Source organism: Thermogemmatispora onikobensis, assembly GCF_001748285.1.
Taxonomy (GTDB): Bacteria; Chloroflexota; Ktedonobacteria; order Ktedonobacterales; family Ktedonobacteraceae; genus Thermogemmatispora; species Thermogemmatispora onikobensis.
In genome coordinates this window covers 1-45534 of the sequence record NZ_BDGT01000059.1, presented here as the reverse complement: position 1 = coordinate 45534, position 45534 = coordinate 1, and the positions used below count along the sequence as shown (strand labels likewise).

General features: G+C 60.5%; 35 protein-coding genes and 3 CRISPR repeat arrays. Of the genes, 24 read left to right on the top strand and 11 right to left on the bottom strand.

The genetic code is table 11. The annotated features are described in order from the left end of the window. Together BGC09_RS23015 and BGC09_RS19305 are read left to right on the top strand one after the other, a co-directional pair. A partial coding sequence (locus tag BGC09_RS23015) for a hypothetical protein (protein WP_176728984.1) occupies nt 1-228 on the top strand: 228 nt, incomplete at its 5' end. Nucleotides 229-429: 201 nt separating this feature from the next. Further along, nucleotides 430-1350 carry an alpha/beta fold hydrolase gene (locus BGC09_RS19305; RefSeq protein ID WP_069805855.1) on the top strand — a complete coding sequence of 307 codons (921 nt, stop codon included), beginning with the start codon at nt 430-432 and terminating at the stop codon, nt 1348-1350. 80 nt (nt 1351-1430) lie between these two features. Here BGC09_RS19305 and BGC09_RS19300 read toward each other — a convergent pair whose 3' ends face one another. Beyond that, nucleotides 1431-2924: an MFS transporter gene (locus tag BGC09_RS19300; RefSeq protein WP_069805854.1), complete on the bottom strand. Its 1494-nt coding sequence runs from the start codon at nt 2922-2924 to the stop codon at nt 1431-1433. A 503-nt stretch (nt 2925-3427) separates the two neighbouring features. Then, on the bottom strand, nt 3428-4627 hold the full coding sequence (locus BGC09_RS19295; RefSeq protein ID WP_069805853.1) for a beta propeller repeat protein: 1200 nt from the start codon (nt 4625-4627) through the stop codon (nt 3428-3430). Between the two features lie 650 nt (nt 4628-5277). Between BGC09_RS19295 and BGC09_RS19290 the strand changes: the two genes are divergently transcribed. From BGC09_RS19290 to BGC09_RS19285, 3 genes are all read left to right on the top strand, one after another. Continuing rightward, nucleotides 5278-6684, top strand: coding sequence for a flavin monoamine oxidase family protein (locus tag BGC09_RS19290; protein WP_069805852.1), 1407 nt, complete (start codon nt 5278-5280; stop codon nt 6682-6684). Nucleotides 6685-7196: 512 nt separating this feature from the next. Further along, on the top strand, nt 7197-7340 hold the full coding sequence (locus tag BGC09_RS23010) for a hypothetical protein (protein ID WP_176728983.1): 144 nt from the start codon (nt 7197-7199) through the stop codon (nt 7338-7340). A gap of 2 nt (nt 7341-7342) precedes the next feature. Continuing rightward, entirely contained in the window at nt 7343-7705 is a 363-nt protein-coding gene (locus BGC09_RS19285) for a zinc-ribbon domain-containing protein (RefSeq protein ID WP_069805851.1), read from the top strand. 283 nt (nt 7706-7988) lie between these two features. Here BGC09_RS19285 and BGC09_RS22640 read toward each other — a convergent pair whose 3' ends face one another. Further along, nucleotides 7989-8252, bottom strand: a complete 264-nt coding sequence (locus BGC09_RS22640) for a hypothetical protein (protein WP_141727863.1) — start codon at nt 8250-8252, stop codon at nt 7989-7991. Then, on the bottom strand, nt 8239-11454 hold the full coding sequence (locus BGC09_RS19280) for a bifunctional cytochrome P450/NADPH--P450 reductase (protein ID WP_069805850.1): 3216 nt from the start codon (nt 11452-11454) through the stop codon (nt 8239-8241). The genes BGC09_RS22640 and BGC09_RS19280 overlap by 14 nt, the downstream gene beginning before the upstream one ends. A 319-nt stretch (nt 11455-11773) precedes the next feature. Here BGC09_RS19280 and BGC09_RS19275 point away from each other — a divergent pair, with 319 nt between their 5' ends. The 11 genes from BGC09_RS19275 (at nt 11774) to cas2 (ending at nt 26417) form a co-directional block, all read left to right on the top strand. Then, complete coding sequence (locus tag BGC09_RS19275; RefSeq protein ID WP_069805849.1) at nt 11774-12406, top strand: TetR/AcrR family transcriptional regulator; 633 nt, start codon at nt 11774-11776, stop codon at nt 12404-12406. A 430-nt stretch (nt 12407-12836) separates the two neighbouring features. Then, nucleotides 12837-13544: direct repeats of the CRISPR family, unit length 37 nt; unit sequence GTTTCAATCCCACATCGGGCTTGTCCTGCTTTCTGAC. A 308-nt stretch (nt 13545-13852) separates the two neighbouring features. Beyond that, nucleotides 13853-14989 carry a helix-turn-helix transcriptional regulator gene (locus BGC09_RS19270; RefSeq protein ID WP_069805848.1) on the top strand — a complete coding sequence of 379 codons (1137 nt, stop codon included), beginning with the start codon at nt 13853-13855 and terminating at the stop codon, nt 14987-14989. Nucleotides 14990-15181: 192 nt separating this feature from the next. Then, nucleotides 15182-17908 carry a type I-D CRISPR-associated protein Cas10d/Csc3 gene (gene cas10d, locus BGC09_RS19265; RefSeq protein WP_069805847.1) on the top strand — a complete coding sequence of 909 codons (2727 nt, stop codon included), beginning with the start codon at nt 15182-15184 and terminating at the stop codon, nt 17906-17908. A gap of 59 nt (nt 17909-17967) precedes the next feature. Next, on the top strand, nt 17968-18480 hold the full coding sequence (locus tag BGC09_RS19260; RefSeq protein WP_069805846.1) for a hypothetical protein: 513 nt from the start codon (nt 17968-17970) through the stop codon (nt 18478-18480). A 124-nt stretch (nt 18481-18604) separates the two neighbouring features. Beyond that, on the top strand, nt 18605-19618 hold the full coding sequence (gene cas7d, locus BGC09_RS19255) for a type I-D CRISPR-associated protein Cas7/Csc2 (protein WP_069805845.1): 1014 nt from the start codon (nt 18605-18607) through the stop codon (nt 19616-19618). Between the two features lie 115 nt (nt 19619-19733). Beyond that, the gene (gene cas5d / locus BGC09_RS19250; RefSeq protein ID WP_069805844.1) at nt 19734-20471 is read left to right on the top strand and encodes a type I-D CRISPR-associated protein Cas5/Csc1; all 738 of its coding nucleotides are present in this window, start codon (nt 19734-19736) and stop codon (nt 20469-20471) included. 40 nt (nt 20472-20511) lie between these two features. Beyond that, on the top strand, nt 20512-23175 hold the full coding sequence (cas3, locus tag BGC09_RS19245) for a type I-D CRISPR-associated helicase Cas3' (protein WP_069805843.1): 2664 nt from the start codon (nt 20512-20514) through the stop codon (nt 23173-23175). A 133-nt stretch (nt 23176-23308) separates the two neighbouring features. Continuing rightward, the gene (cas6, locus tag BGC09_RS19240) at nt 23309-24289 is read left to right on the top strand and encodes a CRISPR-associated endoribonuclease Cas6 (RefSeq protein WP_069805842.1); all 981 of its coding nucleotides are present in this window, start codon (nt 23309-23311) and stop codon (nt 24287-24289) included. Between the two features lie 65 nt (nt 24290-24354). Further along, nucleotides 24355-24978: a CRISPR-associated protein Cas4 gene (gene cas4, locus BGC09_RS19235; RefSeq protein WP_069805841.1), complete on the top strand. Its 624-nt coding sequence runs from the start codon at nt 24355-24357 to the stop codon at nt 24976-24978. Between the two features lie 55 nt (nt 24979-25033). Further along, entirely contained in the window at nt 25034-26122 is a 1089-nt protein-coding gene (gene cas1d / locus BGC09_RS19230; RefSeq protein ID WP_176728982.1) for a type I-D CRISPR-associated endonuclease Cas1d, read from the top strand. A gap of 4 nt (nt 26123-26126) precedes the next feature. After that, nucleotides 26127-26417, top strand: coding sequence for a CRISPR-associated endonuclease Cas2 (cas2, locus tag BGC09_RS19225; RefSeq protein WP_069805840.1), 291 nt, complete (start codon nt 26127-26129; stop codon nt 26415-26417). A 181-nt stretch (nt 26418-26598) separates the two neighbouring features. Continuing rightward, a CRISPR array of direct repeats spans nt 26599-28562; the repeat unit is 37 nt; unit sequence CTTTCAATCCCTCAACGGGCTTAAGCGCGGTTCTGAC. Nucleotides 28563-30197: 1635 nt separating this feature from the next. On the opposite strand, the gene BGC09_RS19210 is transcribed toward cas2, so the two are convergent. The 5 genes from BGC09_RS19210 to BGC09_RS23005 form a co-directional block, all read right to left on the bottom strand. After that, nucleotides 30198-31502: a hypothetical protein gene (locus BGC09_RS19210; RefSeq protein WP_069805837.1), complete on the bottom strand. Its 1305-nt coding sequence runs from the start codon at nt 31500-31502 to the stop codon at nt 30198-30200. A 949-nt stretch (nt 31503-32451) separates the two neighbouring features. Further along, nucleotides 32452-33783: an outer membrane protein assembly factor BamB family protein gene (locus tag BGC09_RS19205; protein ID WP_069805836.1), complete on the bottom strand. Its 1332-nt coding sequence runs from the start codon at nt 33781-33783 to the stop codon at nt 32452-32454. Between the two features lie 10 nt (nt 33784-33793). Then, entirely contained in the window at nt 33794-34153 is a 360-nt protein-coding gene (locus BGC09_RS19200) for a hypothetical protein (RefSeq protein ID WP_069805835.1), read from the bottom strand. Nucleotides 34154-34170: 17 nt separating this feature from the next. Beyond that, nucleotides 34171-34896, bottom strand: a complete 726-nt coding sequence (locus tag BGC09_RS23575) for an RHS repeat-associated core domain-containing protein (protein ID WP_176728981.1) — start codon at nt 34894-34896, stop codon at nt 34171-34173. Then, on the bottom strand, nt 34859-35542 hold the full coding sequence (locus BGC09_RS23005; protein WP_069805833.1) for a hypothetical protein: 684 nt from the start codon (nt 35540-35542) through the stop codon (nt 34859-34861). The genes BGC09_RS23575 and BGC09_RS23005 overlap by 38 nt, the downstream gene beginning before the upstream one ends. 1484 nt (nt 35543-37026) lie before the next feature. On the opposite strand from BGC09_RS23005, the gene BGC09_RS19180 reads away from it, so the two are divergent. The 5 genes from BGC09_RS19180 (at nt 37027) to BGC09_RS19165 (ending at nt 39179) form a co-directional block, all read left to right on the top strand. Further along, entirely contained in the window at nt 37027-37443 is a 417-nt protein-coding gene (locus tag BGC09_RS19180) for a hypothetical protein (RefSeq protein WP_069805831.1), read from the top strand. A gap of 128 nt (nt 37444-37571) precedes the next feature. Beyond that, complete coding sequence (locus BGC09_RS19175) at nt 37572-37760, top strand: hypothetical protein (protein WP_069805830.1); 189 nt, start codon at nt 37572-37574, stop codon at nt 37758-37760. Between the two features lie 3 nt (nt 37761-37763). Continuing rightward, complete coding sequence (locus BGC09_RS19170; RefSeq protein ID WP_084659125.1) at nt 37764-38498, top strand: AAA-associated domain-containing protein; 735 nt, start codon at nt 37764-37766, stop codon at nt 38496-38498. 118 nt (nt 38499-38616) lie between these two features. Further along, on the top strand, nt 38617-38790 hold the full coding sequence (locus BGC09_RS23570) for a helix-turn-helix domain-containing protein (protein WP_084659124.1): 174 nt from the start codon (nt 38617-38619) through the stop codon (nt 38788-38790). Nucleotides 38791-38804: 14 nt separating this feature from the next. Next, a complete protein-coding gene (locus BGC09_RS19165; protein ID WP_069805828.1) occupies nt 38805-39179 on the top strand; it encodes a phospholipase D-like domain-containing protein in 375 nt (124 codons plus the stop codon). A 948-nt stretch (nt 39180-40127) separates the two neighbouring features. Here the strand turns inward: BGC09_RS19165 and BGC09_RS19160 are convergent. Further along, nucleotides 40128-40487 carry a hypothetical protein gene (locus BGC09_RS19160; protein ID WP_069805827.1) on the bottom strand — a complete coding sequence of 120 codons (360 nt, stop codon included), beginning with the start codon at nt 40485-40487 and terminating at the stop codon, nt 40128-40130. Between the two features lie 269 nt (nt 40488-40756). Then, nucleotides 40757-41829: a CRISPR direct-repeat array (repeat unit 37 nt; unit sequence GTCGGAACGCTGCTTAAGCCCGATGTGGGATTGAAAG). Between the two features lie 635 nt (nt 41830-42464). On the opposite strand from BGC09_RS19160, the gene BGC09_RS19155 reads away from it, so the two are divergent. The 3 genes from BGC09_RS19155 to BGC09_RS19145 all read left to right on the top strand — a co-directional run bounded on the left by BGC09_RS19155 (nt 42465) and on the right by BGC09_RS19145 (nt 44390). Then, entirely contained in the window at nt 42465-43334 is an 870-nt protein-coding gene (locus BGC09_RS19155) for a tyrosine-type recombinase/integrase (RefSeq protein ID WP_069805826.1), read from the top strand. A 384-nt stretch (nt 43335-43718) separates the two neighbouring features. Further along, complete coding sequence (locus BGC09_RS19150; RefSeq protein WP_141727861.1) at nt 43719-44072, top strand: hypothetical protein; 354 nt, start codon at nt 43719-43721, stop codon at nt 44070-44072. Then, on the top strand, nt 44073-44390 hold the full coding sequence (locus tag BGC09_RS19145; protein WP_084659123.1) for a 3'-5' exonuclease: 318 nt from the start codon (nt 44073-44075) through the stop codon (nt 44388-44390). A gap of 34 nt (nt 44391-44424) precedes the next feature. Here the strand turns inward: BGC09_RS19145 and BGC09_RS19140 are convergent, their stop codons facing one another. Further along, nucleotides 44425-44874, bottom strand: coding sequence for a hypothetical protein (locus BGC09_RS19140; protein WP_069805823.1), 450 nt, complete (start codon nt 44872-44874; stop codon nt 44425-44427). Nucleotides 44875-45534 lie beyond the last annotated feature (660 nt).

Genomic DNA, 45534 nt, shown 5'->3' with positions numbered 1-45534 from the left:
CATGAAATCTATGAAGACTACCGTCCTCTGCCGCCACCACATCTGCGGCTTCCGCTGCCATTGACGCGCCTTTTCTCACGCCAGAACATCTTGAAGTTCCGGCCCAGAAGCCGCAGCGCTGGCAAGGAGGCCAGGCAGCCACTGATGCCAGCGCCGGCGGGCGAGCGCGTCCACGGGCGTCTGATTCAGCTGACAACGCTGGTCAGTCGCTATGGACGTCGGCTATAATACAGAGAGTGGCGTCTGCCCTCAGCGGCGCCGCTTCTTTATCCTGGCCGGGGCCGGCGGTCTCCTGGTCCCTGTCGCGCGCTTTGAGAGATTGTTTTGCAGCGTGGCACGGTCATTGACCCAGAGCTGACCTGGTTGTTGACTGGCTGGTTTGATCGCCGGCATTCATTTGACTTTTTGTGTGTGCGCGCCGGAAGGAGCATGGCCAAGAAGGAAGAGCAAGAAGCCCTGTTGACGACGAGGGATGGAATCGCCCTCTCTGTTCATAGTTGGAAGACGGAGCAGCCGAACTGCCTTCTATTGTGCATTCAGGGGCTGGGTGGGCACGGCGGCTATTATGATGTCCTGGCCCAGGCCCCTGAGCTAGCCACGGTCCAGATCGTCGCCCCGGATTTGCGTGGTCATGGCCGATCGCAGGGGCGGCGGGGAGACATCGCCAGCTTCCGTCTCTATTTAGAGGACGTTGACAGTACAATAGCCTGGGTCCGCCGTTGCTGGCCCTTCTTGCCGCTGATTTTGCTTGGCGAGAGCATGGGGAGTTCGATCGCCATTCACTATCTGAGCAGTCACCTGCCCCATGTCCAGGAAGTCAGCGGGCTGATCCTCATCTCGCCCGTGCTGAGCGCCTCTATTACCCCACGGCCCGGCGAGGTCCTGCGCTACCTCCGGCTCCTGCTGACGGCGCCGACTCGGCCCGCCATGCCGATCACCGGGCGGGAAGAGCTGGGCTGTCGTGACCCTGCCTTCAACGAGCGCCTGCGCCAGGACCCGCTCTTTGTGCGTCTGGTCAGCGTGCGCTTTCTCAACCTGCTCAGCTCCTGGCTGGCCAGCGCCCGGCGCCGGGCCCCAGCCATTCACCTGCCCCTCTTGCTGCTGCGGGGGAGCTGCGACTTCATTGCCCGCGAGCGTGGCACACGGGCATTTCTACGGAGGATTGGGAGTCGCGACGTAGAGGTGGTCACACTGACTGGCGCCTACCACTCCCTCCTGCACGATCCGGCCACGCCCGCCCTGCTGGAGGCCATACACAGCTGGATCGAGCGCCATCTTCCCCAGACTCGGGGCCTGAGCACTGCGCAGGCAGATAGACCGGCAGGCAGGCAGGTAGACCGCAACGACTGAGCTGCCTGGCCCTCGCCTGCCCCCGGGCAGGGCCATAGATTATCAGCGCTCCGCCCATTCCTTGAGCTTGAGGAGAGGGGTCAGGGTACTGGTAGCCGCTCCTGGGCCTCGGCCTGCTGCCTGGGCCCGCCAGAGAAGCGATTGCGATTGTTGCGGGTCAGGGCACGCCCCGCGGTCAGTAGAGCCGTAAGCAGACAGGAGCAGGCCAGCAGGTACGTCACCGGAACGATGCCCAGCCAGTCGGTCAGGGCTCCCATAAAGAGCATGACCGGAATGGCCCCGCCGTTAAAGAGGACCTGAAAGAGGGCCAGGACACGCCCACGCATCTCGTCAGGCGAGCGCTGCTGCATCAGGGTCTGGGCCGGCACCACCACCAGATCAAGGCCGAAGCCGACGGCAGCCGTCAGAACAGCCAGGACGAGGAGGAAGAGGGGATGTGTGGCCCAGTGGGGAGCAAGCAGGAGGCGCGCCAGCCACTGCAAAGGGGGGATCAGAGCGATGCCGAGGCCAGTCCCGACCATCCCCACGAGCATCGTGCGCAGCGAGCCAAGGCGGGCCACCACCGCTGGCACCAGCAGCGAGCCAGCTACCAGACCAATGCCCGCCGGCGCGAAGATGACTGTGGTGTTGCTGGCAGGCAGCCCCAGCAGCCGCTGCACAAACGTTGTCGCCAGCTCGGCGATGGTGAGCATGACCAGTCCGCCAAAGCAGGACTGAAAGAGAGCATCCAACAAGACCCCATCGTTGCGCACCAGGCGCCAGCCGTCTTCCAGGTCCCGACGCAGCCGCTGCCAGCCCGAGAGCAAGGCCCCGGCTTCCTCAGAGAGTACCTCGTAGGGATGCGTACGCTCAGCTTCTCCTCCAGCCCCAGCTAGCGCCGCAGGAGACGAGGAGGGGCTGGCTCCTCCGCTCTGGCGCCCAGAGCGACTTTGACGTGGCAAGGTGGCCGTCAGTGCGGTGGCCAGCAGATAGAGCACTGAGATGAGCAGGAAGAGGGTCTCAACAGGCATGAGATTTATTTTTGTGCCTAAGAGCGATAAAGAGAGCGGAGGCAGCAAGTTGAGCATCAGGGGGCCAAGGATGAGGAGACCAACCGCCTGACTGGTGTTGAGCGTCAGATTATAGAGGGAGAGCGCAGGCAGCAATTCCTCTTCTTCCACCAGGCTCGGAATGATCGCCCCCTCCGCTGGCGAGAAGAAGAGGCCCACCAGGGAGAAGAAGAACGCCAGGATATAGATAAAAATATATTGATGAGGACTCAGCAAGAGAGCGAGCACAAAGAGGAGGGTGGCAAAGGCCCGCACGACATTGCTCACCCAGAGCACGGTGCGACGATCGAGGCGATCAACGAGGGCGCCAGCGGGAGCGCCGAAAAGGACCAGCGGAAGGCTGAGCGCGATGATCACCAATCCAACCATGACCGCCGAGTGAGTCTCATTGGTGATCAGAACGATCATGGCATAGCTTGCCGTGAACTGCACACTCAGATAGATCACCTGGGCCAGCCACAAGCGTAGCAGAGCGGGATGGCGCAGTACGCGGAGGACGGCCAGGCCCTCTAGTAATTTCTTCATGCAAACCCCCTCGGACCCGATGTCGTCAGGATTCCCCTTCTTCCCCTTCGGCCCGTGGCCGCCCCCTGCTTCTCTCCCGGCAGGCAACACCTGCTCGCCAGGTGCTCACCCGGCCAGGCAGCGCGGGGAATCTCTTCGACCGGATCGTACGACAACGCCAGGCCACCCACTCGCGAGAGTGGGTGAGGAAGGCTCGATCTGACTTCACTACCAAAACGGACGAAGCCCGGAGCTGGTCGCACTCCGCCCGTTGCCGTCATGTTCCCTTTGCCAGGACGAGCTGCGTCCTGTCCTGTCCTGGCCTTGCCAACGGCAAGAGCTGTCAATAGTCTAGCGCAGACTCTGAAGGAAAGCAATGAGAGTACAAAGGGTACAGGCAGTTAAAAAAGCAGAGCAGGAAGATAGGGTCAGAGGCGCAGGCCCCTGACCCCCAAGAGTAGTGGAGAGAAGCTGCTTCGGCAGCTCCTGCCTGGGCCGAGAGTACAACGACGGGGTGCGAGGTGTTAGCCGCAGTTGGTCAACACCGTACCGTGCAGACCAACGACCCAGACCTGCTTCGTATTGGGCACAGCGGCGGCTCCGAGCAGCATATGCTGACGGCCATCGGCAGCATTGGGGGCCTGGATCAGGTTCCAATGGGCGCCGTCCCAGTTTTCGAGCAGGGCACTGAAGTGGCTGCCGCTGAAGGCGCCGCCCACGGCCCAGACATTGCCCGGGGAGACTGCCGCGACGCCGGTCAGATAGCTGGCGAAGGCATTGGGCGCATCGGAGCTAGGTACGACGCTCCATTGCGAGCCATTCCAGTGCTCAACCAGCGTTTTGGCCCGCATCCCGTTGAGCAGAGAGCCCTGGAAGGCGGAGCCCACTACCCAGACGTTATCGGGAGCCAGGGCGGCCACTCCGCTGAGCATGACCATCTGGGTTGAGGGACCCTGGCCACTGACCGCTTTCCAGCTGTTACCGTCCCAGTGGACAATGACGCCGGAGCCCATCGAACTCATGTTCAGATTCACGCCGTAGCCCTGGAAATTGTAATTGACCTTGAGGCTGGTTCCGACCGCCCAGATGTCATGCGCGCTGCTGGCCGCGATGGCGAGCAGGGAATCGCCCTGGCCAGCCAGATTGGCTTGCAGGGCCACGCTCCAGCTCTTGCCATCCCAGTGCTCGATCAGAGCCTGGCTGTTCGAGGTGCCAACCGCCCAGACATCGTTGCGCGCCAGCGCCACAACGCCGTTGAGCTGGCCATTGCTAACGGCGTCGCTCACAATGCTCCAGCTCTTGCCATCCCAGTGCTCGACCAGGGTGTGATTCGGCGTATTGGTGGTGCTGCCCACAGCCCAAATATCGTCGGGGGCGCTTCCAGAGATGCTCTTGAGCAAGGCTGGCTCGCTCGGGGCCGGGCTGGGCACGACGCTCCAGGCTTTGCCGTTCCAGTGCTCGATGAGAGGCACCGATCCCTGACTGCCGACGATCCAGGCGTTGTCTGGGGCAAAGGCGGTGACGCCCACTAAGGCCCCTTCGGCAGCGTCAGGGACGCGACGCCAGGCCCCGCAGGTGAGCGCAGGCGCCTTTGAGGCCGCCGCTACCGTTGACGTCAGGTGGGCTGTGCCCTCGCTCGCTCGCGAGATCAGGAGCGTGACCAGGGCTACCAGCGCGCAGGAGAGCAGAACCGCTCCAGAACGTTTGAGCATTCCACCCAACATAGTCTACACCATCCCTTTCCACGTCTTCCTTGACAAACAGCAAACCAGCAGCCTCCTGCTGCTGTATCCACTCTTTTTGGCTGCTCACCTGCTCCTCCCGCAGAGCGCCGTTTCTGGCATGGCCGCCTGTCCCCCACATGGGATTGGGATCAATGAGTCCCCACCCCACCATACCGACCATCCCTGGTGCCCCGAGAGACGGTCTGGCCCGGCTCCGAGCCTGTCTCAGCTCGCCGCTGCCACTTCCGCCGGCCCATCAGGGCAAGGCAAGGCCCGGGAGATAGGTGGGCCATCATGGAAGCAGGTGCGCAGTCTTGAGTGTTTTTTTGGCCTTTCTGAAGAAGTACGGTCAGTAGAGCAAGTTCATCTTCTTATCTCTATCAGGCCGTCTTCTTCATGATACAGTGTAGCAAAGATGAAGAAGGGGTCTTTCTCTCGATACCATCTCATAGCAAAAAAGTTATAGGCTTTGGTGTATACGTCTATTTCCGTATGCTGATTATTAGATTGGATACGGCCATCTGGCGGTTCTGGTGCGCGGAGGCCAGCGTTCCCAGCGGTCTCCAGCTGGTGGCTCTATGTGATAGAGTAATACCACAAATGCTACGCAGACCTCTGCCATCAGCATAGATCGCTGCTGGAGCAATCTCATGCCACGCATTGCAATCGTTGGGGCTGGCATCGCCGGCCTGGTGGCCGCTCTTACGCTGCAGGAGGCGGGCCTGTCCTGCTCTCTTTATGAGGCTTCCGACCGTATCGGTGGGCGTATCCGCTCCGATGCCCATACCTGGCAGTCTGGGGCGGTCAGTGAAGGCTGCGGCGAATTCATCGACGCTGATCATGAGCTGATGCACCAGTTGATCCGGCGCTTCGGCCTCACGACGATCAGTCTCGAGCGAGGCCGGGCCCCCAGACTGATCTACTTCTTCAACCGCTACTATCGCGAAGATGAGCTAATAGAGCCGCTGCAAGCTGTTGCCGCCCTGCTGCAAGAGCAGCTGCAGGAGATCGGCCCGGTGACCACCTACAGGCAGTATACGGCTGCCGGCTACCGCTTCGATCATCTGAGCGCTTACGATTGGATCGAGCGCTTTGTGGCGGATGGCCATCGTTCTCCTGTTGGCCGTCTGCTCGATATTATGTGCAGCGGCTATTATGGCCTGGATACCAGCGAGCAGAGCGCTCTCAACTTGATTTATATGTTTGCCCCCCGCGATCTGGCTCGGGGTTCTACCAGTGGTGGGCCGCAGCTAGAGAGCTGTAAGATTCGGGGAGGGAACGAGCAGCTGCTGCAGGCCATCGCGCGTAGCCTCCCCGAGGGAAGCATCCATTTGCAGCACCGTCTGGTCGTCATCGAGCGGCGGAACGAGCGGGAGGTCGTTTTGACCTTTGTCACGCCTTCGGGGCCTGTGGAGGTGCGTTGCGAGCATGCCCTGTTAACGCTGCCTTTCAGTACACTCAGACAGGTTGATTATCGTCGCGCTGCTTTCAGTCCACTCAAGCAGCAGGCGATCGCCGAGCTTGGCTATGGCACGGTTTCTAAGCTCTTTCTGGAGTTCGACCAGCCGTACTGGTATCAGGAAGGCCCCTGGCCCCATCCTCATAATGGCTTCATCGTGACCGACCTGGAGCTTCAAACCCTCTGGGATGTCTCCTATGGCCAGGGAGTCTCAGGCGGTCTGCTCCTCTCTTACAGAAGTGGCAGCCGAGGGGCTGCTCTGGTCTCTCCAACTCCTTACGCAACCTCACTCGACGCGGAGGCCGTGAGGCAAGCCGCTGCCTCTTGCCTTCAGCAATTGGAGCACCTGCTGCCCGGTATCAGCGTCCACTACACGGGCAGAGCCGCCTTGAGCTATTCAACAGGCGACCCCTACCTACTCGGCAGCTACTCTTGCTGGCGCGTTGGACAATATACGCTCTTCAGCGGGTATGAGAGAGTGCGCGAGGGGCCGATCCATTTTGCTGGAGAACATTGCTCGGTCGAGTTTCAGGGCTTCATGGAAGGCGCAGCCCGCGAGGGAGTACGCGCGGCCCAGGAGATCCTCGAAGACTACTGAGCAGACGGCCTCTGCCCGGTCTGCCTGCCAGGCAACTGTCAGAAGACTGGCCTTCTGCGCAGCTTGAGCTGATCGCTCTTTGCCCGCGGAAGGCCGCTTTTTGTTCCTTTCTCGGGAGTCGCTCGCATACTGCTCACTGTCTCGCTCGCTGATCATTTCCAGATTTCTCCCCTCGATCAAGAAATACTGGTGTGCAGGGCTTGCTCTTCCCCTACAGTAGCAGCAGAAAGCCTGACGGGGCTTCGCTGCTGCTTCAAAGGCCAGTCTTCAGAGAAAGGAGCAGTCAGATATGGTTACCATTATCAATGTTTTTCCTCTCGTTAAGTGAAAAACATCACAGCGTATTTATCAACGGTCTGGTAACATGAACCCAGCAAGTAGATATAGGTCTAGGCCGGGATGCCACACGATTGCTTCAGCATCTGTGGAGCAGCCAGCGCAGGAATAAGCTGCAGTGAAAAGACGTACGCTGAGCAGGTAAGGAACTGGCATGACGAGTTTCTGCTTGCTTGATGCAGCAATTAATTACGGTGGCGATGCCTGATAAGCTTGGATGGGCTTTGCTGCTGGCGCTGTTCTGGCTGATTGGCAGTACAGATACTTTCACGTTGCTATTCTTTGGAAGACAGCTTGTCATCTACCAGGGAGGGTATTAAGTATGTATGTGATCGTTTATGGCTATCGCACTAAGCAGTGGTTAATGGGCCGGATTCCAGCAGTGTGCCAGCGCTGCCAGCGCACGACCCAGCAGCAAGTGGTACGCTCACAGCGCAAGTTTACGCTCTTCTGGATTCCTCTCTTTCCTATCATGACCAGAACCTTCCTGGTCTGTACGCTCTGTGGCCATCAGATGCGTGTCGACAACAAGCAGGCCGATGCCTGGGTCAAGTCGCCAGCTACGCCTCCCTCTCCTCAGCCAGGACAGTCTGCTCTGCCGGGAACGCCCGGAGTTGGAGGACCGGCAACGACGCCCCAGCCTGGCTATCCTTCCCAGCCTGACAGTCCTCCACCTGCCATATGAGCAACGGCCACTCTCGATATGGCGCCTGAAAGCTGGCTGGCAAGAAGACGAGACAACTCCGAGATAGCGCTTTTGCCTTCAGAAGGAGGCAGGTGCCCTGGCTCACCCCTCACGAGCAGGCTGTTTGCCGGATGGGCCAGAGTAAGGGAGACAGGGCGAAGCAGGGGGCCAGGCCAGTCAGTCAGGCGAGGCAGCGGCTCACCGACCAGGACGCTCGGTGACCTCGCTCCTTTCCTAGCCCCGCGCATGGATGAGTCCGGGAGAGCTGAGAGGGTGTGATGGATCAGATGTTTACACCATCACACCCTCTCTCTATGCCTGGGGCGATCGCCCCAGGACGCAGCATGCGTCTGATGCGCGGCTGCAACAAGGACAAGGAGGCTGCCGGGGAAGCCCCATGATGAGCCAGGCAATGAGGTGTGGTGCGCGACGGGTGGTAGAGCAGGAGACAAGCATGTCCTGCCAGACTGGCCCGTCCCCACGAGCGACCGCTGACCGTTACCCCGGCCTGCTCTTGCTCCCGGGCGTCGTGCTCAGGAGAAGACATCTGCCACGTAGCGCGTTCTGGTGCGCTCTATTTCGCGCGCCCAGGCTTCGGCCTCTTCGGGCGAGCAATGCATGGCATCCTGATAGATGCGGACAAACGTGGCTCGCACCGCCGGAGCCATTTGCTGCCCATCGCCACAGACATATATCCGCGCATTGCGCTTGAACAGAGCGACGATCTCCTCTCTGTCATGCCAGAGACGGTCTTGCACGTAGCGGATCTGGCCGTTTGGACAGCGGGAGAAGGCCGGTCGTAGTTGCACGATGCCAGCTTGCTCCCACTGCTCCAGCTCCTCACGATAGAGATAGTCGACCGCGGGATGATCGCAGCCAAAGAAGAGTAGGGCCGGAGCCAGAGTCTGCCCGTGAGAGGCGAGGATAGCACGTTCCTGCAGGAAGCCGCGAAAGGGGGCGATGCCCGTTCCGGCGCAAACCATGATGAGCGGAGTGTCGAGTGTGCTCGGCAAGTGGAAGGCTTCCTGTGAGGGCCGGACTGCGACCGAGACACTGGTGCCGGGCTGAGCAGCAGCCAGGTACGTTGAGGCCACCCCCAGATAGGTGCCCTGGCCTGAGAAGGCTGGCGCTTGCAGCACCGAGAAGGTAATCGTACAGTGATCTGCTCTCCAGAGTGGCGAGGATGAGATCGAGTAGAGCCGCACATGCATAGGAGGTAGCATCTCCAAGAAGGCTCCGAAGGAGAGTGCGCAGGAGGGCGTCTGCTCAAGCAGATCAAGGACGCTGAGACGCCGCTGAAGGACCTCCTGCTCATAGCGATCCGTCTGCGCCAGGGTCTCAAGCCGCGCCCTCTCCTCGGGCTGTGCTGTTTCTGCTGCCAGCGCAGCAACCTGCTTACGTGTGGCTGGTTGTGCTAACTCAACATAGTTGGCTAGCAGCTCTCGTACGCCGATGGGATAACCCGTCGGCAGCGAGGTTTGACTATCGGGGCGGGCCTTGTGCAGGACGATCTGCGTGTCGGGAGCCAGGCCAAAACGGCGCAGGGCGCGTTCAACGTTGATCTCGGGATTCGTTGGTAAGACAGCCAGGTAGTCTCCGGCTCGATAGCTCATCCCTTCTGGCAGAGCGATCTCTACCTCGCGCTTCGAGCGTCCGAGTGGAGAGGCGAGATTGACCAGCTCGCGATTGGCGATGACGGTACCGCGCTGCATATCTCCCTGGCGTAGCAGCGCTGGTCGCGCCGAGGGGACAATCTCCACTGCATAGGTTCGACGACTGGCCACCGGCTGCAGCTGCTTGCCAAAGACGGGGGCCAGGCTCGACCAGAAGGTGTCGTACCAGCGATCGAAGTCGCCAAAGAAATCGCCACGCGCATCTGCCTCACCCCGCTCTTTGAGCCGAGTGGCTCCTGCCGCGGCGAGAGCGCTATCGATGCGCTTGGGAATGGCCTGATAGGTGCGCAGCCAGTCGCGGTTACCGCAGCCAAAGACGGCGTAGCGCACCCCCTGGAGATCCCCGGCTTTGAGAGTTTCCAGCCAGGCCACAAACTGCCTGGCCTGATCAGGGGGCTGGCCCTCGTAGGAGGAGGTGACGATGACGACGGCGCCCTCGGTCGGCAGCCGCCCGACATACTCATCGAGGGGGGCAACGCTAGCGCTGTAGCCCTGGACGCTGGCATCGGTGGCGATGCGTCGAGCGAAGGCTTCCGATGAACCGCCGTTCGAGCCAAAGAGCACCAGCAGGGGCGTCAGCGCCTCCTCCGGCACTGGCTGCCTGACGGGGATCGTGGCAGTTTGCGTCTGCGGTTGCAGATGGGAGGACCTGGCTCGCTCTCTGGTGACCGCCGGGGGGCAAGGTCGGCCCGCTCTGCGTCTGGCGCGGATGAAAAAGCCTTCGGGCTTGAGTGTCAGTGTCTCACGAATGCGCAGCTGATAGCTGGGATCGTGCTCGATCAGGTCAAAGCGCTGCAGAATCATGGCGAGAACCAGGGTCGCTTCCTGTAAGGCAAAGGGGCGGCCAATACAGGAGCGCTGGCCATTGCCGAAGGGTTTCCAGGCATTGGCGGGCACCTGCGCATAGCGCGCTGGCTCGAAGCGATCGGGATCGAAGCGCTCTACATCTTCGCCCCAGGCCCGGGGATCGCGGTGCAACATAGGAATGAGCACCAGGATGGTTTCGCCTTTGGTAAGTGGATAGGTGCCGGCGAGCAGGGTGTCCTCGTAGGGCTGCAAAGCGATGGCAGGGGCTGTCGGCCAGAGGCGCAGCGTCTCTTTCAAGACGTGATCGATATAGGTGAGCTGGGCCAGGTGCTCGAAGCGCGGGATTTCGTCGCCCAGCACCTCATCGACGTGGGCCCGGGCGCGGGCCAGCACGTGAGGGTTCTTGAGCAGCTCATAGAGGGCGAAAGAGAGCAGGCCGCTGGTAGTTTCGTGTCCCGCGATGAGAAAGGTGACCAGCTGGTAGCGGATATTTTCGTCGTCGAGGCCTTCGCCGGTGACCGGGTCGCGTCCTTGGAGCATGCGGCTGAGCAGGTCATGCCGACTGGCCGCCTCGGGATCAAGCCGACGATGGGCGATGATCTCGTCGGCGAACTGGTGCATGGAGCGGATGTCTTCCTCATAGCGGCGCCTGGTGAGAAGCATCAGCTGGTTCTGGATGGGCAGACGCCGCGCCTGGGCTCCGGATTCGATCAGCGCCTCCACCATTGCATGCACAAAGGGGTGCATGTCCTGCCGGTAGAAGCTGTTCAGGCGCTCGCCGAAGGCGCAGAGGGCGATGGTATCCAGGGTCAGGCGTGTCATGTTATCGGGCACATCGATGACTGCCTGGGGTCCAAAGCGCTCCCAACGTAGTAGCATCTGTTCGGCGATGTCAAGCATCGGCTCGAACATCTCGCGCATCGCTGCTGGCCCAAAGGCGGGCATGAGGATGCGATGGGCCTTCGCCCAGTTCGGCTCTTGTGTGTAGGCGGTGAAGAGGCCGTCGCCGGCAAAGGCGCGAATGTGTTCCAGGGGCGCGTGGACCTTTTTATCAAAGCGCCGTTCATCACAAAGCTCGTCAACAAGCGCCTGCGAGCTGACGACTAGCATCTCTCTGCCTGGCAGCTGGAGGCGGAAAATGGGGCCATAGAGACGGGCCAGTCGCATCAGACTCTGGACAGGTCTGTCAGGATCAAGCTCTTTGAGATTTTTGAGCAGCGGATCTGGCTTAGGCTGCGGAATCGTGGCGAATGGCGATGATAATGACACAGCTCCTCCTCTTGAGGTGCCTTTCTCCTCTCGTCCGACCTGGTCGGCTCCCCACTGGATGCAGTAGCGGTTGTCAGCTCCTGCCCCTGTGTCGCAACGAGAAGGAGACAAGCAGCCTTTGATCTCTGGCGTCTCAAGGCTGCTCTCCTGATTGGAGATTGAGCACATCCTTGACATTGCATATTTTATTAGACACATTGTCTAGTAAGAACTGTAGGGCCAGTGGTCCCGGCCTGTCAAGAGGGAGAGCGGGAAGATAGAGATCCTGGACACATTGTGTCTATTAGTAGACAGTGATTTAGATCAAGGAGGGGAGCGTATGGAGGATCGACGTGTTCAGCGTACTCGCCAGCTACTGGAGCGTGCTTTGCTGGAGCTGATCGAGGAGCGCAACTATGAGAGTATTACTATCCAGCAGATTACAGACCGTGCTAATGTGGGGCGCGCAACATTCTATTTGCACTATCGGGATAAGGAGCAGCTGCTCCTGGCAACCATTCAGCGTTTGCAGGAGGATCTGGCCCGGCAGTTGGAGCCGCTGCGTCCTGCGGATTTCCTGCAGGAGAGGCCGGTGCTCAATGAGCAGATTTTCCGTCATGTCGAGCGTTATCGCCATCTCTATGAGGTGCTTCTCAGCGAGAGGGGGGCGGCGTTGGCCAGGCATCGTCTCATGGCCTACCTCACGAGCCAGGTAGAGCATTTTCTTCTGAGGCCGCTGCTGGCTCTTGTTGGAGAGCCGGCAGTTCCTACCAGCCTGCTGGCCAGTTATGTCAGCGGGACTCTCTACACGGCGATCACCTGGTGGCTTGAGCATCCAGGCCAGAACACGCCGGAGGAGATGGGGCAACTGGTGCGCAAGCTCACGCTGCCAGCGATCTTTGCGGTTTTGGGTGTAGCCCCGGAGCAGCTTGTTTCGCAGGGAAGGCAGGCAAAGCAGGAATCTGGGAACTGAGGCAGGAGGAGCAGGTTGAGGGTGGGAGGAAGCAGGCAAGACGTGATTTTGCTTTTGGTCGATGAGAGGTTCCCTCGTGGAGGGAGTGAGATTTTTCCTGCGCAGGGCGCCTGTGGCACAGCTGGGTTGCCTTATGGGGAGTAGCCTCTTCCTTCTGAGGAGCGGCGCCATGTGGAAGGCTGCTGGTCGAGCCGGGGAGCTTCTTCTAATGATGTAGGAAAGGAAGTCAGAGCCGCGTCAAAAACTCCATCCAGTCTTCTACTCCGTCTTGCGCATGCTGAACGGAGTACTTGCATTCGACGAAACCAGAGGTCCGCCGGTGGGGGACTCCGATGTGAGGGAAGTTGACAGGCTTGTCCTGCTTTCTGATTGCTTGCAGGTCCAGACGGTCCATCACCATCTTTCTCTCGTCTTCAACCCCTTCTAATCCCTCTCAATCCCACATCGGGCTTGTCCTGCTTTCTGACGCGCTCCCTTTCAGGATCAGGCTCCGCATCTTGCAAGGTTTCAATCCCACATCAGGCTTGTCCTGCTTTCTGACTTCGCATTACGCTCTTCCCATCAGTAGTCATGTCGGAAGGTTTCAATCCCACATCGGGCTTGTCCTGCTTTCTGACCAGAATATTACGACTATTTATCAAAAATTCCTCTTAGTTTCAATCCCACATCGGGCTTGTCCTGCTTTCTGACGCCACGGCGCTCGTAGAGCGCCACGGTTACGTACTCATCGTTTCAATCCCACATCGGGCTTGTCCTGCTTTCTGACGGTCTTGGGGCGGAGCCGTAGCCCGCCCTCTCTCTCGACGTTTCAATCCCACATCGGGCTTGTCCTGCTTTCTGACCTGGCTCGGTTGTCAGCGAGCAGCCGCTGCTGAGTTTCAATCCCACATCGGGCTTGTCCTGCTTTCTGACCCTGCGGTGCTGTGGTCATCGATCTACGAAACTGGTCAGTTTCAATCCCACATCGGGCTTGTCCTGCTTTCTGACCCCGTCGAGGGTGGTGGGCAGAGCCAAGACCCGATAGCGGTTTCAATCCCACATCGGGCTTGTCCTGCTTTCTGACGGACGGTGAGTCATGAGATCCTCCTCAATACAGATGAAGTTTCAATCCCACATCGGGCTTGTCCTGCTTTCTGACAGCACCCCCTTTAGCGTAGCATCAGGAGCGACTTCCGTCAAGCGGTTTCGAGCATCCCAAAAAAGCGGTCACTACTGACCGCATTTGTACGGTCATGATGCCAGCCACTCTGGCCTTCCGACGGCCTGGGAAGCCCTTCGAGCATCGCTGCGTGGGAAGCCGGGAGCCGAGATGCTCAAAGCGAACGGCAGCAGCGGCAACAGCAGCATATTTTTCCCGACAGCAGAGGTGCCTGGACCTTGACAGCGGGCGCTCAAGACTCTATGGTAAAAGGCATCTCTCTTGCATTGATGGAGGGAAAGCAGTGCATGGCCGGTTTCCAACGCGCTGAACCTTTTTCCTCAGAGGAAAGGCTTGCCGTCCTCCGGCTCGAGCGGCTTTTGCGCTTGCTGGCACTGCTGCGACAAGGGCCTTGCACCCGCAAGCAGATTTTCGAGAGCCTGGGGCTGCACTACGGCATCGATCGGGAGGAGGCCACAGATGATGCCCGACTCCGCCGGGCCCATCGCACGCTCGAGCGAGATCTGGCGATCCTGGAGGAGATTGGCGTGGTGCTGGTTCGGGAGCGGCGTGGAAGGCAACCGGCGCGCTATGTCCTCGAGGACGATCAGGGCCTCGTCCCTCACTGGTCCCTGTCAGATACAGAGGTAGAATGTCTGGCCTTCCTGGCCTCGATGTTCACGGACCCCTATCGGCTGGCCCCTCCCGACCCGACGCAAGCGCTGCCACAGCCACAGCCGCGCCATCCGTTTGCAGATGAGGTGCAGGCGCTCATCGAGCGGCTCGCCCGGCAACTGCCACCGCGGCAGCAGCAGCGCTTTGAACGGTGGGCCCGCACCCCCTACGTCTACTTTAATGTGGCGCCTGTGATGGACTATCTGCCCTACCGAGAGCTGATCAGGAAGATCGCGCGAGCGATAAAGCAGCGCCAGCACATCCGCTTTACCTACCGGCCTCTTTCGGGAAAAGAGATCACCCATCAGCATCTTGATCCCGCCTACGTGATCCATATGGAGGGCCATTTCTACCTGGTGGCGTATCACCCCGAGCGCGGGCAATTTCTGGAGTTCCGCATCGACCGCATTCAGGAGCAGTCGCTGCAGATTGAGCCGCAGCTCACTGGGAGGACACGGCCCCGCCAGGTGCTGACCTTTCGCTTCTGGCTGGACGCGAGGATCGCTGAGCCCGGCCTCAGTCAGCGCTGGTTGTCGCAAGTGGTTGAGCGAGAGGAGGTGCGCATGAACGAGCGAGGGCAAGAGGAGCGGTGGATCCTCATTCGGGCGACGGCCTACAATGAGTGGCGGGTGATCCACCAGCTCTTACGCTACGGGGAGAGAGCGGAGCTGGTCGAGCCAGCGTCGTTGCGAGAGGAAATGCGCAGCGTCGTCAGCAAGATGGGACGGCTCTATGGCCTCAGCATGCAGGCGCCGGAGGAGGAGCGATAAGGATGGTGACCAGCGCGCTCATGCCTGCGTCAGCTCTTTGTTCTTTGTTTTCCATCCTCTCTGTCATCCCACCGCTGATTGATACGACGAATGTTGTCGTATCAATCAGCCATAATATCACCTGTTCGGAACGCCGCTCTCGCCCGCTGAGGGATTGAAAAATTGGAACCGAACGAAAGGAGATGATTGCGCATGGCCCCGGCCTCTGAGGAGTCCTCGCCCTGGCTTGCCCTGGGACTGACCTACAGGAGCGATGACCCGGACCAGGTCTTTCAGCAGTATCTGCAACAGATTGCCGACGAAGGGCTGCGGCGCTACCAGGAGATCATTCAGACGGGCAGCAAGCAAGGGGAAAGCCTCTGGCAGCACGTGCTCAATGGCGCGGCGATCATCGAGCGGCTGCGGCCCCTCTTTCAACTGGAGGCCACCGAGCTGCGCTGTCTGCTCCTGGCCATAACCGTCCATGACATTAACAAGCTGCCTGCCTATGGCCAGGATAGCAGCGGCAAGGCTGTCCGCTATGCCAACGCGGCCACCCTGGAGCATCTGGCCAGCGAGCTAGCAGCCCTCCAGGCAGATCATTTCTTCCCCGAGTGGCAGGAGTATCTGCGCGACATCAAATTTCTGGTCGACAGCCAGCAGGATCAGGCAATCCAGATCTCTCAGTTTTCCCTCTCTTTTTTGCAGCAGTGCCGTCTTCCTCGATCGCGTCTTGAAGGGCCGCTCCGAGCGCTGCTGCGCACCGCGGACGTGCTGGACCTGTCTCACAGCTCGGACCAGGCCAGCCGTCATGAACGACATATTCATCAGAAGGCGCTTGAGCGCCTGAATGAGGGACTCCATCTCAGCGGGGCGCGGCAGCGGTACCGCTTCATCGGCCACCGCCTGGCCGAACTGCGCGGCCTGCTCTCGAACACGATCCATAACCAGGTCGCCGAAATGCTGAAGGAACACTACGGGGAACACCACTGCATTCCCCTGCTCCTCCATGCCGAAGGCATCGACTATCTGCTCGACCGGAGTATGCGTTTTGAATGGACGCGCGAGTGGCAGCGCGAGCTGGCCCGGCGGGTGGTCAACAGACTGGCGAAGATGCAGCAGCAAGGGCTGACGGAGTTCATCAAGGCGCGGCCCTCCGGGATCAGCGTCGACGAGGCGGCCCTCCAGAGCGGCGCACCCATCGAGCAGATCTTTGGCTGCATCACCAACGTGGTCAGGCGCAAGCAGTACCGCGATGAGTGGCGCCAGGAGCGGGAGACAGCGGCGCGCCAGGACCTGGAGACCTTCCTCAACTCGCCGCAAGCGGCAGCTGATCCAGCTCTGCGGGCCCAGTGTCAGGCACTGCTGGCGGAGCAGCAGCTGCTGCCCACTGATCCCGAGGCGCTCCAGCGGGGCGAGTTTCTCATGGCCTACCGGAACTTCCTCGATGCCCACCGGGGCGAGGAACTGAAGCGCCTGCACGAGGATGCCTGGCAGCGAGTGGCGCGTCTCTTTGGGGTGCCCGAGGAGCGACAGCCGCTTTATGCCCTGATCAACTCCTATCGGCGTGGCTACGTTATGGCCCGTGATCTGCCCACAACCCCGCTTCTCGAGATGGAAGCCGCCGCCCTGGCCGATCTTGCCCGTCTGGAAGAGCAGGCACAGCGAGCCGCTCCCCAACGCACTGGCCGTGGCGGTAAACGGGGGAATAGAGCGTCTCCCTCGCCCCAGTCCGCCGCTGCCGACAGCAACAACCAGCAGGGTTCAGCAATGGGCAGCAACGCAGCCGAGGCTGGAGATGCCAGCACGTCACCGCTGACAGTTGCGGGAGACGACTTGCAGGCGCTCTCAACGAGCAGTCCCCAAGAGGAGGCAATCCTTGACTATCTGGATCGCCATCTCAGCTTCTGGGATCTGAGCAGCGGGGAGCGGCAGCAGCCGGTCGACTTTCGGGCGAACCTGCGTCACTATGCAGATCCGCGCTATACCGATCGGCAGTGCAGCTATTGCAGCAGTCCCTTGCCTGCCGAGGAGTGGATGGCGCTGCAGGTGCCGCCGAGCATTGGCGTGCAGCAATTCTCGAACCGACTGGAGGGCGGCAGTCCACGCGAGCCGAAGCGCAACATCTGTCCCATCTGCCGCACGCAGTTCTTGCTAGAAAAGCTGGCCTGGCCCTCACATCGCGACAAGCAGGGCAGCGAGCTGCAAACCTTCTATCTCCACCTGTTCCCCTACAGCTTCTTTCCCGAGCCGCTGCTGCGCGCCTGGTGGCAGACAGTCGAGAGTCTCATCGGAGAAGACACGGTGGCGATCGACCCGGAGACGCGCGACGAGGAGCAGTGGCAACGGCTGGCTGCTGGTCAGGTCCTCTACAAATTGCACTGTCGGATGGACCTGCATCAAGGACTGATCCTTCCGCGCTATGCGGAGGCACTCGGCCCTACGCCTGTCCTGCCGTTGACCATCAACCAGCAGGGCTACGGTCGCCAATACCTGGTCGCGCTGGAGAAAGCCCTCGTGCTGGCGGCCTGGTTTGACTGCCGCGTCCTGCTCTCGCGCCTGCCAACGCCACTGCTCAATCTGGAGCAGGAAATGATCGGGTCCGAGCCAGTGGCCTTCATGGCTGAAGGGATACCCCAGGCGCTTGTCTGGTTACTACCCGAGCAGGTACTGACCCGTCCCCAGGTGCGGGCCCTCTGCCGGCGCCTGGCCCTCCTGCATCAGCTGGCCCATAAGCTGCAGCCGGACACCCTGTCGACCGTGAAAGTCCTCTATGACCTGGTCACCGCAGCAGCCCAGGACCCACTGGCGCTGTACCATGAGGTGGATCGCCTGATCGAGGAGAAAGCCGGCAAGCAGCGCCAGAATCCTTTAACGCTCAGTTACCAGGTCGCCCCGCTGCTGGAGCAGCTGCTCGGGGCAGCGGAGGCGATCAGCTAGTGCGTCCATCTATCTGTCTGTCACCTGTTCGCAGCTCAGATCAGAAGAGGAGGTTCATTGTGACGTCCACACCTTCCCAGGCAAGCCCTCACCAGGCCAGAGAGGATCTGCTGGCCCAGGCGCTCAAAGAGGTGGCCGTCTACGCGGCCAGGCAAGCCATTCGAGGCCGCTCATTCAAGCGCAATTCCCTCCTGAAGCCCCTAGACATCATTCTGGCTGAACTGGGACGCTATCCGAAGGAGCTGGAGTTTGCCCGAGATAGCAGCAAGGGCCTGATCTTCGACCACCTCCAGCGCATTCGCGGCTGGGTCTCGGAGGCAGCGATCTATGAGTACGTCGACCTGTTTTTTGAGAAAGTGCTCCAGCAGGCCCTTGGCAACCATGTAGGGAAACTGCTCCAGCGCGAGCGCTCGCTGCGCAGCGCCTACCTGGTCTACGTGCGCCAGGAGCTGGCCCGCGTCTTGCTGGAGAAAAAGCAGGCCGCATCACCGGAGGAGGCGCTTGCCCAGCTTGAGACAGAGGAAGCAGAGGAGGCAGGGGAACCAGCAGAGGCCGGTCCAGCCTTGGATTAGCCCAGGCTGCGCTGCGTGAGCAAGGCCACGCCGCCTCGAGGTCGCAGCTTGCTCAGAAGAAGAGAGTGCAAGAGAAGCAACATGCCCAGCGTATCCATCACCGAAGAAAGGATGGTATTCGTCCATGAGCGTCACCTCAACATTCACCGTGCTCAATCACTATCGCGAGTATCTGCTGGAGCACTACGATAACTTTCCGCATGGCCGCTACGTCAGCGTCATCCTGATCCGCAAAACCGAGTCAGAGACAATCTTCCGTACGGAAGGCAGTGGCGAGGGCCTTGTAAAAGAGCTGGTGACCGCCGGTCGCCGGGAGGACACGCGCGAACCGATCCAGCGCGTGGTCATCAGCAAGCGGAAACAGACCGCCGTCGAGCGCCGCGTCGGGCGCGAGCTGCTGCGCGAGCATGGTCTGCTAGGAACGGTGACGGTCGGACGCGAGCAGCGCCCCTGCGCACTCAACACCAATGCCCCTTGTGGCAAGTGCATCGACTGTATGGTCTATGGTTATGCCGCCGGCGGCGGTGGCGCGCAGAAGAGCCGCGTGATGACCGATGACGCCTACTCGCTGGCTCCAGCCAGCCTGGTGACCGGCACGCGCACCTTCAACGCCACCTTCGATAACGGGACAATGCGCAATCCCTTCGACGGCAAGGCTTCGACCTCCATCAACGAAGACGAGTATGTCTTGCCCGAGACCCATTTTCTCGATACCGAGACGCTCAAGGATGTCACGCCGGGAGAGTTCCAATACGTGCTTGGCAATATCCTGCGCAGCACGCGCTACGGTGCCATCAGCAGCCGTCAGGGGCGTGTACGCAATATGATCACGGCAGTGATATTCAGCGATACTGAGATCTTTTCGAATCTCGAACTGACCCAGGAGGTTTATGATCTGCTGTTGGAGGCACAAGGGGGGAACGAATTGGATGTCCCCCTCAATGATGCCCTGGTTGAACGCTGCGTCCAGCAGGCAACCGATACGCTCTTGCGCGACCTGGTTGGGCGCCCGCCGTTGGTCGTGCGCGGTGAAGCCCTGGGCCGCCTGCTGGAGGAGACCCTGATGCTCTATCGCGAGCCGGAGCGGTTGAAGGGCCTGCTGGAGGAGGTCACGGCGAGCTACAAAGATCTCCCGTAAAGTGCGTGGGCGAAGAGGGGCAGAGGGGGCCGCCAGCGGTCCAGCCAGAGACGCGCAGGCCGTGGGACCAGGGTGGTCACATCACTGCTCCCCTCTTCCTGCCAGGAGGATTGCTATGACGCTTGCCATCTATCAGGTTGACCTGACCCTGCTGGAGCATACCTTTTTTGCCAGCCGCGAGGTGGGCCTGCTCTACGAGACCGAACCAGTGATCGGCAACTATGCCCTGACCTATGCCCTGGGCTGGTGTGTGTCTCCCTACAACTGGGATGGTCCGCCACGCTATAAGCAGGATCTGCTGCCGCTGAATCGCCAGGGTCGCTACGTGACGCCGGCGACCTTTCTGCCCGGTCGTCTGCGCTTCGCCTTTAGCCAGTTCAACGCCCAGTCGGATAGCTACTACTTCCGTTTTGATCAGAACGCCATTGCCCTGGAGCGCAGCCGCAAAGCGCGGGCCATGAACTTTCCCCAGGCTGGCAAGATCCGTCTGCTGGCCGCCGAGAGCCGGGCACGCTTCTACGCGCTCCTGCCTGGGGAGGCCGCGCCTGCCCTGCCGCGCTATATCCGCCTGGGCAAGTTTAACAGCAAGGCCCGCCTTGACTGGCAGCCACTGCACCTGCTCACGTCGGAGCCGCAGGAGCAAGAGCAGGTCGTCGACTTCTTTTTGAACGCCGCCGATTTGCCGGACGCCATGCTCTCTACGCTCCGCAGCTTCACCCTCTACAATATTCCTCCGGCGCCCCTGGTGCGTCAGGCCCGCTTGCGGGGACCCTTCTGGACTGGACGGTTGCCTGGCGGCGAAGTGGTCCACTTGCCCGCCGGGATGCACTACGGCGTCGAAACCCTGCCCTGAATATGGGCAGAGCAGTCAAGCAAGAAGGAGACCAGACCCCATGCTGACCGTCACCGTGCAGCCGTACGACGAGCGCCTCTGGTTGGGCGAGCACCCGCTCGCCCTCACCGGTTCCGTCCCTCCCGCCAGGCCAGAACAGGGAGCAGGCCAGAGCGGTGGCGCCTCACCAGAGGAGGAGAGCCGGCTCCTCTACCATCAGTGGCGCATGTACCAGGCTAGCGCGCCGCTGGTGATCAATACCCATGCCACCGGCACAGGCAAAACCCTGGGGGCTCTGCTGCGCTTACTGGGGCGTGTGCGCCAGATCGGCCTGGACCAGTTGACGCCGCGCCTGGGGGACACCTTATTCATCGCCCCCACCAACGAACTGATCGACCAACACGTGCGCAGCGCCAGCGAGTTCTGTCGGCGTTATGGACTACCCTACCAGGTGATCCCCGTGACGCGCGACCATCTGCAGAAGAGCTGGCAGAAGCTGCCTGCTGAAGAGCGGTCTCGGCGTGGCTGGCACCTGCGTCAGCTGCTCAGCGATCCGGTCACGGCCCGGCAGGAAGATGTCTCGACGGCGCAGGCCACCATCTTTGTGACCAACCCCGACATTTTCTATTACATCCTGACCGCTTCCTACAATCGCTTTGACCGCGGGGAGCTGCTGACCGATCTGCTGCGGAACTTTGGCCTGGTGATCATCGATGAGGTCCACTACTACAGTCCCCGGCAACTCGCCGCCTTCCTCTTCTTTTTGAAGCTGTCTGCCTTCTGCGGCTACTTCAGCAACTCCGATGCCCTCGACAGCCCTCGCCAGATCTGTCTGTTGACGGCCACCCCTTCGCCAGCAATGCGCCGCTTTCTAGAGCAGCTCGGGATCAAGACCGAGTGGATTGAGCCACAAGACCCTGTCCCCGAGGCGTGGGCGGACAAAGTGCGACCGGTACGAGCATTGACCGCTGTTGAGCTGGAGATCTACAGTGCTGGCGAGCTGGGCGGAGGCCAGGGCACCCAGCGTCAGACCGGCGATGCACTGCTGAGTCTGGCTCAGCACCTGTGGCCGAGGCTGCGCCAGCTCCTGGAGGCCCAGCCTGCCGATGGCTTCCCCGTCGAAGGGGCCATTCTCTCCAACTCGCTGCGCACCATCAATCTGATCTATCGCGAGCTACGTGCGCGCTGGCCAGCCGCCGGCGAGCGTATTGGCCGCATTACTGGTCCCCAGGGTACTCAGGCACGTGAGGAGGCCCGCGAGTGCCAATTGATTCTGGCCACGCCCACAGTAGATATTGGCTACAACTTTGAGCGCACGCGAGCAGGGCAGGGCATCCCTCCCACCGCTACAGGCAAGCCACGGCCTTCGCTCGACTTCCTGCTGTTCGACGCCTGGTCGGGCGATGAACTGCTCCAGCGCCTGGGTCGCGTTGGGAGGGTCCTGGCCTTGCCTGCAGGAGAGGACTGTGGCCCCTGCCGTGCCTGGGTCGTTGTGGACCAGGAGACCTATCGGCTCTTCGAGGGCCATCTGGGAGGAGGGAATGCTGCGTCAGAAAGCCGCCCTGACCCGTCCAGGGATGGGAAGACGATTGACCGGGCGACACTGGCGAAGCTGGCGGCCCAGATGCCGACGCGGCAGGATCTGACCGCCTATGTGCGCAGCGGCGTGATCGCGGAATTCTTCCGCACACTCGGGCTGCTGGGTCAGGGGATGGCAGATGAGGAGTTGCCCCTGCTCGACAGCTTTTTGCAGGATCTGCAGCAGTTGTTTGTCGGCGAAGAGGGACAGCGCCAGCGCCCATTGACCTATCGTCAGTTACGCGCCTGGCTGAGGGAGTATGAAGAACGGGCCGAGGTTTATGGAGGCTTCACCCATATTCCCGCTGCCGCCTTTGAGCGGTTCGCCGCTCTCCTCGACAGACGGGAGCCGAAGCAGGATGACCCGCTGATCCCCTATCTGAGGGCCTTCGAGAAGCGCATCCTGGCTATACTCCAGAAGCGTCAAGAGCGGCCTCGGAGCAGTCGGGAGGCGCTTCTCTGGCTCAAAGAGGATCTGAGCATCTACTTTCGAGAGCATGCCCGCTGGACCTTTCGCGAGGGCTTCGAGACGCCCCAGGTGCTGGTCTTCGATCCCCAGCACTGGCTGTCAGACGAGGACGTGACCTCCTATGATCTCTTCCACATTCTGCGCTCCTATGATGCGACTTTCTATTCCACAGCCCAGGACTGGCAGCGGGCCTGCTTCCCCAAGGAGCAGCAGCGGCAGGTCAGCATCCCGGAGGAGGTGGTCCTTTTCTGCCGCCTGCAGACCTTACGCGAGAAACCGCGACAGGTGGGGCTGCGTCTGGAGGTGCCGGAGCACTCACAAGCAGAGTGGGAAGCAGCGTGGGCCTACCGGCCTGCTGCCCTCTGGGGCCTGCGACCGCAGTTCATCAATGATGATACCGGTCTCCCTGCCTGCGTGCGTAGCTGTTTCCAGGAGCGTTTTGTTCCTGCCTTCGTGGCCGCAGAGAAGAGCAGTACTGTCGCCTGGCTCATAGCGCTGCGCCAGAAAGCGCGCTTCTTCCCTGTGGCGCTGGACATCTCCTTCGCTGATCGGACGGCGCGTTACCAGGCTGTGCTGGGTCCACTCGCCTGGCAGCTTGCGGCGGAGATCCCTCGCTGGGCCCTGGAGCGTGATCGACGGCGAGGACAGCAGGGAGAGAGCGATCCGCTCTTCTTCTAAGGCGAAAGCGAGAGGCAGCACAAGGAAGAAGAGTACAGAGACAGAGCGGCACGGCCTCGCGCAGCCAGCCGTAGTCAGCGAGAAAAGCAGAGAGCAGTGTGCTGAGCAATGAGCAAGAGAGAGGAGGAGAACTATGTCTTCAGCATCTATCGGCGATGAACAGGGTCCATTGGTCTCGATGTTGCTGCGGCTAGAGCCAGTAGAGCCGGGCTGGCTGACGCCCAGTTGTGGCCCGCAGCTCCAGGCGGCTTTCTTGCAGTTGGTGCGCCAGGTTGACCCTGAACTGTCGGCCTGGCTGCACCAGCCTAACCAGCGTCGCCCCTACACCCTCAGTTTGCTCTGGGGTTTCCGCCAGCTCAGTGTGAAGGAGCTACAGATTGCCACCAGCCACCTGCAACCAGTGCCTGTGCGACCAGGGGAACGCTACTGGCTGCGTCTGACCCTCTTAGATGAGCGACTGGTACAGGCTATTCTCCGGGCCTGTCTTCAACAGGCCCGGCAGCTCTCTCTGACCGTTGAGCAGACACCGCTTCTCGTGACACGTATGCTGGCTGCTCCTGATCCGACACATGAGGGGCCATCGTGGGTAGCCGTCACTTCCTTCGAGGAGTTGGCCCGCGAGCAGGAGGTTCAGGAGCACTATGCCTTTGAATTCGCCAGTCCCACCGCCTTTAGCAGAGGGCAGCGCTCCTGGGGGAAGCTGCTGACGCTCTTTCCTGAGCCGGCTGCTGTCTTCGAAAGTCTGGCACGTTCCTGGGATCTCTTCGCTCCGGAGCGCCTGCGCCTGGCTGCCGCTGGTCTGACCCCCCAAGAGATCGCTGACTGGTGTGCAGACCATCTGATTGTGTCTCAGTACGAGCTTCGCACCCAGTACCTGCCCTCCAGTCGCTTTGGACAGACGGGCTTTCTGGGACGCATCACCTATGAAGTGAAAGGGCCGAGGGGTGCAGCACAAGCGCGCTGGCTGACCTCACTTGCTCGCCTGGCCCTCTTCAGTGGGGTGGGCTACAAAACGGCAATGGGTATGGGGCAGACGCGCTGCCTGAACGTCCTTTCGCCAGCGGAGCTACCGTCTGCCAGCGATACTGTGGCCAGTGCGCTTGATCGCCAATGAACCAGTGAGGGAGGAAGATGCAGTCGCCCACCACTCCGAGCTCCCTTGAGTTACGGGAGCAGATAATGGTTCCCTTTTCCGCGCTGAATGCCTTGGAGTATTGTCCAAGACGCTTCTACTACGAGTATGTTCAGGCAGAAATGCTGGTGAATGCTTTGGTGCTAGAGGGTCAGCTCCTGCACCAACGGGTAGATCAGCCTGCAGTATTTGCCGAGAAAGGTGTGGAACGCATCCACCGCCTCTATCTCGCTAGCGAGCGCCTGCACATAGCTGGCTACCTGGACGCGCTTGAAGAGGAGGCGGGCAAGCTGGTGCCTGTCGAATACAAGCGTGGGCGAGAGGGACGCTGGCTCAACGACCATATCCAGCTCTGCGCTCAAGCTCTCTGTCTGGAGGAATATCTCCCGCACCTGGCGCCGCTCTCGCACGGCTACCTTTTTTACTTTGGTTCACGACGACGTGAGCAGGTTCTGTTTCTCCCCGAGCTCCGTCAGAAAACCCTGGAAAGTATTCAGCTTGCTCTGGCGCTGGCCAGAGAGCCGCGCCCACCGGCTCCGCTTCAGGGGAAAACTGCCAGGCGTTGCCGCGACTGCAGTCTGTTACCGATCTGCTTACCTGAGGAGGTCCGCGCTCTCCAGGAACAACAAGAGCGGGGAAATGCGACGAAATCTCTGCTTGAAATCTTCTGAAAAGCCACTACTTATCATCAATGGTAATCGAGTGAATAAAGGAAAGGAGCGGAAGGTGTCTACGCTCTATCTGATGGAGGCCCATAGCCTGGTAAAACGAGACACGGAAGATTGCCTGTTGATCCACATTCCTGAGCAACGTCTGGTCGATGGAGAACAGAAAACGGCTTTGATCAAAAAACGTATACCTCTCATCAAGGTGGATGAGGTCGTGGTGATGGGAGATGTCACGTTGACAGCAGCTGCGCTAGACCTCTTGCTAGAGCGCAAGATCCCTGTGCACTTCGTGCGGGAGCACGGGAGTTTCCAGGGATCGCTGATTCCAGAGGCTTCGAAAAATGCGCTCTTGCGGATTGCTCAGCATCAGGCCCATCACGATCTGCAGCGGCGGCTCTTGCTGGCCTCCTGTTTTGTCAGAGGGAAACTGTCGAATCAGCGGCGTCTGCTCCAGCGGCGCTTTCCCAATCAGTCACCTGCGGTCCTGAAGGATCTCGCGGCAATCATCGAGTCGCTCCACAAGCTGCCTGCAGCGGTCTCCTCTTCTTCACTGCCCCGTCTCAGCACAGGTGATCATGGGATCGGTGGCACCCCTTTGGAAACGGTGCTAGGCCTCGAAGGACAAGGCAGCGCCCTCTACTACGCTGCTTTTCCGCAGATGCTGGTGGAGCCTGACATCTGGCGCTTTCCGGGCCGCACCAGGCGTCCCCCGACCGATCCCGTCAATGCCCTGCTGAGTTATGGTTACACCGTCCTGGCGAACCGCCTCACGGGGGCGGTCCAGCTGGTTGGCTTTGATCCCTATATCGGCTATCTCCACAGTAGTGGCTATGGTCGTCCGGCGTTGGCCCTCGATCTCATGGAGGAGTTTCGTCCCCTCATCGTCGACTCCGTCGTGGTGAAATTGCTGAATAAGCACATGGTGAGACGAGACGATTTCGAGGAGCTGTTTGGCACGTATCGCCTCAAGAAAGAGCCAAAAAAGCGCTTTTTAGCTGCCCTCGAAGAGCGCTTTCACGAGGAAATTACCCATCCCGTGTTCGGCTATCGCGTGAGTTACATGCGCTGCCTTGAGTTGCAGGCGCGTCTGCTGGCCAAGTACCTGACTGGGGAGATCGCGCACTATCAGCCGTTCCTGGTGAGGTAACCGTATGGGACCCCATGATACTTGCTGCTATGTCATTGCCTACGATATCGCTGATGATCGGCGCCGCGCTCGTGTACACAAGCTCCTCTGTGGCTTTGGCAAATGGACCCAGTATTCGGTATTCGAGTGCTTCCTGACCAGGAAAGAGCTTGTGCTGCTCCGTGCGCGCCTGGCAGCTCACCTGAATGAGCGGGAGGATAGTGTCCGCATCTATCCTCTCTGCCAGGCCTGTGTGAAGCGCGTTGTCACCGTGGGGGGCGAGCCACCACGCGAAGAGCGCCTCTACTTTTCCTAGGGGGCGATCGGTCAGGCCACTGCTCTGTATCCTCTTCCAACCAGGAAAACACCAGCCCTTTCTCCACTGTTTCAATCCCTTAGCGGGCTTGAGCGGCCTTCTGATGCAAGCCTGGTCTCGTCGTAGAGCGAGGCCAGGCTTGCCGGGCGCGCCCGGTTTGTGCCGATGGTTTCAATCCCTTCTCTCAATCCCTCAACGGGCTTGAGCGAGGTTCTGACATGACTCCGAGATCCGGCGCCGACTGGAGGAGCTGGCCCTTCAATCCCTCAACGGGCTTAAGCGCGGTTCTGACCGCGAGATCCTCGGCCCGGGCGGCACCTGGGACGAGGTCTTTCAATCCCTCAACGGGCTTAAGCGCGGTTCTGACGGAAACAGAGTAGTTGCGTGCGGTATTCATTTCAAGCTTTCAATCCCTCAACGGGCTTAAGCGCGGTTCTGACTCGATCGCTCTCGTCGAGCGATTTCAGGAGCGCCTCGTTGGTCTTTCAATCCCTCAACGGGCTTAAGCGAGGTTCTGACGTTATTAGTGTTAGAGTTTTATTGTAAGATTATGACTTTCAATCCCTCAACGGGCTTAAGCGAGGTTCTGACGTCAACTGGCACGGTCTATCACGCCCGTGCAAGTCGACTTTCAATCCCTCAACGGGCTTAAGCGAGGTTCTGACCTTGCCGGTGACAGCGGCGGCCATCGGCACAGCCACTTTCAATCCCTCAACGGGCTTAAGCGAGGTTCTGACCCGGATCAGTGAGTGGTCGGACCCAGCCGGTTTGCCTTTCAATCCCTCAACGGGCTTAAGCGAGGTTCTGACTTCAGTGCGACACTTCCCTTGCAAGGGAAAGCGAGGGCTTTCAATCCCTCAACGGGCTTAAGCGAGGTTCTGACTTCAGTGCGACACTTCCCTTGCAAGGGAAAGCGAGGGCTTTCAATCCCTCAACGGGCTTAAGCGCGGTTCTGACGATAGCTGACCAGGCCAGATATCCGATTGGACTGGCCACTTTCAATCCCTCAACGGGCTTAAGCGAGGTTCTGACGGGACGGAGCGACCGTAAGTAGCGCTCGGTCGTTACCTTTCAATCCCTCAACGGGCTTAAGCGAGGTTCTGACCTCGGCCTCCAGTCAGCAGCGGCGAGACCGCAGAAGCCTTTCAATCCCTCAACGGGCTTAAGCGCGGTTCTGACTTGACCACAATGGGTTTTCAGTGGCTCCCTCGCATGGACTTTCAATCCCTCAACGGGCTTAAGCGCGGTTCTGACCTCGCCGATACAGGCGTTCAATTTCACGTGCCATCTTTCAATCCCTCAACGGGCTTAAGCGCGGTTCTGACGGAAGATGGACGGTTCTGGGTACTGGATGTCCAGCGTGCTTTCAATCCCTCAACGGGCTTAAGCGCGGTTCTGACAATATGATACCATAATATATATAGGGGGCAATAGGAAACTTTCAATCCCTCAACGGGCTTAAGCGCGGTTCTGACATCCGCCGGCTGGCGCTTCTCGCCGCGCAGCGCGCTGCCTTTCAATCCCTCAACGGGCTTAAGCGCGGTTCTGACCAGGTCTGAGGTCATCGCTGCATACATCCGCCGATTCGGGCTTTCAATCCCTCAACGGGCTTAAGCGCGGTTCTGACTAAAAAGACCCCATCGACGTACCAATATCGGCGAACCCTTTCAATCCCTCAACGGGCTTAAGCGCGGTTCTGACGCAATCGACAGGGCATCCACTATCGCGCGCATGATCCTTTCAATCCCTCAACGGGCTTAAGCGCGGTTCTGACATGGATGAATCTGAGGGAGCTTTGATAAGGCGGGTTTCTTTCAATCCCTCAACGGGCTTAAGCGCGGTTCTGACTCTGGCACAGGAGGCACCACAATCTGAGATGATGAGTCGCTTTCAATCCCTCAACGGGCTTAAGCGCGGTTCTGACGATGGTAGATCTCTCCCTTAGCAGCGATTGCGGCCTTTCAATCCCTCAACGGGCTTAAGCGCGGTTCTGACTCATCAACTGAGACGACTTCCAATTGCCCCGCCCGTGACTTTCAATCCCTCAACGGGCTTAAGCGCGGTTCTGACGATTATCACATTTATTAGGGAACATACACTTAGAAAAGCTTTCAATCCCTCAACGGGCTTAAGCGCGGTTCTGACAGCCCCCTCTCTAGAGTAGCATCAGGAGCGGCCTCCGTCAAGTCGTTTCGAGCATCCCAAAAAAGCGGTCAGTAGTGACCGCTTTTGTACGGCAATGATGCCAGCCCCTGTGGCCCTGCGGTGGCTTGTGAGGCCCTTCGAGCATCGCTGCGTGGGAAGCCGGGAGCCGAGATGCTCGAAGCGAACGGCAGCAGCGGCAACAGCGGCAGCAAGAGGGACCTGCCTCGCCTCGGCAAGGGGTGACGGCGATGGCTCGGGATGAGAAGGCAGAGGCGACAGGGTTCGGGAAAACAGTCGCTGGTGGGGAGGTCACGATCACCACGAGTGATCAGCCAGTGAGAGAGCGGTCCACCAACGCAGAAAGGGGAACAGCATGGCTTCTTTCCCTTCTGAACAGCGAGCGGGGAGAGACGAGTCCCCCGTTCTCTTGTCGCTCTGTTTCGACCGCGTGGAAGCCGTCTGTGGGGAGCGGAGGGATGCCTTCCCTTCCTGACATCCCTAAACAGCAAGCGGACGAGCGAGCAGGACAGCGACCTGGCGGGAGCGCAGCGGGGTTCAACCAGCGCAGGCAGGTCGCTGCTGTCTGAGTCAGAATGGGGCGGCGCTCCAGAGGGTTGTCCTCCTTGCGGGCCAGGTCAGGTCAGGCACAGCGCCATGGGCGTCGCCTGTTCCTGCCCTCGGTGGGAGTGTGCTCTTGGGATCAGGGGGAAGTACCGGCGGCAGCGCTTCGCCTTCCCGAGGCCGCAGCACGTTCACACTGCTCGCAAGCAGACCCGCGCGACCCGGGAGCCACTCGGGAACGAGAGGGGAACACCCTGGGAAGGGAACGGGAACGCAGAGGGAAGGGGTTCCATCCCCGAGCAGGGAAGCGCAGCGGTGGAGCAAATGGCCTGGTTGCCTTGCTGCACCATCGCGCCTTTCTCAGGCGATCGCTCTTGCTCCCGCTCCTGCCGTTTGCTTCGAGCATTGCTGCGTGGAATGCTCGAACAGTCTTCCAGCCGTTGGAGGGCCAGCGTGGCTGGCATCAGAGCCGCATGGAAACGGTCACTGCTGACCGCTTGGTTGGGAGCATCGAAACGGCTTGACGGACGCTGCTCCTGATGCTCCGCTAGAAAGAGGGCTGTCAGAAGGCCGTTCTCGCCCGAAGTAGGATTAAAACCGGGCTTCCCTAACCTGCAGGACACGGGCTACGAGGTCAGCATGCCTGTGGCGCCCGCTCCCTGAGATTAAAACTCGACAGTCAATGCTGGTATCCAATCGGAAGGAAGCACCTTCCAGGAGAGGACAGGGCTGCCCAGAGACACACTGCAGCAACGACCAATGTCTCCAGACCAGCAACAGAAGCAGGCTATTGCCTCCAAGCACGATCGTCATGGTCACCATCCGGAGCCATTGACGTTCTTTGACACGCTGGCCTCGTAACCGCTCTCGCTGCTTCATGCGCTCCCTCCCTGATCTCTCCTTCATAGAGCAGCTCCTGGTCAACAGGCCAGCACCATTGTGCCCCAAGCCCCTGCCTCACAGCTCCACCAGAAGCAGGCCAGGGAGGCAAGCGCTCCTTGCGAATCCGGGGTCCAGAGCAGAGGAGCCTTCTCAAGGCGGATTGAACGCCTCACCCCAACGCTATATTCTCTCTCACCATCGAGCTGGGCTCTCCTTCCTGCCGCCTGCACCGGACCAGCTCCCAGATCTGCCACTTGCGCCAGCAAGACACCAGAAGGCCAGCCGCAGCAGCAGCACCTCCATCCCCACCTGCCAGCCACCCCCAGGCAGCGCCAGCCCCACGCTGGCAGGCCAGAGATTGAACCAGATCTGTATCATCGCCAGCGCGAAGAACCCTCCACTTCCCAGCACCATCACCCAGATCCCCCCTCGCGTCAGGGACCCCCAGAAACGCGCACGGCGCTCACCACACGAGAACCAGACCAGCAAACGGAACCCCAGTGCTCCCAGCCCCACCAGCAGCACGCCCAGACTCAGTTGCCAGAGCAGCCCCTGCTCCAGCCACAGCGAGCCACCCACCCCCACGACGACCGCCAGCAACCAGAGCACCAGCGAGCCAACGCTCCTGGCTCCCCTTCTTGTGGCTCGCCACCAACGCCACCAGCGCGGCAGCACCCACCTGCTCAGGCGGACCAGCTCCGGCACCAGCCGCCAGCCCATGCGCAGCTCCAGTACCAGCAGCCCTATCACAAACGCTCCCACCGGCGCCTGCTCTCCCACCCATAGCCAGCGGGGCAGATGTGGCCCGGCAGGCGGCCAGTCTCCCCACACCAACGCTCCCAGCAACCACACAAGACACGGACCACCAACCAGCACCAGCCGCTCCGCCTCTGCCTCCCCATCTCCCCCGTCGCCCCTCTGCACCGCCCCCACTTCCTCGTCTGGCGCCACCTCATACAGCCAGGCCACCAGCACTCTCGCCAGTCCCCATGCTACCAGGGCCACCACCCCCTCCGCCAGAAAGCAGAGCGGCAACAGGGGTTGCCAGGAGACCATCCCCATGAGCGCCAGGCTTGTCCACCCTAGACTGACCACCCCCCCCAGGGCCAGGGCCTTGACCCCCTCCACCAGGAAGAAGGAGAGCGGTAACGGCCACAGGGGCACCCAGAAGGACATCCCAAAGATCCATGTCCCTGGGGACAACGCAACCAGCCCCCCTATGGCCATCTCCACCACCATGACCCCGATCATCAGACCCAGCTGCCCCCGCCACATTGCCAGCCTTGCCTGTCCCTGCGACTCTGCTCTCTGACCAAGGTGCTCGTAGTGCTGCAACAGGAGCAATTGCAGCACCAACGCTCCAAACACTCCCCAGAACACCCGGTAGATAGCAGCCACGAGCTGAGCCCCTATGAGTAAGGCGCTGTCCATGGAGAGCCAGCACCCATAGGATAGAGACAGTTCCTCTTTCTGAGCAGGTTCCGTCTCGCCGTTCATCGCAGCCAGTCTTCTCCTTTCCTATCCTCCAGCCCACCTGAGCCAGAGCCGCTTTCCAATCTTGCTTGCTTGGCACCGGGCTCTCTGTCAACTGGACACCCCAGGACCGGGTATGTGCCTAGCAAGTAAGCATGCAACCCGAGCAAGCAACCTGGTGTTGCAGATACGACTATTTCTTTCCACCTCCTACTTGAAAGTCATCTTAGATTGCTAAATGTTCCTTTTTTATTTGGGTAGAAAAGCATCACTTTGTCTTCTTCCCTAATGGGGCCTTCACCACATGTTCGTATTCCACCCAGCCGATGGATCATGGCTTTGCGCATAGGGAAGATATACGTTAACATAGTCATTTCCTAGCCTGGCACCATCCACTACGAGGTCAAGACCAGGATCATGCTCAGCAAAGCTATCCATTATTCCTTGAATACCATCTATCACTGATCGGACCCATGTCGCTCCTGCACTCAACACAAAGTTCGCTAAAAATGTCACAGCTCCACCTGTTGTAGCCTGGGCTCCCATAAATCCAGTTATAAGCACTCCTAATGCAACAAGGCTACCCAGTGTCTCAGCTGCAGCTCCAGTAAATGACCACCAATTCTGCACTCCTCCGCACACCAGGAGACACCATGGCTTCTTTCGGGGATGGGGATTTTGCTTCGAGCCGGGCTGCTGACCCTTTCCCGACTGTGATGGTCCAGTGTGAGGTGGTGTCACCACAGGCTGCCGTGTGCTGCGCAGGATCTCCGTTCCATTCGGCTGGTAGCACACTGTCGAATTGCAGGCTCCTGCCTGATCCACGTCAACCACCGGCGCCGGCGCTGACCCAGTGTCATCCAGAGGATCTGCAATAGGAACGTACCTGTGTCCCGTCGGATCGGTCCGCGTCTCTGGGTTGCCTCCCACGGACGCAGACGGGTCCTGCCCCTGCCTTGCGCGTTCGCTTTTCTCACATTGCCAGTACCGGAAGTATCCATCCCTTCACCACAGGCAATGGCAGCTCCACCTTCCATTTCGCCTGCCCGCTGTACTTATCTAGCACATTCAGCATAAATTGATCCTTTTCATCCCTTTGCATAGTCATCACATAAACATCTCTTTCACCTATCACCAGCCGGGAGGGAACCAACCCTCCCACACTCCCCTCTACCACCCTCCTTTGCCAGAGCACTCGCCCGCTTTGCCCATCTAGCGCCTCCACCCCCCCTTGTCCATCCACCAGATACAACACCTGCCCCTCCATCAGTCCTTGCAGCGGTGCCGCGAATCGATCGAACTCTCCCGCCAGCTCGACCGACCAGCTTACCTGTCCATCCTCCAGCCGCAGCCCACTCACCTGTATCTTCCCCTCCTGCTTCCCTTCTTTCGCCACATACAGCCTGCCCTGTCCCACCCCAATCAGCTGGTAGTCCCCCCATTGCGAGCTGTTCACCTGCCAGAGCTGCCGCCCATCGCTAGCACGCATTCCAATGATCTCATCGTTCACATCCAGGCAGAGAACTCCTTCCCCTAGCAGCAGGGCCTGCGGCACCCGCAACGGATACGTCTCGGCTCTCCCCTCCGGAATGCTCCGGGTCCACCGCGGTTTCCCTGTGCTCACATCCAGCGCCACCACAGTCGAGGCCCTTCCCTCCACCGTCCCCAGATCATCCCCCACTACATAGACCACCTTCTCCCCTACCACTGGCGCCAGATGGACGAGCGTTGTGGTCCGGTCAGCTCGCTTCTGCGACAGCCGATAGCTCCACCGCTCCTGCCCATCACTCAGCTTCAGCGCCTTCACTTCTGACAAACCCACCCCATAGACCTGCCCGGCTCCCTCATCCACCGCCGGCTCCATCCAGAACTCTGAACCCGCCTCCATCTCTACCCCCCAGCGCACCGCCCCGTTTTGCGCATCCAGCCCCAGCAGATAGCCATACTGTATGCCCGCGAACAGCTCTTGCCCGACATGCCTGATGGCGCCGAACCCCATTAACGGGTTTTGCTGGGAGGGTCCCCTCCACTGCAGCACCCGGCACCAGCGTGGGAATCCACTGCCGGCATCCAGTGCATAGAGCCAGGTCCCTCCCCCTACATAGAGCGTTGCCACCTCACTCCTGGCAAGAGGCCCAGCCAGTCCGGTGACGTGCACCTGCAGCTGGGCCGCAGCACAGGGAGCCGTTTCTAACGGCACGGTCGCCATCCCCTGCTGGCAGCCCAGCAGGCTCACTACCAGCAATATTGCACATACCAGTAGTTTTCCCAAAGCATGCTTGCATTCCTGCCGCTTTCCACGCATCGGATGCTCCTTAGCGAGATACCGCGTACAGCGTAAATTCAGCCTGTTCAATGGTTCCATAATCAAGTTCCGTTCCTACCTGAATGCGAAACGGAACGTGCCCCCAACCTGGAGCATACTCATACCGGTAAACAGGCACGGTCGCATAGGTATCCGTTTCATACAGGACAAAGATCATGTTGTCAGCATCTGGCCGCTGCAGCTGCGGGAAGAAGACAGTATCATACCAGATATTGAAGAACTCTTGGACCTCCTCTTTCGAATTGAACTGGACCGCCTCTCCCCCCATTTGAGAAGCAATTGTGGCTATCGCCCCGGCTGCTCCCACCAAAAAAGCGACTGTCCCGTTTGCCATGATCAAGCCCGCCATACTGAGGGCTACTCCTCCTAGAAGCGAGGGCCAATTGACCTGTGCACGCATATCATCAATTCGGGCAAAAACCAGTTACGGAGCATATCCACCAAACGATGGAACCATACATCCTCCAAACCTTTCTTTCCGATGGCTATTAGACTGTCTCCTGTACTGCTCAGGCCGCTTTGACGCATGTAGGAGGTGCCAGGATTGCGCATGGGTCCGTGACAGACAGAGAGTTCTCCACATGGGTTGGGCCGCAGGTTTGGACGCGTCGGCTTCGAGGGGTTCGAGTGCCTGGGCATAGTCTTTGTGATAGGCTCCTTATCTACAAGCGGGTCATGCGTAGAAATCGTCATTGTTCGGCCTCCATCCGAGGAGAAGATCCGCCCAATCGGGCCACTGTTATCCAGTGTCGTATAATAGTGTCCCGTCGGATCGGTCCGCGTCTCTGGGTTGCCTCCCACGGACGCAGACGGGTCCTGCCCCTGCTCGTTCCCCTGTACCGTGTCCGCCGTCAGGAACTGCCCCACCACTGGATCGTAATAGCGGGCTACATCATAGTCCAGCCCTGTCACACTGTCCGCTCGCTGCCCCGCGTAGCCCAGGCTCGTCGGCAGGCTCCCCGTCGTGTACCGCTGGTTCCCATACGGCCCGTACAACTGCGTTCCTGCTACGTTTCTTCCACTATCCAGGGCGACCACCAGACTCCCCAGCACGTCATAGCCAAAGTACTCCCTGGATACGCAGGGCGTCATCGGCGACCCCACCATTGAGGAGGAGATAGGCATGCTCCAGGTGGAGAGCCTGCTCTTTGGGCAGGAGATGATAACGAACCTGCACCGGCTGGCGCAGCCCATGATTGAGCAGCCGGCCGTGGGCGTCAACGAGCTGGAGCAGGTAGGCACCCAGCGAAAACTGGCCACTGCCCCCGGCGTTGGAACCGGAAGGCGGCGCAATCTGGGTGACGCGCAGGGAGATGGAGCCACCAGCCTGGTTGAGGTCCTGAGCGCTGATGGCCCCCGCTGGGATCTGGACCTCGAAGCGGCCATCGCTGCCACGAAAGCTGCTCGCTGTGGCAGCGCTCAGTGTAATGCTCCCTGGCTGCATAGGCATGCGCAGGCTGCGCTTCATCTGCTGCGGCGCCCCAACGGGAGCGTTGCCGGGCGGAGCCGGAGCAACGACGCGCGGATGGGAGGCGGCTCCACTTCCTGGATTCACGCGATGAGGACGCGATGGCGCCCCATGCGGCACACTGGCAGCAGAGTGGGGCAGGGGGACAGTGCTCCAGTCGACGAGCGTCTGGCTGGGCAGGACAAGCACAAGCATGAGGGCATAGACAATGCTCCGCAGGCTGAGACGCCTCCGTACGGTCAGGCTCCCTGCAGGTCGTGATTGCCCCACAGGCTCTCTCCTTCCTCGTGCGCTCTGCGCTGGCTCCGCACGGAGCAAAAGGGGAAGAGACCAGACAGAACCGCTGATCCCTCAGCAGCGCAAAAAGAGCTACTCTGTAGTTCTACCGAAGACAGGAGAAGCCCCCACAATGGTATACTGAAGCTATGCGGAGGCTCCTCCGCGGGCGGTGTTCTCCCTGGCGGGTCGCAACGCTTCTGAGAGAACACCGCTTCCTCCTTTGTCGCATCTACCACACGGGTAGGCTATTCCTCTGGATTGGCGGTCTCCCCTATCCCTGGCTCCAGACTCGAGCACGTGCGAGGGACAAAACAAGCTGACGTCTCGGGAAGCAGGGGAGAAAAGCAGCGCGTGGAAAAGGATCTGCCTGCACCTGGGCTACGCTGGCAACCAGGACCTCTCCTTGAAAGAGGCAAGCAGGCCGTCAGTAATTGCTCCTTCCTGTTAGCCTTTCTCGACAGCAGCAAGCGACAAGAGCTGTAGCATCTGAGAAGGGGAATGACCAAGGTGGGGGTCAGGCTTCAGGAATGATTGGCATTCAAGTACCAGGAAAATAAAGGACCTTTGCAAACAACGTCGTCCTGCCTGACACCGACAGCCTCAACGCAGTTCGCATGGAGAAAGCTACTACAGGTGCAGCACTGCGTCCATGCCTCCTGTTATGATCACTCTCCCTTAAAAGGTTCCTGCTGGCTAAGAGTATAACAAGAATAGCTCTACCTGTCAAGTGTAATCGATTTTCCTCTGAATTGAGAGGAAGAGAAGAGGAAAGCAGGCACGGTAAGCCGGGACGACGTAACGCTCAGATGCCCTTCTTCTCTTCTCCCCAGGGTGCTCTCTGAAAGGGGAGCAGGAAAGATACGGAGGAATTTCCTGCGCATCTATGGCGTATCCTCTTTGGAGAGGAGCTTATTATCGCATGGTTGCTTTTGTGATGCGTAAAGAGGTGAGAAGGGCAAGGAGCCCGCCCACGCGCAAAGTGACCTGGCGTCAGCTTGATGAGAGCATACGCACCCCGCCCCGACAGTCAGCTGCAGCTGACGGTGACGAGGTGAGTCTGTCCCCTTCGCCGACGCTCGCTCTGCCTGAACAGCGCGGCTGTCTCACTGAAGGGGAGGTCGGTAGAGGCTGGCGGCCAGAGAAGAGATCCTGGCTGGAGGCATCCTGGCGCATCAGGGCATCATCCGCTAGCAGATCCATCAGCGCTGTCAGCATCTCCATCACTTCCCGAGGCCAGTCCAGCGAGAAAACGCCGCGGCCTTATTATCGTACGGGCAGAGCGACGCAAGGCGACGCAACCCAGCAGACGAGGCCAGACCGTAGGGTCCTGACCAACGCTGGTCAGCCCGAGCTGCCTGTAGAATCGGTAGTGACCGCTGTTGACAAGCAGGCATAGCTGTTATACCATTACCATTGGTGCGTGGAGCATCTCCTACTGCTTGCCACGCTCCAAAAACAAAGGAGATCCGCCACCTATGAGTCCGCGTGAGAAAGCGCTGTATCACCAGATCCACCCGCTGAAACTTCTGACAGATATCAGCGCCGAGATCATCTCTATCTACTACTGCTGGCAGCGGCGCCTGCTGAGCGGCCTGCTGATCGCCATAGTGCCACCGATCGTGGCCTCTTTCCTGATCATGCGCCTGGTCGACCTGGAACCGTATCGACGCTCTGCAGCAGGGGCCTACCTGAAACGCCATATGACGCCGACAGTGGTCGCCATGCGCATGCTCGGCACCTGCGTGACGCACCTGGGAGCCTGGCTCCGCTGGCCAACGCTAATGGGTTCGGGCTACGCTCTCATCCTATTCGCCTGGTTCCACGGCTTGCTGCCGGTGCCGGGGCGAAGCAAAGGCGACATAGCCCGGCAGGATAGAGCCGGGACGACATAGCGCGGGGACGCTCCAGAGCTGGGGGACGGTATAGCGCGCGTAATTCTGCCTTGAGCACCTTCCCCATAGGTCGGCCTCTGTCACGCGCCAGGCTGATCTGGCGCGCTTCCAGCAGCTTCTCCATCGCAATGGCAACAGTCGCCGGCACGGTCTTCGAGCAGACGGTCATTGTGGCCAACGCCTTTGGTGAAATGGTGGACTACGTTGAACAGGCCCTGCACGAATCAGCCAGGCGTCGCCTTCAGCGCCGCCTGTTGGCCTGCTTCGCCCGTCTCGATTCAGGAGGCGCTGGACAGGGCAGCCCGTCGTTTCCTTGAGCCATGCCGCAAAGTCTTGCTCATCATCTCCGACGGCTCCTTTCCCTACGCACAAGATGCCTTAGCCAGCCCGGCATTCTGCACCGCTGCCATCCGATACCGAGGCCGATGTCCAGGAGGAGAAGCAACTCTTCCGCCAGCAGGCCCTGGCACTTGTGGCCCTGCTGCGCCGCATTGCGGAAGACCTGGCAGCGGGTGGATGCGGAGCACTATCTCGAACGCTTGCATGAGCATTCCAGTGAGGGGGAGGCAGAGGCTCAGCTGCAAACGATCATTGAGTGGGAGCACTACGCTGAAATCTTTACCTACCAGGAAGAAGCGGAGATCTCTCCGCAGGAAACGGATGCGGAGAGAGAAGACCTGGCCGCTGAGGCCGCCAGCGGCACGCGGGAGCAATGCGGCTGTCTGGGAGTCCGCTCTCGTGGAGACGGGCAGGCGGGCGAGCAGACAGGAAGACCCTGTTATGATACCGACGCGGCCTTCCTGAAGCCCGGCCTGGGCAGGGACACGGCTCTACTGCTGTACGATCTGGCCTCGCCAGGCTGTGCCTTTCCGCTGATCTTCTGGCTGATGGTGAGGATAGCACAGATGCACGGGAGCCTGGCCGAAGCGGCCCTCTCTCCAGCTTGTCGGAGAGATTCCGACGCTCTGCTCTCTCAGGTGCCCCTGGCACCAGGATGTCGCGCCCGTGCAGGAGCCCGGCATAGTTTTCCACGCAAGGAAACCACCACGTGGTAGGACGGCTTCTTGTTGCGCTCTGTAGCCTCGGAAGCACAATGATGTCATTAGACTAACAACATACGACGGCATCGAGTAGCACGCCCTCACTGATCGAGCAAGAGGCCCGAGGAGAGAGATGGCGCAACCGGATTCCCTGATTGACCTCTTGCAACAGCTTGGCTTTACCCAATACGAAGCCCAGTGCTACCTTGGCCTGCTGTGCCAGCATCCCCTCAATGGCTCGCAACTCAGCACTGCACTGTCTTTGGTGTTCGACGTTCGATGGTCTACCAGACTCTGGATCGCTTAGAGGCAAAGGAGGCTGTGGTCCGCATCAGGTGCAAGCCAGGGGAACCACAGCAGTATGCACCGGTCGCCCCCAGACCGATCATCGCCCACGCACGGCTTCGGCTCGGCCTGATGGGAGGATTCCAAGAGCTGGCCGCGTTAGCACCTGAGCTCTGGGCGGCGGTGGCCCGTGGAGTGGTTCCGCGCCTTGTCAGCATCGGACCTGCTCCGCAGGTGGATGGGCAGATCATCACCTTTCTGGGAGAGAACGTCTCTGCGCCAACGCGCTTTCTAGTCGTGATCACAGATGCCGCCCCCTTGCTCATGGCAACTTTTGCGCCTGATGCGCAAGACACTGCCGTCTTGACGGAGACGGCTCCAGATGCTTCTCCTGGAGGAGGGGCCGGTTAGAATCAGCGAAGAAGCCCCTCTAGGATTGAAACGGAAACTCCTCCTTTCAGTGCACTCCACCGACAGTATTTGAAGGGGTATCATCAGGGACCTCCTTCGAGTACGAAAGGAGACAGGTGATCCCCTCTCTCTCCGATCTCCTTCCTTCCCACGATATGCCTCCCCAGGCAGGGGCTGGCGTACGATGCCTCAGCTGGTCTGATACAAGGCGTCCACGGTGTGAGCCACTAGCCACCGCGATTGCTCTTGCACGGCTGGCAATGGACTGCGGGCCACGGCCTGGCAGGGATGGAAGCGGGCAGACTCAGGGGGTCAGAGCGATACCAAGCCGAGAGAATGGATAGAGAGGGAGAGGAGGAGGAAGAAGAGAAGACGAGAATCCCCCTCCGCGAAGACTCCTCATCTCGTCGCAGAGGGGGATTCTTGGAATTTTACCCAAAGCGGAACCGACGGGCTTCGATTTCTCTCTCACCAGTGGCCCCTCTTTTCCTCCTTCCTTCTCATCCCCTCGCTCAGACCCTCCAGCAATCCCTGGCGGGGGAGTCGCTTCTCCCCTCTGCTTCTCCCTCACAGCCAAGGCCCACCGCTCGCTCTGCTCCCCCTTCCCCTCACCCTCGTATCCCTCGCGAGGAGTGGCCTGTGATCGCTTCTCGTGTTCTTGAGCATCAGGAACCTCTACGACAGGTTGCACAGGATTACAACGTCTCCTATGAAACCATCAGGCGCATCAGCCAGCGCTTTCTTTCTTCTCTTTCAGAAACCTCTAGCATTGGAGAATAGAACCCCCAAGGAGATCAGAACCGTTGCAACCTCTTTCCGCTCAAGAGGGAGCGCTGCATTCCTCGCACCGCTCCCTCTCTCTCCCTGGCTGTTCCTTCCAGCCTGCTCTCTTCTCATTCTCCTCTGTCTCAGATGACCAGGCGCGTCTGATTTTGTTCCTCATTTATTTCATTTCATTTCATTGCAATCCCACATCGGGCGAGAGCGGTCTTCCGCCCTGCTACCTCGCGGCTTCTGGAGCAGCGTCAGAATCTGCCCCATCTGCTGCTCTAGTCGATCAAAGCGCTGGTCCATCTGCTGCTCCAGGCGATCCAGGCGCACCTGGACCTGCGCGACCTCTCCACTCAGCGTGTCGAGACGCTGCTCGATCCGCTCTGTTCGCTCCTTGAGGGCATCCAAATCCATCCGCAGGATGCCATAGAGCATGGTCGTCTCCTTCGCCAGGTTCCGGTAGACAAACTCCAGCTCGCTGACGCGCCGCTCCAGGTCGGCAATCCGCTGCTCGCTCCATCGGACCCACCTGAACACTACTGCCTCTCCCTTACCATCCCCCGCAGTCGCTGTCAAGCGCTGCTCCTGAGACCCACTCTGCCGCTGGTGCCGCTCGGGCCGTTCGCTTCGAGCATCTCGGCTCCCGGCATGCCACGCAGCGATGCTCGAAGGGCCTCACAAGCTGCCGCAGGGCCACAAGGGCTGGCATCATGACCGCATAACAGCGGTCACTGCTGACCGCTTTTTTGGGATGCTCGAAACAGCTTGACGGACGCCGCTCCTGATGCTACCCTAGAGAGGGGACTGTCGGAACGCTGCTTAAGCCCGATGTGGGATTGAAAGCCTTCCGCAGACCCAGGCCCCCGCGGCGCCGTTTGCGGGTCGGAACGCTGCTTAAGCCCGATGTGGGATTGAAAGTCGTCAGGCAAACTAGTCGTGAGCGACTACCCTGGCTGCGTCGGAACGCTGCTTAAGCCCGATGTGGGATTGAAAGTTTACACATTTCACACATTAACTATCTCTCGTATAGGTCGGAACGCTGCTTAAGCCCGATGTGGGATTGAAAGTCCGTGTCCAGGCCGGTGCACCCCGACAAAGAACGCAGTCGGAACGCTGCTTAAGCCCGATGTGGGATTGAAAGCCGGGGAGAAGGCTTCAATAAGTCTTGGGGATGCCTTGGGTCGGAACGCTGCTTAAGCCCGATGTGGGATTGAAAGCAAGCAATGCAGCCGTCTGAGCCACGATATACACAGTCGGAACGCTGCTTAAGCCCGCTCTGGGATTGAAAGTGCTGTCGAGGCGGGGCTGTGTCAGGACAAGCGGCAGTGTCGGAACGCTGCTTAAGCCCGCTCTGGGATTGAAAGTGTCTTATCCAACTCACCTGTCTTATCTATCTCACGTCGGAACGCTGCTTAAGCCCGCTCTGGGATTGAAAGCGACTGAGCGTAACCTCGATTACCCGCTTTCGCCGCGTCGGAACGCTGCTTAAGCCCGCTCTGGGATTGAAAGACGGAACCTCATCAGGTGGGGCGGTGGTGATTCAAGGTCGGAACGCTGCTTAAGCCCGCTCTGGGATTGAAAGGAGACCAGAAAAGGTTGCTGTCCGGCAGTCGTTGAGTCGGAACGCTGCTTAAGCCCGCTCTGGGATTGAAAGGACTCTACGAGGGTAGACCCGGCTGCTTGGCCGTCATTGTCGGAACGCTGCTTAAGCCCGATGTGGGATTGAAAGCGGATCGGCGAAGATCCCGACGATCCCGCGGATGATGTCGGAACGCTGCTTAAGCCCGATGTGGGATTGAAAGTTTACCGGCTTGATGCACTCGACGTCCGCTGCTCACGACAGTCGGAACGCTGCTTAAGCCCGCTCTGGGATTGAAAGCCATTCCTGCTCTCCCCTGCTCGGGGACGGACCCCTTTCCTCTGCGTTCCCGTTTCCTTCCTGTCTGTTTCCCAGGGTGTTCCCCTCTCGTTCCCGCGTGGTTCCCGGGTCGCGCGGGTATGCTTGCAGTGTTGCGAATGTGTTGCGGCCTCGGGAAGGCGAAGCGCTGCCGCCGGCGTTTCCCCCTGATCCCAGAGCACTCTCCCACCCAGGGCAGGAACAGACGATGCCCCTGGCGCTGTGCCTGGCCTGACCTGGCTCGCAAGGGGACCGCTCCGCTGGAACGCCGCACCGCACCAGCCTGACACGGACAGCCGCAGCCGGCCTGCGCTGGTTGAGCCCCGCTCTCGCCAGGTCGGTGACCCGCTCGCTCGCTGTCCAGGGATGCCAGGAAGGGAACGCACCCTTTCGCGCGCTCCAGACAGCTTCACCGCGGTCTAAACAGAGCGACAGAAGAGAACGGGGGACTCGTCCCCTCCCCGCTCGCTGTCCAGAGGGAACAGGACAGCCCAGGGCCGCCGCCCTGCAGAGGGACGGACACGGTTGAACTCGTGGGATGGCAAGTCGTGCGGTGAAAGGAAGCACGAGCTGGCCTGGCAGCCACCAGCCAGCACCGCAGGAGCACCAGGAGCAGCATGCCCACGCATCGCAAGAGCCTGATCCGCGAAGCCATCGAGCGGCTCGACGGCCTGATGGCCATCGGCGAGAGCCGGCATACGGCCAAGCAGACCGCTCGCCAGCAGGGGCAGCTCGCCTGGACCTGCTCCACGGGGCGCATCCATTCCTATAAGACCCGCTCCGTCTATCAGGAGCAGGTGATCCGCTTCCTGAAGTGGGCGCGGGCCACCTCTGGGCTGCGCCGGTTGGCCGAGGTAGACGCGCGCGCCGAGGAGCTGGCCACGGCCTATCTGCTGCGGGGAATAGAGACGGGCCTCTCGCCCTGGACGCTGGCGACGACCCGTTCCGCCCTGCGGCTCTTCTTTGGTGATCGGGCGCTGGCCGCCTCGGTCACACTGCCGCCACGGCGGCGGGAGCTGATCCGGCGCTCGCGTGGCCCGGTGGCACAGGATCACGACCTGAACCCGGCCCACTGGCAGGAGCTGATCACCTTCCTGCGGGCAACCGGCTTGCGCCGGCGAGAAGTGGCGGCGCTGCGCGTGGCGGATCTCAACCTGGCAGCGGGGGTGGTGCTCGTGCGCCACGGCAAGGGAGGCCGCCCGCGGGTGGCGCCCGTGCTGCCGGGCGTGGAGGAGCTGCTGCAACGGCTGTGGGCAGGGCGCCGGCCCGAGGAGCGGGTCTTTGCACGCATCCCGTCCCATCTGGACGTGCACGCCCTGCGGCGCGAGTATGCGCAGGCGCTGTATCGGCTGCTGTCGGAACGGGAGCTGCCACCGGCTCGGGGCCGGCTGCGCCCAGCGGACTATGATCGGGCAGCCGTGGAGGCGGTGGCGTCGGCCCTCGGGCATCGTCGTGTGGAGGTGGTGCTGCGTCACTACCTGCGCTAGCTGCCTCTGTGGATCGACTGCCGCCTCGGCGCAAGGCGACCCGACGCGCGTGTCCCAGTGGCGCAGGACTGTGCGCTGAACCCAGCCACTGGCAGGAGCTGATCCCCTGATCCTCCACCTCCAACAGCTCCACTCCCTTGCTCCCGACCCACGACAGGGATCTCATGCCCACCCCTGCGCGCTGCCGCTCCCGAGGGACGACGTGCGTCGCTCCTCGGACTGCGGAAGCACGGCGCCGAAGTCATGAAGAAGGAGAGACCAGCGATGGCAGAACATCAGGAATATCAAGAACATCAGCTCGAACGGATTTCCACAGGATGGCGATGTACCGTCTGCCACAAAACGTGGCAGGCAAAGCCTCGGACGGAGTGTGGGGGTCTGCGGGTGTTCGCGTACTCCCAGATTGACTGGGAGCGGCTGGCAACCGTCTCCGGCCTGCGCCGCCGGGGGTTGCGCCTGGCCCCGGGCCAGCAGCCCGCGGGCTGCTATGAGCGATCGGCGGGGCGCCCCCGGCAGGTGTTGCTCTACTGGGTCCATGAGGCAGCTTCAGCCAAGGCGCTGACGGAAGCGCAGCGGCAAGCGCTGGAACGGGCAAGGGAGGGCTGGCGTCGCTGGCTGACCTGCGAGAGCTGTGGGGGGAAGATTGAGCCTGGGCGCCGCCGCCGGCGGCTCCGGCTCTGCTGGGTGTGTGAGGAAGCGCAACGGGTGCGCCAGCAGCAGCAGGAGATACGGGCCTGACTGCGGGAAGAGCTGGCCCGGGACATTGCCATTGTTGACACGGAGACGACAGGATTGCCCGAAGACCCGGGCTTCCAAGTGGGAGAGATCGCGGTGATCGATGGGAAGGGGAAGCTGCTCTTTCGTTCGCTGATCCAGCCGGATGCGCCTGTGACGCCAGGGGCGCGGGCCCTCCACGGGATCAGCGATGAGGCGCTCCAGCATGCGCCGCCCTTGACGGAGAGGTGGGGGGAGCTGTGTGCGGTCCTGGAGGGCTGTGCCTCTATCTGGGCCTACAATGCGGAGTTTGATCCCCTGGCGCTGCCTTTCAATCCCTAAGCGGGCGTAGGCGGCATCCTCGTGCTGATTGACGCTAGCTGCCTTGTTGCTTCTGGAGCAGCGTCAGAATCTGCCCCATCTGCTGCTCTAGTCGATCAAAGCGCTGGTCCACCTGGGCAAACCGTTGGTCCATCTGCTGCTCCAGGCGATCAAAGCGCTGATCCACCTGGGCAAACCGCTGATCCACCTGGGCAAACCGCTGGTCCACCTGGGCAAACCGCTGATCCACCTGGGCAAACCGCTGGTCCACCTGGGCAAACCGCTGGTCCATCTGCTGCTCCAGGCGATCCAGGCGCACCTGGACCTGCGCGACCTCTCCACTCAGCGTGTCGAGACGCTGCTCGATCCGCTCTGTCCGCTCCTTGAGGGCATCCAAATCCATCCGCAGGATGCCATAGAGTATGGTCGTATCCTTCGCCAGGTTCCGGTAGACAAACTCCAGCTCGCTGACGCGCCGCTCCAGGTCGGCAATCCGCTGCTCCATCGGGCCCTCCTGAACACTGCTGCCTCTACCTTACCATCCCCCGCAGTCGCTGTCAAGCGCTGCTCACGAGACCCCACTCTGCCGCTGGTGCCGCTGTTGCCGTTCGCTTCGAGCATCCCGGCACCCGGCTTCCCACGCAGCGATGCTCGAAGGGCCTCACAAGCCACCGCAGGACCACAGGGGCTGGCATCATGGCCGCGCACAACCGGTCACTGCTGACCGCTTTTGTGGGATGCTCGAAACAGCTTGACGGACGCCGCTCCTGATGCTACCCTAGAAAGGGGGCTGTCGGAACACCGCGTAAGCCCGCTGAGGGATTGAAATCCTGGCTCAATGCCGTGCAATGCAGCGCCTCTTCAGCGTCGGAACACCGCGTAAGCCCGCTGAGGGATTGAAATACCGACGCAGGATTGCGCGGAATACGCTCCGCCTCCAGGTCGGAACACCGCGTAAGCCCGCTGAGGGATTGAAATGCCTGGACAGCGAATGTACTCGGATTTGTGGCCTCGTCGGAACACCGCGTAAGCCCGCTGAGGGATTGAAATACACCAGCAAGCCAACCAGGCAGAGCAGCAGCTCAAGGTCGGAACACCGCGTAAGCCCGCTGAGGGATTGAAATCTCCAGTGGCCAACCTGCTCCGAGGCATGCCGCAGCGTCGG

Bases quoted from the DNA above. Each gene is read 5' to 3' on its own strand.
- BGC09_RS19305 (WP_069805855.1), top strand. From the start codon at position 430: ATGGCCAAGAAGGAAGAGCAAGAAGCCCTGTTGACGACGAGGGATGGA.
- BGC09_RS19300 (WP_069805854.1), bottom strand. From the start codon at position 2,924: ATGAAGAAATTACTAGAGGGCCTGGCCGTCCTCCGCGTACTGCGCCAT.
- BGC09_RS19295 (WP_069805853.1), bottom strand. From the start codon at position 4,627: ATGTTGGGTGGAATGCTCAAACGTTCTGGAGCGGTTCTGCTCTCCTGC.
- BGC09_RS19290 (WP_069805852.1), top strand. From the start codon at position 5,278: ATGCCACGCATTGCAATCGTTGGGGCTGGCATCGCCGGCCTGGTGGCC.
- BGC09_RS23010 (WP_176728983.1), top strand. From the start codon at position 7,197: ATGCAGCAATTAATTACGGTGGCGATGCCTGATAAGCTTGGATGGGCT.
- BGC09_RS19285 (WP_069805851.1), top strand. From the start codon at position 7,343: ATGTATGTGATCGTTTATGGCTATCGCACTAAGCAGTGGTTAATGGGC.
- BGC09_RS22640 (WP_141727863.1), bottom strand. From the start codon at position 8,252: ATGTCTTCTCCTGAGCACGACGCCCGGGAGCAAGAGCAGGCCGGGGTA.
- BGC09_RS19275 (WP_069805849.1), top strand. From the start codon at position 11,774: ATGGAGGATCGACGTGTTCAGCGTACTCGCCAGCTACTGGAGCGTGCT.
- BGC09_RS19270 (WP_069805848.1), top strand. From the start codon at position 13,853: ATGGCCGGTTTCCAACGCGCTGAACCTTTTTCCTCAGAGGAAAGGCTT.
- cas10d (WP_069805847.1), top strand. From the start codon at position 15,182: ATGGCCCCGGCCTCTGAGGAGTCCTCGCCCTGGCTTGCCCTGGGACTG.
- cas7d (WP_069805845.1), top strand. From the start codon at position 18,605: ATGAGCGTCACCTCAACATTCACCGTGCTCAATCACTATCGCGAGTAT.
- cas5d (WP_069805844.1), top strand. From the start codon at position 19,734: ATGACGCTTGCCATCTATCAGGTTGACCTGACCCTGCTGGAGCATACC.
- cas3 (WP_069805843.1), top strand. From the start codon at position 20,512: ATGCTGACCGTCACCGTGCAGCCGTACGACGAGCGCCTCTGGTTGGGC.
- cas6 (WP_069805842.1), top strand. From the start codon at position 23,309: ATGTCTTCAGCATCTATCGGCGATGAACAGGGTCCATTGGTCTCGATG.
- cas4 (WP_069805841.1), top strand. From the start codon at position 24,355: ATGGTTCCCTTTTCCGCGCTGAATGCCTTGGAGTATTGTCCAAGACGC.
- cas2 (WP_069805840.1), top strand. From the start codon at position 26,127: ATGGGACCCCATGATACTTGCTGCTATGTCATTGCCTACGATATCGCT.
- BGC09_RS19210 (WP_069805837.1), bottom strand. From the start codon at position 31,502: ATGAACGGCGAGACGGAACCTGCTCAGAAAGAGGAACTGTCTCTATCC.
- BGC09_RS19205 (WP_069805836.1), bottom strand. From the start codon at position 33,783: ATGCGTGGAAAGCGGCAGGAATGCAAGCATGCTTTGGGAAAACTACTG.
- BGC09_RS19200 (WP_069805835.1), bottom strand. From the start codon at position 34,153: ATGGCGGGCTTGATCATGGCAAACGGGACAGTCGCTTTTTTGGTGGGA.
- BGC09_RS23575 (WP_176728981.1), bottom strand. From the start codon at position 34,896: ATGACGCCCTGCGTATCCAGGGAGTACTTTGGCTATGACGTGCTGGGG.
- BGC09_RS19180 (WP_069805831.1), top strand. From the start codon at position 37,027: ATGAGTCCGCGTGAGAAAGCGCTGTATCACCAGATCCACCCGCTGAAA.
- BGC09_RS19175 (WP_069805830.1), top strand. From the start codon at position 37,572: ATGGCAACAGTCGCCGGCACGGTCTTCGAGCAGACGGTCATTGTGGCC.
- BGC09_RS19170 (WP_084659125.1), top strand. From the start codon at position 37,764: ATGCCGCAAAGTCTTGCTCATCATCTCCGACGGCTCCTTTCCCTACGC.
- BGC09_RS23570 (WP_084659124.1), top strand. From the start codon at position 38,617: ATGGCGCAACCGGATTCCCTGATTGACCTCTTGCAACAGCTTGGCTTT.
- BGC09_RS19155 (WP_069805826.1), top strand. From the start codon at position 42,465: ATGCCCACGCATCGCAAGAGCCTGATCCGCGAAGCCATCGAGCGGCTC.
- BGC09_RS19140 (WP_069805823.1), bottom strand. From the start codon at position 44,874: ATGGAGCAGCGGATTGCCGACCTGGAGCGGCGCGTCAGCGAGCTGGAG.